Source organism: Paraburkholderia phytofirmans (assembly GCF_046028095.1).
Taxonomy (GTDB): domain Bacteria; phylum Pseudomonadota; class Gammaproteobacteria; order Burkholderiales; family Burkholderiaceae; genus Paraburkholderia; species Paraburkholderia phytofirmans_A.
Window position 1 is genome coordinate 172,454 of sequence record NZ_JAQQDJ010000009.1, and the last position, 57,125, is coordinate 229,578.

51 protein-coding genes and 6 pseudogenes (1 of these 57 cut by a window edge) are annotated in these 57,125 nt (G+C 59.2%); 19 read left to right on the forward strand and 38 right to left on the reverse strand.

Annotated features, from left to right (window positions below):
• Positions 1-333: 333 nt before the first annotated feature.
• Positions 334-951, forward strand: a pseudogene (locus PQR54_RS24555) (pyridoxal-phosphate dependent enzyme); the annotation flags it as partial.
• Here the strand turns inward: PQR54_RS24555 and PQR54_RS24560 are convergent.
• From PQR54_RS24560 to PQR54_RS24580, 5 genes and pseudogenes are all read right to left on the reverse strand, one after another.
• Positions 951-1,118 (reverse strand): annotated as a pseudogene (locus PQR54_RS24560) (IS5/IS1182 family transposase); the annotation flags it as partial. The pseudogenes PQR54_RS24555 and PQR54_RS24560 overlap by 1 nt on opposite strands.
• A 347-nt stretch (positions 1,119-1,465) precedes the next feature.
• The gene (locus PQR54_RS24565; RefSeq protein ID WP_408250211.1) at positions 1,466-2,500 is read right to left on the reverse strand and encodes a PDDEXK nuclease domain-containing protein; all 1,035 of its coding nucleotides are present in this window, start codon (positions 2,498-2,500) and stop codon (positions 1,466-1,468) included.
• 44 nt (positions 2,501-2,544) lie between these two features.
• Entirely contained in the window at positions 2,545-2,823 is a 279-nt protein-coding gene (locus PQR54_RS24570; RefSeq protein ID WP_408250213.1) for an HU family DNA-binding protein, read from the reverse strand.
• Between the two features lie 186 nt (positions 2,824-3,009).
• Complete coding sequence (locus PQR54_RS24575; RefSeq protein WP_408250215.1) at positions 3,010-3,213, reverse strand: hypothetical protein; 204 nt, start codon at positions 3,211-3,213, stop codon at positions 3,010-3,012.
• On the reverse strand, positions 3,210-4,244 hold the full coding sequence (locus PQR54_RS24580; protein WP_408250217.1) for a DNA-binding protein: 1,035 nt from the start codon (positions 4,242-4,244) through the stop codon (positions 3,210-3,212). The genes PQR54_RS24575 and PQR54_RS24580 overlap by 4 nt, the downstream gene beginning before the upstream one ends.
• 160 nt (positions 4,245-4,404) lie before the next feature.
• On the opposite strand from PQR54_RS24580, the gene PQR54_RS24585 reads away from it, so the two are divergent.
• Complete coding sequence (locus PQR54_RS24585) at positions 4,405-5,580, forward strand: tyrosine-type recombinase/integrase (RefSeq protein ID WP_408250219.1); 1,176 nt, start codon at positions 4,405-4,407, stop codon at positions 5,578-5,580.
• Positions 5,581-6,326: 746 nt separating this feature from the next.
• On the opposite strand, the gene PQR54_RS24590 is transcribed toward PQR54_RS24585, so the two are convergent.
• The 8 genes and pseudogenes from PQR54_RS24590 to PQR54_RS24625 all read right to left on the reverse strand — a co-directional run bounded on the left by PQR54_RS24590 (position 6,327) and on the right by PQR54_RS24625 (position 14,932).
• Positions 6,327-7,772: an IS1182 family transposase gene (locus PQR54_RS24590; RefSeq protein ID WP_408250221.1), complete on the reverse strand. Its 1,446-nt coding sequence runs from the start codon at positions 7,770-7,772 to the stop codon at positions 6,327-6,329.
• Between the two features lie 331 nt (positions 7,773-8,103).
• Positions 8,104-10,575 (reverse strand): tetratricopeptide repeat protein, encoded by a 2,472-nt coding sequence (locus PQR54_RS24595; protein WP_408250223.1) that lies wholly within the window; start codon positions 10,573-10,575, stop codon positions 8,104-8,106.
• Positions 10,576-11,268: 693 nt separating this feature from the next.
• Positions 11,269-12,009 (reverse strand): SDR family NAD(P)-dependent oxidoreductase, encoded by a 741-nt coding sequence (locus tag PQR54_RS24600; RefSeq protein WP_408250225.1) that lies wholly within the window; start codon positions 12,007-12,009, stop codon positions 11,269-11,271.
• Entirely contained in the window at positions 11,997-12,230 is a 234-nt protein-coding gene (locus PQR54_RS24605; RefSeq protein WP_408250227.1) for a hypothetical protein, read from the reverse strand. Before PQR54_RS24605 ends, PQR54_RS24600 begins: the two co-directional genes overlap by 13 nt.
• Positions 12,227-12,595 carry a RidA family protein gene (locus tag PQR54_RS24610; protein WP_408250534.1) on the reverse strand — a complete coding sequence of 123 codons (369 nt, stop codon included), beginning with the start codon at positions 12,593-12,595 and terminating at the stop codon, positions 12,227-12,229. Before PQR54_RS24610 ends, PQR54_RS24605 begins: the two co-directional genes overlap by 4 nt.
• Before the next feature lie 42 nt (positions 12,596-12,637).
• A pseudogene (locus PQR54_RS24615) lies at positions 12,638-13,024 on the reverse strand (RidA family protein); the annotation flags it as partial.
• A 139-nt stretch (positions 13,025-13,163) separates the two neighbouring features.
• Positions 13,164-13,910 (reverse strand): SDR family oxidoreductase, encoded by a 747-nt coding sequence (locus tag PQR54_RS24620; protein WP_408250229.1) that lies wholly within the window; start codon positions 13,908-13,910, stop codon positions 13,164-13,166.
• A gap of 14 nt (positions 13,911-13,924) precedes the next feature.
• Complete coding sequence (locus PQR54_RS24625; protein WP_408250231.1) at positions 13,925-14,932, reverse strand: SDR family NAD(P)-dependent oxidoreductase; 1,008 nt, start codon at positions 14,930-14,932, stop codon at positions 13,925-13,927.
• Between the two features lie 127 nt (positions 14,933-15,059).
• Here PQR54_RS24625 and PQR54_RS24630 point away from each other — a divergent pair, with 127 nt between their 5' ends.
• Both PQR54_RS24630 and PQR54_RS24635 read left to right on the forward strand, forming a co-directional pair.
• Entirely contained in the window at positions 15,060-15,674 is a 615-nt protein-coding gene (locus PQR54_RS24630) for a TetR/AcrR family transcriptional regulator (RefSeq protein ID WP_408250233.1), read from the forward strand.
• A 295-nt stretch (positions 15,675-15,969) separates the two neighbouring features.
• A complete protein-coding gene (locus PQR54_RS24635; protein ID WP_408250235.1) occupies positions 15,970-16,341 on the forward strand; it encodes a Rid family hydrolase in 372 nt (123 codons plus the stop codon).
• Positions 16,342-16,634: 293 nt separating this feature from the next.
• On the opposite strand, the gene PQR54_RS24640 is transcribed toward PQR54_RS24635, so the two are convergent.
• Positions 16,635-18,668 (reverse strand): FAD-dependent oxidoreductase, encoded by a 2,034-nt coding sequence (locus tag PQR54_RS24640; protein WP_408250237.1) that lies wholly within the window; start codon positions 18,666-18,668, stop codon positions 16,635-16,637.
• Between the two features lie 676 nt (positions 18,669-19,344).
• Here PQR54_RS24640 and PQR54_RS24645 point away from each other — a divergent pair.
• Positions 19,345-19,656, forward strand: a complete 312-nt coding sequence (locus PQR54_RS24645) for a BufA1 family periplasmic bufferin-type metallophore (RefSeq protein ID WP_028194768.1) — start codon at positions 19,345-19,347, stop codon at positions 19,654-19,656.
• 227 nt (positions 19,657-19,883) lie between these two features.
• A complete protein-coding gene (locus PQR54_RS24650) occupies positions 19,884-20,387 on the forward strand; it encodes a DoxX family protein (RefSeq protein ID WP_408250239.1) in 504 nt (167 codons plus the stop codon).
• A gap of 93 nt (positions 20,388-20,480) precedes the next feature.
• Here PQR54_RS24650 and PQR54_RS24655 read toward each other — a convergent pair whose 3' ends face one another.
• The 6 genes from PQR54_RS24655 to PQR54_RS24680 form a co-directional block, all read right to left on the reverse strand.
• Entirely contained in the window at positions 20,481-21,365 is an 885-nt protein-coding gene (locus PQR54_RS24655) for a patatin-like phospholipase family protein (protein ID WP_408250241.1), read from the reverse strand.
• Positions 21,366-21,564: 199 nt separating this feature from the next.
• Entirely contained in the window at positions 21,565-21,858 is a 294-nt protein-coding gene (locus PQR54_RS24660; protein WP_408250243.1) for a hypothetical protein, read from the reverse strand.
• A 201-nt stretch (positions 21,859-22,059) separates the two neighbouring features.
• Entirely contained in the window at positions 22,060-22,308 is a 249-nt protein-coding gene (locus PQR54_RS24665) for a DUF4148 domain-containing protein (RefSeq protein WP_408250245.1), read from the reverse strand.
• Positions 22,309-22,566: 258 nt separating this feature from the next.
• Positions 22,567-23,208, reverse strand: a complete 642-nt coding sequence (locus tag PQR54_RS24670; protein WP_408250247.1) for a DUF1109 domain-containing protein — start codon at positions 23,206-23,208, stop codon at positions 22,567-22,569.
• Entirely contained in the window at positions 23,205-23,777 is a 573-nt protein-coding gene (locus PQR54_RS24675) for a sigma-70 family RNA polymerase sigma factor (protein WP_408250249.1), read from the reverse strand. Before PQR54_RS24675 ends, PQR54_RS24670 begins: the two co-directional genes overlap by 4 nt.
• A 99-nt stretch (positions 23,778-23,876) precedes the next feature.
• Positions 23,877-24,557, reverse strand: coding sequence for a peroxiredoxin-like family protein (locus PQR54_RS24680; protein ID WP_408250251.1), 681 nt, complete (start codon positions 24,555-24,557; stop codon positions 23,877-23,879).
• A gap of 740 nt (positions 24,558-25,297) precedes the next feature.
• Here PQR54_RS24680 and PQR54_RS24685 point away from each other — a divergent pair.
• The 3 genes from PQR54_RS24685 to PQR54_RS24695 all read left to right on the forward strand — a co-directional run bounded on the left by PQR54_RS24685 (position 25,298) and on the right by PQR54_RS24695 (position 29,290).
• Complete coding sequence (locus PQR54_RS24685) at positions 25,298-25,990, forward strand: DUF1223 domain-containing protein (protein ID WP_408250253.1); 693 nt, start codon at positions 25,298-25,300, stop codon at positions 25,988-25,990.
• 32 nt (positions 25,991-26,022) lie between these two features.
• The gene (locus PQR54_RS24690; RefSeq protein ID WP_408250255.1) at positions 26,023-28,170 is read left to right on the forward strand and encodes a protein-disulfide reductase DsbD family protein; all 2,148 of its coding nucleotides are present in this window, start codon (positions 26,023-26,025) and stop codon (positions 28,168-28,170) included.
• 100 nt (positions 28,171-28,270) lie between these two features.
• A complete protein-coding gene (locus PQR54_RS24695) occupies positions 28,271-29,290 on the forward strand; it encodes an HD-GYP domain-containing protein (RefSeq protein ID WP_408250257.1) in 1,020 nt (339 codons plus the stop codon).
• Positions 29,291-29,375: 85 nt separating this feature from the next.
• Here PQR54_RS24695 and PQR54_RS24700 read toward each other — a convergent pair whose 3' ends face one another.
• The gene (locus tag PQR54_RS24700; protein WP_408250259.1) at positions 29,376-30,104 is read right to left on the reverse strand and encodes a cytochrome c biogenesis CcdA family protein; all 729 of its coding nucleotides are present in this window, start codon (positions 30,102-30,104) and stop codon (positions 29,376-29,378) included.
• On the reverse strand, positions 30,104-30,493 hold the full coding sequence (locus PQR54_RS24705) for a thioredoxin family protein (protein WP_408250261.1): 390 nt from the start codon (positions 30,491-30,493) through the stop codon (positions 30,104-30,106). The genes PQR54_RS24700 and PQR54_RS24705 overlap by 1 nt, the downstream gene beginning before the upstream one ends.
• Positions 30,494-30,780: 287 nt before the next feature.
• Here PQR54_RS24705 and PQR54_RS24710 point away from each other — a divergent pair, with 287 nt between their 5' ends.
• A complete protein-coding gene (locus tag PQR54_RS24710; RefSeq protein ID WP_408250263.1) occupies positions 30,781-31,554 on the forward strand; it encodes a YkgJ family cysteine cluster protein in 774 nt (257 codons plus the stop codon).
• A gap of 132 nt (positions 31,555-31,686) precedes the next feature.
• A pseudogene (locus PQR54_RS24715) lies at positions 31,687-32,079 on the forward strand (ATP-binding protein); the annotation flags it as partial.
• Positions 32,080-32,536: 457 nt separating this feature from the next.
• On the opposite strand, the gene PQR54_RS24720 reads toward PQR54_RS24715, so the two are convergent.
• Both PQR54_RS24720 and PQR54_RS24725 read right to left on the reverse strand, forming a co-directional pair.
• Positions 32,537-33,625, reverse strand: coding sequence for an alkene reductase (locus PQR54_RS24720; RefSeq protein ID WP_408250265.1), 1,089 nt, complete (start codon positions 33,623-33,625; stop codon positions 32,537-32,539).
• Between the two features lie 59 nt (positions 33,626-33,684).
• On the reverse strand, positions 33,685-34,242 hold the full coding sequence (locus tag PQR54_RS24725) for a carboxymuconolactone decarboxylase family protein (protein WP_408250267.1): 558 nt from the start codon (positions 34,240-34,242) through the stop codon (positions 33,685-33,687).
• A 112-nt stretch (positions 34,243-34,354) separates the two neighbouring features.
• Between PQR54_RS24725 and PQR54_RS24730 the strand changes: the two genes are divergently transcribed.
• Complete coding sequence (locus tag PQR54_RS24730) at positions 34,355-34,993, forward strand: TetR/AcrR family transcriptional regulator (RefSeq protein ID WP_408250269.1); 639 nt, start codon at positions 34,355-34,357, stop codon at positions 34,991-34,993.
• A gap of 37 nt (positions 34,994-35,030) precedes the next feature.
• Here the strand turns inward: PQR54_RS24730 and PQR54_RS24735 are convergent.
• A pseudogene (locus PQR54_RS24735) lies at positions 35,031-35,246 on the reverse strand (DUF3363 domain-containing protein); the annotation flags it as partial.
• Here PQR54_RS24735 and PQR54_RS24740 point away from each other — a divergent pair.
• Positions 35,246-35,756 (forward strand): annotated as a pseudogene (locus PQR54_RS24740) (methyl-accepting chemotaxis protein); the annotation flags it as partial. The pseudogenes PQR54_RS24735 and PQR54_RS24740 sit on opposite strands and share 1 nt — an antisense overlap.
• Before the next feature lie 241 nt (positions 35,757-35,997).
• On the opposite strand, the gene PQR54_RS24745 reads toward PQR54_RS24740, so the two are convergent.
• The 10 genes from PQR54_RS24745 to PQR54_RS24790 form a co-directional block, all read right to left on the reverse strand.
• Positions 35,998-37,164: a porin gene (locus PQR54_RS24745; protein WP_408250270.1), complete on the reverse strand. Its 1,167-nt coding sequence runs from the start codon at positions 37,162-37,164 to the stop codon at positions 35,998-36,000.
• Between the two features lie 290 nt (positions 37,165-37,454).
• On the reverse strand, positions 37,455-38,726 hold the full coding sequence (locus PQR54_RS24750; protein WP_408250271.1) for a methyl-accepting chemotaxis protein: 1,272 nt from the start codon (positions 38,724-38,726) through the stop codon (positions 37,455-37,457).
• Between the two features lie 299 nt (positions 38,727-39,025).
• Positions 39,026-39,874 (reverse strand): carbon-nitrogen hydrolase family protein, encoded by an 849-nt coding sequence (locus PQR54_RS24755; RefSeq protein WP_408250272.1) that lies wholly within the window; start codon positions 39,872-39,874, stop codon positions 39,026-39,028.
• A gap of 85 nt (positions 39,875-39,959) precedes the next feature.
• The gene (locus tag PQR54_RS24760) at positions 39,960-40,850 is read right to left on the reverse strand and encodes a polyprenyl synthetase family protein (RefSeq protein ID WP_408250274.1); all 891 of its coding nucleotides are present in this window, start codon (positions 40,848-40,850) and stop codon (positions 39,960-39,962) included.
• Positions 40,851-41,034: 184 nt separating this feature from the next.
• Entirely contained in the window at positions 41,035-41,658 is a 624-nt protein-coding gene (locus PQR54_RS24765; RefSeq protein ID WP_408250276.1) for a TetR/AcrR family transcriptional regulator, read from the reverse strand.
• Positions 41,659-41,824: 166 nt separating this feature from the next.
• Complete coding sequence (locus PQR54_RS24770) at positions 41,825-42,658, reverse strand: ABC transporter ATP-binding protein (RefSeq protein ID WP_408250536.1); 834 nt, start codon at positions 42,656-42,658, stop codon at positions 41,825-41,827.
• A 60-nt stretch (positions 42,659-42,718) separates the two neighbouring features.
• Entirely contained in the window at positions 42,719-43,660 is a 942-nt protein-coding gene (locus tag PQR54_RS24775; protein ID WP_408250278.1) for an ABC transporter permease, read from the reverse strand.
• A 36-nt stretch (positions 43,661-43,696) separates the two neighbouring features.
• A complete protein-coding gene (locus PQR54_RS24780; protein ID WP_408250280.1) occupies positions 43,697-44,677 on the reverse strand; it encodes an ABC transporter substrate-binding protein in 981 nt (326 codons plus the stop codon).
• 69 nt (positions 44,678-44,746) lie between these two features.
• Positions 44,747-45,964 carry a M24 family metallopeptidase gene (locus PQR54_RS24785; protein WP_408250282.1) on the reverse strand — a complete coding sequence of 406 codons (1,218 nt, stop codon included), beginning with the start codon at positions 45,962-45,964 and terminating at the stop codon, positions 44,747-44,749.
• A 386-nt stretch (positions 45,965-46,350) separates the two neighbouring features.
• A complete protein-coding gene (locus PQR54_RS24790; protein WP_408250284.1) occupies positions 46,351-47,664 on the reverse strand; it encodes an MFS transporter in 1,314 nt (437 codons plus the stop codon).
• A gap of 146 nt (positions 47,665-47,810) precedes the next feature.
• On the opposite strand from PQR54_RS24790, the gene PQR54_RS24795 reads away from it, so the two are divergent.
• A complete protein-coding gene (locus PQR54_RS24795) occupies positions 47,811-48,728 on the forward strand; it encodes a LysR family transcriptional regulator (RefSeq protein WP_408250286.1) in 918 nt (305 codons plus the stop codon).
• Here the strand turns inward: PQR54_RS24795 and PQR54_RS24800 are convergent.
• From PQR54_RS24800 to PQR54_RS24810, 3 genes are all read right to left on the reverse strand, one after another.
• Positions 48,725-50,476, reverse strand: a complete 1,752-nt coding sequence (locus tag PQR54_RS24800) for an IlvD/Edd family dehydratase (protein WP_408250288.1) — start codon at positions 50,474-50,476, stop codon at positions 48,725-48,727. The genes PQR54_RS24795 and PQR54_RS24800 overlap by 4 nt on opposite strands.
• Positions 50,477-51,099: 623 nt before the next feature.
• Complete coding sequence (locus PQR54_RS24805) at positions 51,100-52,287, reverse strand: lactonase family protein (protein ID WP_408250290.1); 1,188 nt, start codon at positions 52,285-52,287, stop codon at positions 51,100-51,102.
• A gap of 860 nt (positions 52,288-53,147) precedes the next feature.
• On the reverse strand, positions 53,148-53,741 hold the full coding sequence (locus PQR54_RS24810; protein ID WP_408250291.1) for a TetR/AcrR family transcriptional regulator: 594 nt from the start codon (positions 53,739-53,741) through the stop codon (positions 53,148-53,150).
• A 412-nt stretch (positions 53,742-54,153) separates the two neighbouring features.
• Between PQR54_RS24810 and PQR54_RS24815 the strand changes: the two genes are divergently transcribed.
• The 5 genes from PQR54_RS24815 to PQR54_RS24835 form a co-directional block, all read left to right on the forward strand.
• Positions 54,154-54,699 carry a sigma-70 family RNA polymerase sigma factor gene (locus PQR54_RS24815; RefSeq protein WP_408250293.1) on the forward strand — a complete coding sequence of 182 codons (546 nt, stop codon included), beginning with the start codon at positions 54,154-54,156 and terminating at the stop codon, positions 54,697-54,699.
• On the forward strand, positions 54,696-55,337 hold the full coding sequence (locus PQR54_RS24820; protein ID WP_408250295.1) for a DUF1109 domain-containing protein: 642 nt from the start codon (positions 54,696-54,698) through the stop codon (positions 55,335-55,337). The genes PQR54_RS24815 and PQR54_RS24820 overlap by 4 nt, the downstream gene beginning before the upstream one ends.
• 158 nt (positions 55,338-55,495) lie before the next feature.
• Positions 55,496-55,807 carry a BufA1 family periplasmic bufferin-type metallophore gene (locus PQR54_RS24825; RefSeq protein WP_408250297.1) on the forward strand — a complete coding sequence of 104 codons (312 nt, stop codon included), beginning with the start codon at positions 55,496-55,498 and terminating at the stop codon, positions 55,805-55,807.
• Between the two features lie 32 nt (positions 55,808-55,839).
• A complete protein-coding gene (bufB, locus tag PQR54_RS24830) occupies positions 55,840-56,763 on the forward strand; it encodes an MNIO family bufferin maturase (protein WP_408250299.1) in 924 nt (307 codons plus the stop codon).
• Positions 56,753-57,125: the 5' end (the start) of an HvfC/BufC N-terminal domain-containing protein gene (locus tag PQR54_RS24835; protein WP_408250300.1), read on the forward strand. Its footprint extends 407 nt past the window's final position; the window shows 373 of its 780 coding nt (coding positions 1-373); its start codon is at positions 56,753-56,755; its stop codon lies beyond the right edge, outside the window. The genes bufB and PQR54_RS24835 overlap by 11 nt, the downstream gene beginning before the upstream one ends.

Sequence of the window (57,125 nt, forward strand, 5' to 3'; positions counted from 1 at the left end):
AGCAGAAAATCCCGTCCTTTATAGCGTTTTCGTCCACCTCAAAAGATTGGCACCGCCTGAATATCCCAATAAATTGACCTTCGTCAATCTCCCTTGCCGCCGCCTGTGGCTCGCGGAACTGTCGCGTCGATCGGAGCCACATTAGCCGAATTAGAAAACATGACGAACGCGCTAGCAGAATTAACGAACATCCTCCTGCTCACCCGTTGCGGGAACGCAACGGGTGACACTACTGGCAATCTTCCCCCGTCGCCATGCCTGGCGGGCTCCGCGGCTCATCTCCTATTAGCAAATTCTGTGGACATCGCTAGCAGAATTAACGGACGACAACAGCTCATGCCGGAGGATGTCTCAGAGGAACGGTGTCGCAGCATGGCGGCGTATGGCGCCGAAATAATCCTGACGCCTGCCAAAGGCGGTATGGAGTGCGCGCGGGACATCGCAGCGCAGATGGAACAGGAAGGCCGCGGCATCGTTCTCGATCAGTTCTCCAATCCCGACAATCCGCTTGCGCATTACGAAGGCACCGGTCCGGAGATCTGGCGTGAAACTCAGGGACGCGTCACGCATTTCGTATCGGCCATGGGGACGACCGGAACCATCATGGGTGCAAGCCGGTTTCTGAAGGAGCAGAATTCCGCCGTTCAGATCGTCGGGGTGCAACCTGAAGAGGGCTCGCGGATTCCAGGCATACGCAAATGGACCGACGGATATCTGCCTGCATTCTTTGAACCCACGCGCATCGATCGGACCGAATCGGTGGGTCAGGCAACGGCTGAGGCCGCAGCGCAACGTCTTGCTGCGATCGAGGGGATTTTCTGCGGAATTTCGGCGGGTGGCGCATGCGCTGTGGCAATGCGCATCGCCCGGGAAGTCGAGAACGCTACGATCGTGTTCGTTATTTGTGATCGCGGCGATCGTTACCTGTCGACAGGCGCATTTCCAGCATGATGGACATCACGAGGGCTGATCCCCGTCTGCCGGATCCGACCGACCGTTTTACCCCAGCCGAAATGCTCCTCGATGCGCTTGCGAATGATCTGGCTGATCCGGTAGCTGGCATACCGGGACGTGCGACCATCGATCGCGCTCCCGCCGTGGCGCTCATCGTTGCGCGCACGCCGGCTACCCGTCAGCGCCCAGCGTCATCACGCAAGGTGCGATCCGGCGACGTCATCCGGCCACTGCAAGGGCAGGTGTCCGCAAATGAAGGGATAGATAGCTCTGACTTTCATACCCTCCCCCATTGACCGGAACTGCCATTCGAGTGGTTTGAGCACGGTGCCGCTTTGCCGTCCGATGAAGTAAAAGTGAGAGCGTTTTCGAAGTAAGAGTTGTAGCGGCGGTGGTCGCGCCCGTGTTCGTGCATTGCTTTGAGCGCGACCCGTCACTGCAAACCGTTCATCGTTCCGGGCTTATGTTCCAGCGGTGTACCGATCAGCGTTGAAAGCAGCACCCTAAAGCCTCATTTTTCCGGTTTGGCCCGCAACCGCAGCCGTGCTGCCTGGATGGACTGGTGAAGTTTGGCCTGCAAGGTCTCGCGGGAAGGTAGCACGGTCAGGTATTCAGCGACGTGGATGCCGCTCCTGTCCAGTTCGAGCAGTTCGATCTGCTCCTGTTTCTTGCCGGCGCAAAGGATAATGCCAAGTGGCGGCAGTTCGTCCGGTTCCTGCTCATGTTTCGCCAGCCAGCGTAGATACAGTTCCATCTGGCTTTTGTATTCAGCCTTGAATGAGCCAAGCTTCAGTTCGATTGCCACGAGCCGCTTGAGCTTGCGGTTGTAGAAAAGCAGATCGATGTAGAAGTCATCGTTATCAATCTGCAGCCGCTTCTGGCGGGCCACAAATGTGAAGCCAGCGCCAAGTTCAAGCAGAAATTGCTGCATCTCGCGCAGGATGGCGTCTTCGAGATCCTTTTCGAGGTAATGATCGTTCAGGCCGAGGAAGTCCAGCACATACGGGTCTTTCAACAGCACGTCCGGCTGCACGCGCCGCTCCTGACGCATTTGCGCCAGATCATGCCCGATCGCTTCTGCGGATTTCCGCGAAATCGCACTGCGCTCGAAGAGCATCGAATCCATGCGCTCCTGCAATTGCCGGGACGACCAGCGTTCGAGTCGACAGAGCTCAAGGTAGAACTCGCGCTTTAGCGGGTCGTCGACATACATGAGTGTCTTGATGTGTGTCCAGCTCAATTCTCTCCGCACTGCGGAGAGAATTGCCTCGTCCTGGAAAATCTCTGCGGCCCGCAGGCAGTGCCGCAACTGCTGCTCACTCCAGCCGCGGCCATACTCAGCGGTGAGTGCCCCCGCAAGCGATGCGATCACCTGCCGGCCGTACTCCGCACGTGCACCGCCCAGCACCTCTGCGCGGATGCGATGTCCAATCCGCCAGTACAGCAGCGACAGTTCGGCGTTGACGGCCGCCGCCGCGCGCTCACGCGCCGAATCAATCAGATCCCGGACTTCATTCAGTAGCGGTGTGGGCGTGAGTGCATTCATGCTGGCTGGAACTCCCACGTCAGGAAACAGCGCCAGTCATCCGGTCACACGCCATTGACCGCATCCTTGAACGCCTTGCCCGCCGTGAATTTGACCGTCTTGGCCGCAGCGATCTGCATTTCAGTTCCGGTGGCGGGATTACGGCCAACCCGGGCCACGCGCGCACCGGTGGCAAACGTACCGAACCCGATCAGTTGCACCGCTTCGCCGCTCGCGACCGCGCCCGTCACTGCGCCGATGATCGCGTCGATGGCGGACGCCACGGCCACCTTGCTGTTGCCGGTTGCAGTCGCGACGATATCAGCGAGTTCCTGTTTGTTCATGATTTTCCTTTCTGTCGAAGAGCACGCGTCAACCGCTCCATCCGGGCGGGTCAGCCTGATACCTTACAGGACGCCGCCCATCCCGGCAAACCAGTCGCCGTAAGGCCGCGCAGGATGTGGCCTCCAAAACTCTCCGCGGCGCAGAGACAATTACCCGACCCGTGCAGACGCCTCGCGTGTCGTGTTTCAGAACAGCTGCCCGGTCAGGATCAGCAGGTTCGTCCATTTCACGTGACTGCGAAAAATCCGGCCGTCGCCACCGACCGACTCGATGATGGCGCGCTGGCCGCTCGCCTCGGCGACGACTCGCACCGTCCGGTCGCCAAATTGCATCAACGTACCGATCGGCGGGCAGACCGCCGGCCTGCGCCTTCCAGGCGCCTTCTTCATGTCGCCGAACCCTTCGACGCACGTCGCTTGCGAGCGGGTGACCCGGCCTTCCGGACTGTGCCTTTTGACTGCGGCGAGCTCCGGCGCGCCCCGGTTTCCGGGCGTGATGCGGGCGCAGTGAGCGGCTGGCGCCGCAGGATCTCGAGTTCCTGCGCGTGCGCGCTGTTGGCCGCCCGGATTGCATCGAGGTGCCCCTGCAGCACGCCAGCCTGATGACGCGCGTCGCCCAGCTGCGCCTGCATGGTTTCAGACGCGCGGCGATGATCGGCGTCCTTCTGCTCCGCACGGCGCACGGCTTCGTCCAGCTCTTTCTGCAGTTTCGTTGCGGCGCTTCGCTCTCGATCGATCTCCAGCAGGGCACGATTTTCAGAGGCACGGAACCGTTCCTCCGCGCGTTCCGTCGCGTCCCGCTGCTTCCCGAGATCGCGTGAGAATCCTTCACGCACCTCCACGAACTCGCGATCACGCGCAGCCAGCGTCGCCCGGACCCGCTCAAGCTCTGCCTCCAGCGCCTGTCGCTGTGCGCGGCCTTCGGCCTGTGCCTTTTCCAGCTCCCGTACCTCCACCTGCGCGGCCAGCAACGCGCCGGTGCGCTGCTCGAGCGCGCCCTCAACGCGAGCCAGTTCGTCCCGGGCCGCAACGACAGCCCGTTGCGCCTTCCCCCGCTGCACCTCGACCTCGTCGCGCAGCGCGTCGAGCGCATCATGCGCCGCGGTGCTGGAGCGGGTCCACAGCGTCGCAACCAGTTCGCCTGCGGCCGCCTGCAGATCAGCCGGCAGGTCCGGATGCTCGATGCGCACCCGGCTCTTCTCGCGCAACTCCTTCCAGAACTCGACCAGCACGGCCGTGGGCGTGCCCATGCTGCCGCGCCGGACGAGCTGATACAGGCGGTTGGCGGTCGGCGTGATGCCATGACGGAAGAACAGCAGCGCGCAGACCTCGCGATACAGCTCGCGGGTTTTGGGGAATTCAGCCTTCAGGCGCTCGATCTCAGCCGCCAGCGCCGCGTCAGGAGACAGGACGTCACTCATGAGGATTTCCACCGGTAGATTTTGATCAATATTACTACGTAAACCGGTTATTTTACAACGCCACTCCGCTTCAATTTTGACATTAATCCTATAATGTTGAATTTTTGCGAGCAGTTGCGATCATAATTACGTCCATGCCAGCAACCGGGGCCTCCCGACCATGACCACCGCCCTGCCCGCCCCGCGCCCGCTCGATGCGCTGGAGCTGCCCTCTGGCCTTGATGGCCGTCACGGCACGAACCGCGCCAACGGACGCATGCAGGTCGCCGTTGACACCGATCTCGACGCGCTTCGCGCGTGGCTCGCCCGCTTCGCCGATACGAAAACCACGTTTGACAACTACCGCAAGGAAGCCGAGCGGCTGCTGCTGTGGTCGGTCCTCCAGGTGGGCAAACCGCTCTCCTCGCTCACGCACGAGGACCTGCTGGTCTACCAGCACTTCCTCGCCGATCCTCAGCCCGCCGCGCGGTGGACCGCTGACGGCGGGCGCAAACACCCCCGCAACGATCCGCGCTGGCGGCCGTTCTATGGTCCGCTTTCCGCGACCAGCCAGCGCCAGGCGATGGTGATCCTCAACGTCATGTTCGCGTGGCTCGTGCAGGCCGGTTATCTGGCAGGCAATCCGCTGTCGCTGTCGCGTCAGCGCGCCCGACGGGCCAGGCCGCGCATCGTCCGGTATCTGTCGCCCGAGCTGTGGCTCGAGGTCAAGACTTACATTCAGGGCATGCCCGTGCAGACCGCTCGCGAACGCGAACATCACGCGCGCGTGCGCTGGCTTTTTACCCTGCTCTATCTGGGCGGTCTGCGCATCACGGAGGTCGGCACGAACACGATGGGACAGTTTTTCCGGCGCGTTGACGAAAACGGCACGGATCGCTGGTGGCTCGAAGTGATGGGCAAAGGTGGCAAGGAGCGGCTGGTCCCCGCCACCGCGGAAATGATGACGGAACTGGGCACCTACCGGCGGGCACGCGGACTGGCAGCCCTGCCCTCGCCGGGAGAGGACACGCCGCTCGTGCTACCGGTTGGCCAGTCGCTCAAACCGCTCACGCGCGCCGCGTTGCACCGGATCGTGAAGGATGTTTTCAGCGGTGCCGCGCAAACCTTGCGTGCGTGTGGTGAAGACAATGCGCCGCGCGCGGATCGCCTCGAGCAGGCATCGGCGCACTGGCTGCGTCATAGCGCAGGATCTCACATGGCCGACCAGCAGGTCGACCTGCGCCTCGTGCGCGATAACCTGGGACACGCGTCACTGACGACGACCAGCCAGTATCTTCACGTCGACGACGATCGCCGACACCGCGAGACCGACGAGAAACACCGTATTGACTGGTGATGACGGGTAACCGATGGCAGCCATAACTCACCACCACCTACCGGCTGATCTGGACAGCGTTGGTGGTGAGCCTGATTGACTCACCCGGACGCAGGCGGACTTTTCTTCCGGCGACCGCAATGATGCGGCGGGCGTCCGTCCGCAAACGCCTTGAGCAAGCGGATCTGGTCAGCGTCTGGCGGCAACCAGAATGGCACCTCGGGCGCTTCCCGCGTCATCGCACAGGCGACCTCGCCGCGATGCCCGGTCAGGCGAAATGAAGTTTCGTGTTGGTCTGCGGCAGTGTAGATTGGAGCCTGCTGTAGAGACGGGGTTAGCGGTTGTGGAGGATGCAGGCGCGGCAGACGGTTAGTTGCGTACTTGTAGTCGGAACCCAGGCCCAGAGTGAGCATTTACGGGAGACAACTTTCACTATGCGATAGGGCGGTCAGCCGACCTGCCTGTCGGCAATGAAGACGGCGCTCACCCACTCAATCGGGTGAATTGAGGCGATTTAGAAGTGCGCTCGCGTTGGGCGATCGGCTTTACTCGACCCACTCCCGTCAGAAAACTTTATCCAAACCGGTCAGTCAGCCAAATTCAAGTTTTGGGAATTGGAGAGCCAATAAACGGCCGTTGGCGACCCAGAGTGTGTGGAAACTCCGTTTTTTCCGCTGAGCGGTTGATTGCCAGTCAGGTCGATCGAGTTTGATGCGGCGAGTTTGCACTAATCGAACATCGCGAGCACAACAAAGCCCCTCGGGGCCTTAGCTTCCAGCCATTTTCATGGCCTTCATCGTCCCCGCAACGCCAAGTATGTTCATGACCCGCTTCAGGTTGTAGGCCAACACGTGAAGGCTCATCTCCGTACTCACTCGCCCGAGCGTCCTGGTAAGGAAGTGTGCAGGACCCATCCAGTGCTTGAGCGTACCGAAGACGTGCTCGACAGTACTTCGGCGGATAGTCATTGCATCGGGCTTCCGGTCGAGTCGGCGCTGCATGGCTTCCAGTGTGTTCTCGTGCTCCCACCGTCGGATGCGACGATAGTCGCTCGGTGAACATCGTTCCTTGAGATGGCAACGGGGGCAGGCGCTGGGCCAGTAAACCCGCAGGTTCATGTCATGCTCGACGGTCGTGAATCGAAGGATGGCTCGCTCGCCAGCAGGGCATCGATACACGTCGCTTTTTGCCATATAGACAAAGTCGGCCTTGGTGAACAGACCTTTCTTCCGCGATGCGGAGGTGAGCGGCTTGGGAACGTACGCGCTGATGTCGTTCAGATCGCATGCCCGTATCTCCGGGCCGCTGAAGTAACCCCGATCAGCAACAACCTTCAGCTTCGGCTTGCCCATCGCGTCCTTTGCAGACACCGCCATTTTGCTGAGTTGTCCGTGATCGTTTCCAACGTTCGTTACTTCGTGCTCAACGATCAGGTGATGCTTCGTGTCTACGGCGGCCTGAACGTTGTAGCCCACTATGCCGGAGCCTCTTCCGCTTGTTGCCATGGATCGTGCGTCGGGATCCGTCATCGACAGCTGTTTGTCCGGTTGTTTTTCTAACTGCTTCCTGATCTGTGCGAGCTCGCGCATCTGCTGGCGCAAGCGGGCGATCTTCTCGTACAGGCGAACGGTCTTCACATCGAAACCTGTTGGACTGGTCCGGTCTGCAGTCTCAATCAGGTCAAGATATCGCTGCACGCTTTCCTCGATCTGCTGCTGACGCTTGTCGATCTTGCTAGCCGTGTGGTTCCTGTCGCGGCTGTTTGACGCCTTGAACTTGCTACCGTCGATGGCCACCATGTCACTGGATAGCAGCTTCAGCCCACGGCACAGTTCGACGAAACGCCGGCATACGTTGCGAATGGCTGCGCCGCTGTCACGGCGAAAGTCGGCGATAGTCTTGAAGTCCGGAGCGAGACGTCCTGTTAGCCACATCAGCTCGACGTTACGCTGACATTCGCGCTCGAGACGCCGGCTCGAAGGAATCCGGTTCAGGTAGCCGTAGATATAGATCTTGAGCATCACGCCTGGGTGATAGGACGGGCGGCCCGTCATCGCCGGCGTAATACCGTTGAAACCAAGATCGGCAAGGGCCAACTCGTCGACGAAGGCGTCTATGACTCTGACCGGGTTGTCCTGCCCGATGTAGTCATCGACGCATTCCGGGAGTAGTGCGACCTGCTTGCGGTCATCGCCTTCAACGAATCGCTTCATGAGTCATCCGGTCTCAGTGCGTTGATTCAGTTTAGGCGATCAATGCGTTTTCACACACTCTGGACCCTCACCGAACCGGCCATGAAGCGTCGTTCGCTCGTCCCTTCGCTCGGACACTCCGACGTCGGTTCCGCTCTGCAACCGGCCATCCGATAGTTGCAGACGAACGTTCCTTCATTGGCCGCAGCGGACGTTCGCAACTTGGATTCCGCGTATGTCATTCTCACCCTAGGCAGATGTGCACGACTCCGCCACGACCCAATCTATCGATATGGCGTTTCGAGAGGCTCGCGTACAGCTGCTCCGACTGCGCTTCAGTGCGATTACACCCTTAGTTAGTCGTCGGGGGCGTGCGACGACTTCTGCTGCTCACCCTCGGTCGGACATCGACGAAGATCTCGAAAACCGTGTTTTCTCCGGTCGCACCCGGCACGATCAGCGCGGATCCGAAGTCGTTTAGCCTGGCATCGTGAACTACCAAGTACCCGAGATGACACGCCCGATTTTCCATGTAGTGGACAATCTGGTCCTGGCCGGAAGCCGCATATGCGCTGGAATATCTGAAGCCGCACATCTTCAACTCGATCACGGCCGACAGCCCGCCGTCAAACTTCAAGAGTATGTCCAGCCGGCCCGCACCCGTTGCCAACTCCTCAAAGACAGAGATTCGATCTTGAAATCGAGCTTTGAGAAAGGTATGGAGCAGATCCTGCGCCCGTTTTTCTGGCCTTGCAGCCCACTCGTAGTCTGATTGGGCCGATTCGCGCGTCCAGAACACCATGCGCTTGTCCGCGGCCACGAACGTCGCGTAGTCCCTCAAAGCGCTTTCCAGTTCAGCACGTGCCACATGCATCGCTGCTGGAGCGATGGGCGTCGCTTTAATCGTACCGCCGGCGATAAGTGCCCGCTCGCGCATCGCCAAGATCGTTTTGCGCATGTCTTCGTTATCGTGCGCGAGACTCAAGGCCTTCGTCAGGGCTGACACTGCGGTATCGAAATCGCCGGATTCGACCAAGGATCGCCCGTAAGCGAAAAGCAACCCACCTCGCTCGCCGTGCTTTGCGATTTCGCTCTTAAGCACCTTTGCGGCCTCAACCCAACCATTCGATTTCCATAGCGAGTCGACCAACATGTCCCGAGACGCCACGTCCAGCGGGTTTTCGTCGAGAATTTGGCTGAGCCATGTGGCTGCACGCGCATGTTGCCCCTCGTCACGCAGAGTGGTTGCGATCGCCAGCTTTACCGGATGCATGATCCGGTCGGTCCGTTGACTCCGCTCCAATTCTCTCAGCAACGCCTCCAGCTTTCCCAATCTCTCGGCGGCTGTCAGTTTTGCATCATGCATCGCCGTCAAAACGCGGACGGCGGAGATCAACTCGACATTTCCAAAATCGCGTACCTCAGCGAGGAGCGATTCGGCAGCATCGGGGGCAAACTGTGTGGACAGGCCAGCGACTCGACGCGCCAAACTGAAGTACCTCGAAGATGTGGCTTGCGCCAACTCACTTGCCTCGCAATCAAAGCGTTCTGACTCGGCTTGTTCCCCCGTATTCTTGGCCGCCATCGACGCGAGATACAGTGAGGAAATCAGTTGATCTTCAGCCCCATGCACGTCCCGCCGGAGTGCAATCGCGCGCGCGGCCTCGTCGCGTGCGTTCGTCCAGTCCCGTAACTCAACTAGGCGATTGCCGCGCGCATGATGCACAGCAGCTCGAAGCTCATTGGAGATCAACCCATTTCTATCAATAAGGTCCATCATTGCGTCGAGCTGTTTCAACGCTGCTTCAGGGCTTTCGTACTCGAGTAGCTGCGATAGTTGCATCAAGCTGTTCGCGGCTTCCAGTTTGTCTCCATTCTGAAGGAAAGCATCGACCGACAAACGCGCAGCTTGCCTCGCTTCGGGGTCGTCATGAGGCAACGCCAAGCTCATATTTCTCCAGACCCAACCCCGTTCGCCGGCATCAAGCTCTTCCGGCTTTGCCGTCAAGCGGCGCCAAATGGCCAACGCAAACTCGACCTCACCTCGCGCTCTTGCGGCAATAGCCATGACGTTCTCAAGCGACGAGCGCTTCGGGCCACTTTGCCAATTCGGATGCTTCAGGAGAAATTGAATGTCGTGCTCGACCGAGTCGTACTTGCTCCGTCGAGTCGCGTTCGCCAACCGCGTTTCACAGATCAAAAGCTTCGGCTCGTCGTCCAGACGAGCCGTGTCGATCTGGTAAAGCGCGTCGATGAGGCCGTCCGTCGGCGGCCCAAAGAAAACCATGCCGTCGTTGCGTGCGGCTCTCACTGCCTCCGCCGCGGCCTGATGCTCTCCCGTCGAGATTAGCCGGCGAATCTCGTTGGCCAGTTGATCGGTTGCCTTCTGGAAGGCACCTTTGATCGCGCTGAAAATGTCGTTGTGAAGCTTAGCTGCGCCTTGATCATGCCCGTGAAGCTCCTTAAATGCACCCAGTGCGATTCCTCGCATCGGATCAAACTGGAAGGTCAACTCAGTGTCCCCCAGAGGGAGATCTTGCACGTGGTATCCGAGCTCTGTAAGACGTCCCTTCGCGCGACTCAGTGCAATAGATAGCGTCTCACTTACGGATTCCTCCTGGGACAGCTCGGGTGGCGCGTCCGGGCGCAGTTGGTCCGCAATGGCGCGCGACTCTTCATCTTCCCCGGACACGGAAAACTCAGCCTTTCCCGCCGACAAGGCAGTGACGGATATTTTTGCCACTAGTCGAGGCGGGTCTCCGCGGAACGCGCCCATTCGCGCGCGAGGCAATTTCGGCCCTTCGAGTTCGTGGTGATTGTTCATTTCGTTGGTTCATGGAATAAATTTCTCGGCGCAATTCGCTCGCGCTACGATCAAAACGAGAGTCGGCCCAGTGTCTCATGTACTTTCGGGTCCCCGCATCGCCAATATATTACTGAAACGGGCTAGGCGAATCGACGTGCTGCCGCTCGCGTCGGTAAGAAACCGGGTCGTTGAAGCAGCCGGGTAGGCCTTCACCGCCACGCTGGAGACGTTCACGCGATGACCAATACCCGGAAGCGGTGGCGAAAGATGCCTACCTTGGGATAATAGCGACGCTAACCTGCTATTTGCGGCTGATGATGTGCTAACGTCCGGAAGGCTGCCAAGCAGCCGCCTCTTTAATGCCAAAAGCTGAATGTCGGCAAAGGCCGACAACATGCGGGTCAATCTGACCCAGCGAATGGCCGTTGTACCTGCCAACGGACCTTGAAGCGTTGAGCAGGATGAGCCGACCGCGCTGGACTGGTGTTTCCCTCCACTCGCGGCGATAACGTTGAGCCGTGACGAGTGTTCATTGAATCGAATCCGTTCACGGTTTTTCAACGCAGCCTGGATACATGTCGGGTGACACAGAAAGTGAAAACTGTGTCAGGTAAGTGAAAAACTGCTGACACGGTTAGTGAAAAATCCGGGCGGCGGCCCTTATGCTTGTAGCGGGATGCAGAGGTCGGGTACGGCACAGTCCTTTTCAGTCTAGACAGCCGTCAGACCGCCATCGACCGGCAGGTCGATGGCGGCGACGTAGCTGCTCTGATCGGAGGCCAGAAATAAAGCCGCAGACGCGATCTCCTCGGGGCGCGCCAAGCGTGCCAGAGGCGCCATCGCAGCTATTTGGTTTCTCGCTTCGCCCGCGCCCTCTTTGGATGCGAACTGGTCGTCGAACATTGGCGTGTCGACTGCGCCGGGGCTCAACACATTGGTCCTGATCTTCCGTTCCTTGAGTTCGCTGGTCCACGTCCGCGCAAATGACCGGAGCGCTGCCTTGGTGGCGCTGTAGGTGCTGCGGCCCGGAAGGCCTTTGTTCTTCCCAGCGGACGCTACGAGGATGATGGAAGCACCATCATTCAGGTAAAGCAGCGCCTTTTGAACGGTGAAATACGTGCCGCGCGCGTTTGCGTTGAAGGTATTGTCAAAATGCTCGGGTGTCACCGTGGCAGTCATCATCCTTTCGACGAAGGCCGCGCCCGCAAAAATCGCATCGATCTTTCCCTTCTTGGCAACGGCCTCGTAGAAACGGTCGAGGTCATCGAGCTTTGAGATGTCGGTCTTTACGCCGGTGACGTTCTTGCCGATCTCCGCAACGGCTCTGTCAAACTCGGCCTGACGGCGGCCGGCGATAAATACATAGGCGCCCTCTTCGGCGAACCTCTTGGCGGTCGCGAGGCCGATGCCGCCCCCCGTGACGACGGCGATCTTGTTTTTCAATAAGGGCATTTGTTACCTCTACACTTGTGCGCATCGACTGCCGCCGGGTCCGGGATTTGGCGCAATTTCTCCTTCAGTCGCCCCACATCCTGTTCCAAGCGTTCGATGCGATCGAGCGTGTAGTCGAAGCTGGTGGAATCTATCGCTTGCAGGAAGGCCCAAGAAGCCGCGACGGCACGGCGAAATTTTCCCTGTTCTGGGACGGAATGGCTCGCTGTGGCTGCTGTCATGAGAGTCGAACCGCCATTTCGATCTCGACCAGGATTTCCGGCGTATAGAGCGCCTGGACGCCGATCGTCGTCATGCTGGGCTTCGCCTCACCGAGCAGATCCCGTAGCGCGGTCAGAACCTGCTGGAACGATTCGGTGGTCGCGTTTACGACATAGACGCGCATCATAACGATGTCCCGCGCGGACGCCTCCAACTCCTCGAGCGCGGCCGCGAGGCTGGCCGTCGCAAGCTTTGCCTGGCCAGCGACGTCCTTGGGCGCGCCCTCACTGCCAGGCGTTGCCGCAATCTGGCCGGACAGGAACGCGATTCGGCCCGGTTCCGCGATACTGATCTGCGAGAACCCGCCCGACGCCATATTCCACATCGTCGCGGGATTGCGGCGATCCACCGACGCCGATGGATTGGACGGAATGCGTGCGGTTACCTTGATCTCGAAATCGAAACCTGCGAGCCAGTTGACTCCAACTGCGGTCCAGTTGGGCAACGGGGTTTGCGGGAACTTCTCGTCTTTCACTGTTAAGACGGTGCCCATTTGATTTTCCGGATCCGTATGGAACGACGTGACATCGACGATGTCGTCAAGCGTGCATCCAGCCGCTGCGAGCGTGGCTTCCAGATTGGCGAAAGCCAGGCGAACCTGCGCCTCGAAATCGGGTTCGGGCGCACCATCTGTGCGACTGCCAACCTGCCCCGATACGAACAGGAGATCGTCCGATCGCACAGCTGCGGAATAACCATGAGCCTCATAAAGGTCATGCCGATTGGCAGGAAACACTGCTTCACGCTGGGCCATAAAATTGTCCTTTCATGCAGGGATGAACCTGCCCGACCCGCTTCAACCTCTTCTGACAAAATGGGATCGAGCGAGCCACGAGGTGGATATTGCGATTGGCGCACTCCAGGGATGGCCCTTTGCCGCCGACGCGTCGAATTCAAAGCTGCGACCAACCACCGTCGACCGGCAGTTCGGCCCCAGTCGTGAAGGTTGCCTCGAACGCGAGGAAGAGAACGGCCTTGGCGATTTCCTCCGAAGTTCCGAAGCGCTTCATGGGAATCATGCCGATCGTCTTCTCCCTAACCTGGGCGGCCACGTTTTTATCGGGAAACACTTTGTCGAGGATCGGCGTGTCGATGGGACCGGGCGATACGGCGTTGACACGAATCTCGCTAGGAACCAACTCAGCAGCGAGCGTCCGAGCGAATGACCGCAGCGCAGCCTTGGCGGCTCCGTATGTGACCTGGCCAGGCAATCCCTTGACATTGGCGACGGAGGTCGTGAGGACAACAGAGCCTCCCCGATTGATCAGCGGCGCGAGCTTCTGCACAGCAAAAAACGGTCCCTTGGCGTTGAGGTTGAACATCTCGTCGTAGATGGCCTCTGTCACGTTCGCGACGGGCGTTGGAATGCTGAACCCGGCGTTGACGAAAAGCAGGTCGATGGTGTCGAACTCGGCCTTTACCTGAGCGGCGAGCGCGTCGATGTCGGTCAACGATCGCGCATCGCTCGAAACCACGAGGGCCTCCTTACCAAGCTCTTTCTCCGCCGATTCCAGACCGGCCTGCGACAGCCCCGTCACCAGGACGCGCGCCCCCCCATCAAGGAGCACCTTCGCCGTCGCGAGCCCCATACCGCTCGTACCGCCGATGATCACTGCTCGTTTTTCTCCATACCGTTCCATAGTGCTTTCCTCCGTTAGGGTTGTCTTGCTAGTTTTGAACTGTTTTGTACGACGCTTGGCGCAAAGGATGCGCGGTTCGACAAGTTCACGCCGGAGACATTGACGACGGCCTGCCACGCGGCTTCCTGATTGGCGCCATCGAGGAGGTGTGGCTGGCGCTGCGCCTCAATTGGGCCTGTGAACTTCCCTTTGGCCGAGGCGAAGAATTGCCCGGAGACGTCGGTTCCGAACCCGGACGCCTGAAGGTACCGACGGGCCGCAGTCTCCGGCGTCTGATTCATGCCGGGAATGAGGCTCACGATTGGGATCATTAGATATTTCACCGCCCAGCCAGCGTTTCGCCCCACATTGGTGGCGGTCGCCGCACCGGGCGAGACAGCGAACACGGCCATGCCAGGGGGTAGCCGACGTGCCAGCGCCGCAACCCACCAGGCGATAATGAGCTTCGCGTCGGCATACGCGTTGTTGGGTACGTACTTTACGGTCGGTCCGTTGCGCAGCAGTGCTTCCATCGCAGCGGTCAGGTCGCCCTGATGATATCTGGCAGCGAGTGCGTCCACGTCGGTGTACTTGAACATGGGTACGCCCCCTCGGGCAGGTTCCGCGCTGGCAATAACGATCCGCGCGTTGGGACTCAGCAGGTTGGCGCGGAGCAACCCGACAGTTAATTGATGATGGCCGATGAGCGGGGCCTGAGAAGCCTCGACGCCTGCCGCAGTGATCACCCGCTTTTTACCTGGGACCAGCCCGGCATTCAGCAGTAGGAAATCAATCGGCTGACCTCGCTTGACGAGTTCAGCGAGGGCGGATTGAACGCTGGTCGGCTCGTCCAGCTCCAACTCCAGCGGCGTGAAGACCTGAGTCCTGTTCTGAGCAGCGAACTGAACGACCGTTTCTTGAACCCGGGCTAAGCTGCGCCCGGTGACGATGACTTGCCGGTAGCCGTTGGTGGCGAGCAAGCGGGCAGCCTCATAACCGACCCCTGAAGTGGTGCCGGTGACCAGCGCGATTGAATGTTCCATGGACGTCTCCGGGTTAAGCGGTGATGGTCGAGTCGTAAGGCCCTGCAAGGCCAAGATCGGCTTGATAATTTAGAACTATTCGGTTATAAATTGGTGCAGCGGGAGTTGTCAAGGAGTTTTAAACTAAATGATTCAAAATACCATCAGGCCCGTGGGCCGACCGCGCAGCTTCGACGAGACTGGGGCGCTGGAAAAGGCGATTCAGGTGTTCTGGTCGAAAGGCTACGACGGAGTGACGATTGACGATCTCGTCGCCGGGATGGGCGTGGGACGACCGAGTCTGTATGCCGTCTTTGGGGACAAGCGGACGTTATTCTCGCGCGCCCTTAAGGTATACGCAGAACGGAAAGGCGCATTAGCCGCGAAGGCGCTCCTCTCACCACAGGGTCTTCGCGACTCGATCACGGGTTTTCTCAGGTACGCCGTCGAAAGTGCGACCGAGAAAGGGTCTGCACGGGGCTGCCTCATGATATGCGTCGCGCCGCTTGTGAACGACGCTGAGGTTCAGCGGTTCCTGCAGAGCGCGGTCGAGGGCGGCGCGGCGCTTGTGGAACGCCGTTTCCGGGACGGTATCAGTGCGGGAGAAATTCCATCTGACTTTCCCGTCGCCGCGCGCGCAACCCAGGTCACTGACCTGGCGCGTGGGCTGACCATGCGTGCGCAGATGGGCACGCCGCGCAAGACACTCCTCAAAGATGCTGAGGAAGCGGCCGACCTGGTTCTCCTGCCCCGGCGCGCCTGACCGGTTATCGGAAACGGTTCACTGAGACATGACCATGGCCCGTGTCGTGGCAACTCAACCTCACGCCGAACCTGTTCCGCATCATGGCACCAAGCGCCCCAGGCGCTGAACGGGCGGGCCGCCCTGCAGGGCGCGCTCTCCAAAACACTCGACATGAAGACGCACGAAGGCATCGCACTGGCCGTGTCGCAGGTCAACGGCTGACAGTACTGCCTCAGCGCCCACAGCTACGTAGCCACCGAATCACTACCCATCCCATCACTCAAGGAGAAACACATGGCTCGCGAAATCATCCGTGTTGAACCATTGTCCAGCTGGCTCGAGCGTTGGAAGGCACCCACCTCCGTGCCACGCGTCACGGCGACACGCCTTACGTGTCGGGCTTGCCGCCATTGATCCGCAGACAGGCGAGGTACTGGATGCGCCAATCGACCAGCAAACCGGACGCGTGCTGGAGCAACTGAAGCTCGGCGTCGAGACTGGCGGATCGTCGCTTGACCAGGTGCTTAAGTGCAACGTCTGCTGCACATCCGTCGAGATGTTCCCGATCGTCAATGAAATCTATGCACAGTTCTTTGGCGCCCAGCCACCGGCACGGATTTTCGTGAACGTGCCCGCATGGCCCGGACGTTTCGATATCGAGATCGATTGCATTGCAGCGGTTTGAGCGTGTTGTGCTCGACCATGGTTCGCTCAAGCCAAGGCACAGATCGACGCGGCCCTGCGCGATGAGATTAGTGAGCGCAGTAGCAACATCATGCGGATTGGGCGCATCCGCAGATGCCGAACAGACCACCCAGATATTCTTCGAAACCGTCCGGCATGGCCGCAACATCGCCGTAGCTGTCGGCTCCGACCATACCGGCAGGCTTCTGACCGAGTTGCTTCGGAAGCGAAATGCAGACGTGCCACCCGTTCGTCCCTGGATTCCGTCACTACCTCGTCAACGGTGGACTCGTCCTATCGATCCATCGTCTTGTCTCGTGTGTCGCCTGTAATGAGCCGGGTGCTGCGCCGGTAGGTGAGATACGCCCAGAGCCAATCGAGAATAACGATGGCGCGGTTCCGTCCGCCGACCAGGAAGGCGATATGAATTGCGCCCCAAAACCACCACGCGGGCTCCCCCCATACGCGAAGTTTGCCGATCTCGGCAACAGCCGCCTGACGTCCGATTGTGGCAAGACTGCCAAAATGCCGGTAGCGAAACGGCGGCGGCGGGCGCCGCCCCTCAAGACTGGCCGCGATCACGCCGGCCACATACAGGCCCTGCTGTTTGGCCGCCGGCGCGAGACCAGGAACAACTGCGCCGCGCCATCCCAGACAGGATGCCGTATCGCCTATCGCATAGATCCTTTGCAGGTCCGGCACGGACAGGTCGGCGCCCACGGCAAGCCGTCCCGACGGATCAGCGGTCCGGTTCAGCCATTGAGCGGCAGGCGACGCTGCCACGCCCGCCGCCCATAGAACGGTACGTGCGGCGATGCGCTGCCCCCCAATGTCGACACCCTCGCTGTCCATGCCCAGCACCCGGGTGTCGAGCCGGACCTCGACCCCGAGCGCTTGCAGTGAGCGTTCTGCTGCGCCCGATAGCGTGGCGGCGAAAGTGGGCAGGATGCGCGGGCCCGACTGCAACAGGATCACGCGAGCGCGGGCCGGATCGATCTTGCGGTATTCCTCGGCCATCCCGTGCCGGGCCAGTTCGGCAATGGCACCCGCCAGTTCGATGCCGGTGGGACCGCCGCCGACGATCACGAAAGTCAGCCACGCGGCACGCTCGATCTCGCTCGCCGCGCTTTCGGCTTCCTCGAACGCTCGCAGCAGGCGACTGCGCACGTCGGTCGCATCTTCGATACTCTTCAGGCCCGGTGCAAACGGCGCCCAACTGTCCTTGCCAAAATAGCTGTGGCGAGCGCCCGTCGCCAGCACCAGATAGTCGAATTTCACGGATAGCGTACCCACGTGTACCTCGCGTGCGACCGCGTCCACCCCCGTCACCTGCCCTAGCCTGACCTGAACGTTGCGCTGACGCCGGAACAGGCTGCGGATCGGCGTGGCGATCTCCGCGGGCGATAGCGCGGCCGTCGCCACCTGGTAGAGCAGCGGCTGAAACAGATGATGGTTGCGCTGGTCGATCAGCGTGATCCGACAGCGCGCATTGCGCAACCCTTGCGCCGCTGCGACGCCGCCAAAGCCGCCCCCGACTACGATGACATGTGGCAAATCCTTCGGGGCGGAATCGTCTTCCTGCGACCTGGTGCCCGTCCACCGGTCAAGCAGCCAATCGACGGAAAATACGCCACCGCCTGCGACCACAAGCACCAAAAGAAGAAGCAGGACTGCGAGCCGGTCGTCGGCCGACATAGCGATACCGGCCACCGGTGCCATCACCGCGATGACCAGTGCGGCAAAGCGCGTCGCGCAGCCAAGCGTCAGCGCCAACGCGAGCGCCGCCGCACACCATGCCGGGTGAACAAGAGAGGTCGCCGCGGCGCCCAACATCGATTTCTGCAACCACGAACCCGTTGGCAATACCAAGATAACGAGTGAAGCGGCAAGCCCGGCACGAATGACAAACTGAAGAAGCGGACCCAGATAGCGTTCGAACCAGACATAGAGCCCACGCGTGAGCCTTACCGGGCGAAATGGAATCCATGACACACCGCGCCCCAGAAGATTGTCCAGCGATATCGCCCCCGCCCCACTTACGATGAGCCAGGAAAGGAGCGCAAGTTTGGCTGCTTGTGCGCCAACCGCCAGCGCACCATGACTGTCGACGATTGTTTCGACGAGCAGCACCAGTGCAACAGGACGAGTCAGCAGCCCCATGGTAAGCAGCAACGGCACCACACTGTGCAGCGCTGCATCGAGCCCGGACGGGACATGCAGGCCGCCGGAGAACAGCCCATCGTGGGGGCCTTCTGCCATCGTCATGATCTGATGCACGAAGACGACCTGTCCAAACCAGATCCGAGCACACAACAGCACCCAGGGCATACATAGCACGCGTAGCGCGAGGCCAAAACCGCAGGCACGTCTAAGGGTCTTTCGTAACATAGGGATAGAACGCCAAAATATCCATGAACGGCCCGGCGTTCCATCGCGGACAGAGAACAACCACCGGACGGATGCGCGGGGTAAGCTGAAGGCCCAGGACGGCAAGTCGGTAGCGCCAGCCCGTCTCTGGTTCGCCGCCAGAAGTCAATGGCTCTCCCAGACCATACGGTCGACATCCGACTGATAGTTCGTCTCCGGCTGCCGGACGGTTACGTCGATCAACGAATTTTGCTTCGCCACTCGGATGCCAGCCCGCGAGAAACAGCGAATGTGCGTAATCTGCATTTTCGTTTAGCGATACAAAATAATTATGCTGAACGCGAGCCGCCAACTCTGTCCCGAACCCAGGCGGTACGCATGCGGCTCGCTCGTCTCCGACGACCGGTACCACTTCATCTTGTCGCCCTCGACAAAAAACAGCGGTGTGCTGTAACCATCTGGCAACCGACACGAACTATTGCAAGCGGTTTGGCCGCGGCGGTTCTGGCAGATGTCAACGCTGCACAAGTCGAAAGCAAAAAAATAGCGATTTCCCTGTAACCAGACATCGACAGCCCGCGAACTAGATCACGTATCCATCACGGATACCTTCCATCCCAACCACTGGAGAAATTCAATGTCCACAAAGATCACGGTCAGCTCCACCCTCCTCGCCGGCGTTGTCGCGAGCCTGCTTGCATCAGTCGCCCATGCAGCACCACTTACGCCCGCCGAAGGAGCCGCTGCTGTCGCCGCTCACAAGGAGAAGTGCTACGGCGTTGCGCTGAAGGGGCAAAACGACTGCGCCGCCGGTCCCGGTACCACGTGTCAGGGCACATCCGCGATGGATTTCCAGGGTAACTCGTGGAAGTTCGTTCAGGGCGGCACCTGCACGAGTATCGAAGTGCCGGGTGGCGGCCACGGCTCGCTCACCCCGTTGAAGTCCTGATTCGGCGAACGACACGAGGAAGGGGCGGCCATGGGTAATTCCACGGTGACAACGGCCGTTGGCCAGACAGACCGCCCTCTCCACGCGATGCCTGCCGCACACGGGATTGGCTGCACCCGTTTCAGGCATCAGCACCTGCCTGCGATCCTCGCCGACGGACTGGCCAACCTGGCACGGACGATCCCAGCCGGCGCATTTGTTGCCGCCCAACTTGGAGATTCATAGAGATGTCGAACCTACAGAACGTAAAACTGCCGATTCCGGACGTAGTCGTATCCGCGATTGGCACGGCGAGGCGACTGATCCAGCAGCTCGCACAACCGTGGCTCGTTCAACTCGTCCTGCGGTTTGCTCTGGCTGTGCCGTTCTGGAAGTCGGGCATTCTCAAATGGCACGGCTTTCTTCAACTGAACGATACGGCGATCGACCTGTTCACGGACGAGTTCAAGTTGCACCTCCCAGGCGGTCCGTATCCGTTTCCCGCCCCAGCTGTTTTTGCGTTTCTGTCGGGCCTCGGCGAGGTGACATTTCCGGTGCTGCTCGTGCTTGGCCTCGGAACCCGGTTCGCCGCGGCCGGTCTGATATTGATGACGTGCATCGTCGAGCTGACCGTACCGGACGGCTGGCCCATCCATCTGACCTGGTTGGCAATGGCACTGGGAATTGCAGCCTGGGGGCCTGGCCTGATATCGATTGACTATCTGCTTGGCGACAGGTCGCCCAGGTCGTGACCGGGTGCTGTCATAGCGATGCGCAACTGCGTAAGAGAGCGACTGAATCGCGGCAACGATGCCACTGTCGTTTAGCGCTTCTGCTCGCTCCAGTCATGCATGCGTGTGTTCGCGTAGTTCACCCGGGATAAGTCCGCGCTCAAGACCGCCTTCGTGCAACCATGCACGCGTCTTCGCGGCCGCACGCTCAATCAGGCGGTCGCACTGCGTGTAGTCGTAAGGCGATACATCGAGCGGACACAGTGGCGGCACAACAAAGATCTCTGCGTGGGATGAGTAGGATTCCAGATCGCGCACGAGCTGACGAGCAATGAGAAGTGTGAGCGCATGCATGGCCTGCGCGATTGGGTTACCGGGCGGCTTGCGGATTGCGCAGGCAAACCCGGCCGGAAGCACAATGACGCGTGTCGCACCCAGTGAGATGGCCACGGAGATCGGCGTATTGTTGGCCACGCCGCCATCGACCAGATCCATGCCGTCAATGCGCACCGACGGGAACACACCGGGAATCGCAGCGCTCGCGAGGACGGCATCCACCAGCGGGCCAGACGACAGGATAATTTCTTTGCCGCTTTGCATGTCCGTCGCGACGATGTGAAGTGGTATGGCCGCATGCTCCACCCGGGAATACGACAAATTCTTTTCCAGCAGCATGCGCAGCGCCGTAGCTTCGACAAGGTGGGAGCGCCGACTCAGAACCATCTCGAGCAACCCGAACATGGTGAGCGGCATGATGTCCCGCCGCCTGATCCGACACCACAGCGATTCGAGCCTTGCTACGCAATCGCCGTCGGGCCGGCCAGCAAAATACGCCGCATTGATTGCACCGGCGGAGGCGCCAATCACGCACCCCGGATGCACACCATGCTCAAGCAACTCGCGCAGCATGCCGACTTCGATCGCGCCGAGGCTGCCGCCGCCTGCGAACACAAAAGCGGTCAGGCCGGGGGGAGTGGACGAATTCGGATAAGTGGACATGTCTGCCTCTGCTGCCGTGCAATACCGGACCCGTTCTCCATGACTCATCGAGCGAACCCGCACCAGATGACGGGTGGCTCGATCGGGACTGCGTCGTCCTGATCGAGCCTGCTGCCTGACATCCGCTTACCGGGAATCGCTCCTTGACGGATGCGGAAAGGTTACCCGAGACAGCATCGGTAACGATGTTCGGACAGTATCAGTGCCCTTTGAACAAATCGAGCAGCTGGTTTTGCAATTGCATCATTTCGCGCTCGTGCTTCATCTCCATTTGAGACACTGCTTCCTGATGGTCCATCTCCATCTGCATCATTTTCTGTTGGATGTTGATGGCCTGGGTCCGTTGTTCGGGCGTCAGTTTTTCCATCATCATTTGATAGTCCTGCGGCATCAGGTACGTGACGCTGCGGCCGATTCCCTCAGCGTGCGCAGATCCCGCGACTATGGAAAGCGGGATCATTGCCCACAAGATTATTTTTCTAAACGTTTTCATTGGATCTCCAGTTTCATTTTTTTACAATACACTTAGGATAGCTATATACCGCACATGATCTATTCTGGTCGGACCTGACTTGTTCGTACTACGCCGCGCCTGGCGTCCGGAGGTTTCGTGCCCATATTACTACCGTGAACGCTGAACCAAGACGATCACTTTGCCTTGCTATTCCCTGCCCTTCGTTTAGTGCTGGGTGATTTAGTGTCGGGTGAAATTCGGTGTGCCTCCAGACCCGTAGGGATTGGGATTGCCGAAACGCGGGATGGTGCCGTTCATGCGAGCGTGAGCCAGTTCCTCACGCACCTGCTCGCGAGTCTTCGGGCCTTGATTCGATCCTGCCGCCATTGAGTTTCCGTCAGCGCCCTGCACAGGCTGCGCACTCGCCAGCGCCGACATGCCGAGAGTTGCCACGGCCATGATCATCGCCAACTTGTTCACTTTCATCATTACTCTCCCAAAGGGGTAGTGATCGACCTGCCCGAATGCCAACAAATTTTGGCGCTCCAGGTCGCACGGAGTTCCCGGCGTCGATCGCTCAAGCACAGGCTTGTGCCTGCGCTTCATAAGGTATTTCGCCTGTTTGCCCGGATTGGTTACAGAACAGAGAAAAAATAAGGTGGGGTTTCAGTTAGGCGGCGTCGGGCCTTCAGCACGCACCTCGGCGCAGCACTGGCTGAACACAGTTTGACCTTCCAGCGGTCCAACTCACCACTTTAGCAACCGGGGCCCCAGCGCCACACCAGCAAGCGTGGGGATCAACATGCCGAGGAGATACCAGACGGCCCAGAATGGCACACCCATCTCGGGGCAGTGGAAACAGTAAGCAACCGCGGCAGTCGCTCCCGCCAGCAGGCCGCCTGCGGCACCGGCCAGCCTGAGACGCGTGGGTGCCAGACCTCGCATCGCCCAGAACACCGTGATGAACGCTGGCACTGAAAGCAACGCGATGTTACGCGGGCATACCCGCCACGTATTGCCCATGACCAGGGGCACGCGCGCATCGGGTGGTGTCAACCACAGCAGAACGAGCGTCGCAATCCAGACGGCGAGCACGGGCGCAGCAAGCGCAGCCCACGCTCGGCCTACCGCCATTCCTGGCCGGGACAGTCTCGCCGTCGCCAGCAACGCAGCGAGCGTGAGGCACACAGGCAGAGCCAGCTTGATCCAGAACAGCGGCGTCTTCATCGCCGCGTCGATATCGGGGCGAACGCCATAAACGATTGCCATGAGCACCGTGGAACCGACACCGCCGCATAACATCGCCCAGCTGAATCGCTTTGCCGACACGTTATGATCGATAGCGGGCACCCCCGCAGCCAGCAGCGAAACAAGATCCTCTGTCTTCATGATGCGCCCTGAAACTTTAGTGCCAATGCTTTCAAACCGCGGTGCACGCCGACCTTGACGGCCGACTCCGACAGGCCGGTGAGCTTCGCGGTTTCAGTCACCGACAACCCTTCCAGCTTGACGTGCAGAATCGGCAGACGCTGGCGATCGGGCAACTGTTCGAGCAGCTTGCTTAGATCACGCCGGGCCTCCGCCGGTTCGACATCGCAGGTGGCGAATATCTCGAGTTCGTCGTCCAGCGGCATGTGCAAGGCTTCCCGGCGCGATCGTGCGCGAAAAAAGTCCGCCAGTTTGTAGCGGGCGATCGCATGCACCCAGGCCGTCAACGGCTGGTCCGGACGGTAGGTATGGCGCCCATTATGCACTGCCATCAAAATCTCCTGAACCAGGTCCTCGATATCGTCTTGCAGATAAAAAAGACGCTTTCTCAGGAATCCGCGCAGATGTCCGGTCAGGTCGCTGAGAAATGCATGATAAGCCGCCGCATCCCCATCCAGGCCGCGTATGAACAAAGCCTTCAGTCGCTCTTCGACGGGACGCGCCGGTCCATTTTCAGTAGTTCGGTTCATTGCGGGCTCTGGTTACAGGTCGGGCGAAATAAGCCTCGTTAGAACATGTACGCGGTTCGCCGACAGATGTTCTTCTTCTGGATGTGTGGTGAAAACGTCTCACGTCCGGCCACCAGCTGCGAGTCTGTCGAGAACCGGAAGCAGTTCGGCGGGGTCTGGACGTCTTGTGCAGTCCGGGCTCACCTCGGCGTAGGCGATGATGCCGTTCCTATCGATTACGAATCTCGCCGGCATCGGCAGCGTCCACGAGGGGTCGTCGTTGAACGACGACAGGTCGACCCCGAACATGGTCAAGTACAACTCGACGAGGTAGTCCGGCAAGGCGACGCGCAGCCCGTAGTCGGCCGAAAGCTCACCGCGTGGGTCTCCGAGTATTGGGAAACTGAGACGGTTCTCACGGATCGTCAGGCGACTATTGACCCCGTTTTGCGGCGAAATCGCCATCAGGATCGCGCCACGTGCAACGATGTGGGGAAGTGCCGCTTGCAGCGCTTGGAGATCCAGATTGCAATATGGGCTCCATATGCCGCGATAGAACGTCAGCACCAACGGACCGTCGGCAATCAGCTTGCCGGCACTGACCGGCCGGTGGTCCGGGTCTTTCAGGATAAAACGCGGTGCCAGGTCGCCGACGCGTTTCGCTCGCTCTGCCAAGCCAGATTCGATGAGCTCGTCGGTCGCCCGCTGGAGCGTATCGACGACCGAGCGATGCGTGTTGAAAGGAGGTCGCCCGGACTCGAATATCGCCTTGAAGGCGTCGAGACGTTTCTGCAATGACATGACACGGTTCTCCGATTCGACGTGCGCCCACCGCTCGACCTAGTTGGGTAAGTCGATCGGCAAAACGGACACTTACCCTCCCTCCTAGAGTCGCGACTCGGTGCGAAAGATGACACGAGATGCATCTGAATTTTTCCGCCTGCCCACTGTTTCCGATAACGCCAGACGATTTGGGATAGGGCTAGATTTGCAGTGCCATTCGGATCATTGGCGTCAGGCTGACGTGCACGCGTTGGCGAGGACAGGACGGGACTGCATCAGTCGGAAGTCCTGGTCGTGTCTTCAAATGCGTGGCATGCCGCCAAGGCCCGCCATTTTGGCTATGCACTCTGCTGGGTCAATCGAGCCGGCGGCGCATTCGAGGAACCAGGCCAGCGCCCCATCATGTGGCGTTGCGGCTGCATATTGCTACTACGGCTCGGACAGAGGTCCCGGCCCACAGAGAGGATCGACGCTCGCGAGGTTGAGCACGTGCCAGCCGCGACAGATCCACACCTCCGCAATTGCCACACTTGAGCAACCTGGCGGAACGTTTGTTTCAGGAATGTGTAACCCGATCGAGGCCCGCGGCGAACTAGCATAGGGACAGCGTCAGCAAGCGCTGCGAGGCAGGGTGATGCATCCTGCTCATGCTTTCACTTCAACAACACAGCTGGAGATGTGGGCGAAGCGATTCGGGCTGTCATATCACCTGCTCCACCGCGACCCATGCATCAATGATTCTCATTAGGAGTCGACTCATGCTATCCCGTCTGCTTGGTTTCATTTCACTGCTTGTGGCCCTCCCCGTCATGGCGGCAACGCCCGGACCCGTGGTTGTCGAACTTTTCACTTCCGAAGGCTGTTCTTCCTGTCCGCCGGCCGACGCCTACCTGTCGGAGTTAAGCCAACAGCGAAGCGACATTCTCCCTTTGGCTTTTCACGTCACCTACTGGAACAGCCTCGGATGGAAGGACCCCTTTTCCCTCGATGTCGCCACTCAACGCCAGGCTGAATACGGGCAACGCTTCGGCGACGGCTCCTACACGCCAGAGATGGTCGTCGACGGAACAACTGCCTTCGTGGGTTCGGACCGCTCATCCGCCGAGGCCGCGATTCAGAAAGCGAAGGCCGCGGATTCAACGTCCGCGCCGTTGTCCGCGGTGCGCAAGGGCAACGCCATTACTGTCTCGGTCGGTGCCGGCCCCGGAAGCGCGCGGGTGATTCTGGTGGGTTACGACGCGCAGCACACGACCGCCGTCGGGCGCGGCGAAAACGGCGGGCGAACGCTGAAGGAGTCCAACATCGTTCGCTCGTTCGAGCCGATTGGTCAATGGACCGGCAAACCGGCTATGTTCAACCCCCAGGTCCCTGCGGGTGAGAAGACGGCAGTTTTGCTCCAGGCACCGGACGGACACATTGTCGGCGCTGCCCGCGTGACAGATGAGCCTTAGCGTGCACGCCCTCCATCCCGGGGGGACACCATGTGAAAGCCCGATGTTCTTACAATCTTTTCGATGAGGAGCAAGCGATGCCCCGATTCACTCGCGTTGGCGCCTTTTTTGCCCTCGTCGCAACGCTTCTTCTTGCTTCATCGTTCGAGGCTCGTGCGGCGTCCTCGAACTGGGCCGGCGATCAGCGCGCCACTGTGCGCATCATCACGGCAACCGACGGCGTGGCCGGGAACACGCTGCAGATAGGCGTCGAGTTTCGCTATCCGAACGGCTGGCATGGTTACTGGCGCACCCCTGGCGATGCCGGCATCGCGCCGATTTTTAACTGGTCCCGGTCCCGGAATGTCGCATCGGCATCCGTGTCCTGGCCGGCGCCGTCCCGACTCGTTATCTCGGGTCTGCAAAACAGTGTCTATACGGGCGATTTCATTCTGCCGGTGAGCCTTAAGCTGGACCAGCCGCACGAGGCTACCCGCCTTGCGCTGACGCTCGACTATGCGAGTTGCGCGAATGTCTGCGTGCCCGAACATGCCGAGGTGGCGCTCAACTTGCCGCCGGGCATGGAAGGACCATCAAGCGAAGCCGCAGCGATCGCCGCAGCGGCGCAAAGGGTGCCGCAAACGCCCGCGCAGGCTGGAATCGGCGTGATGGATAGCACGCTGGAGCAAACCTCCGCCGGCCGGCGCCTGAAGGTCGATCTGCGTAGCGAGGGCACCCCGTTTCGGTCGCCCGACCTGTTCGTCGAAGGAGCCGAGGCCGGTCTGCCCCAAGCGCCGCGGGTACACCTTTCAAACCACGGCCACCAGGCTGCACTGGAAGTCGACCTGCCGCCCGCCGCTGCAGCGAAAGAGCCGCTGCGCCTGACCGTAGTGGACGGACCCAGAGCGGCCGAATTCATGACCGCGTCAGTCGTCTCCACGGCAGACAAAGATCACGGCATCGTCGTCATTCTGAGCTTGGCGCTGCTTGGCGGCCTGATTCTTAACTTCATGCCATGCGTGTTGCCCGTTCTTTCAATCAAGGTTTTCTCGGTAGCAAAAGCCGCAGGCACCGAACGCAAAACGGCAAGGCGGGTGGCGCTCGCGACGGCCTTGGGAATCGTCACTTCGTTCGGATTGCTTGCCGCCGTGTTGTCCGTCCTCAAACTCGCGGGGGCGTCGCTCGGATGGGGCATACAGTTCCAGCAACCGTGGTTCCTCGCAGGCATGGCCGTCGTCACAACGTTGTTTGCGGCAAGCTTCTTTGACTGGCTCCCGATCAATCTTCCGCCAATCCTTTCGGGAGGTGCGAGCGGTGCAACCAATCGGGGGCCGCTTGTCGAGGCATTCGTCGGCGGCATGCTTTCTACCCTTCTTGCCACGCCGTGCTCGGCTCCGCTCGTCGGCACTGTGGTCGGCTTTGCGTTGGCACGCAGTTCGTTCGAGATCACGGCGGTGCTTCTCGCACTTGGGGTAGGAATGGCGCTCCCATTCCTGACGTTGGCGCTCGCGCCGTCGCTTGCGACGCGACTTCCGCGCCCCGGCCAGTGGATGATCCAGTTGCGCAGGATCATGGGTCTATTGCTGCTGACAACGTCGATCTGGTTGATCGCGTCGTTGTGGAATATTGCGGGTATGGCCGTCGCGTCACTCGTCAGTATCGTGCTGATTGCCATGCTCGCGGTGCGGGCCGCCGTGACCCGATGGGGAAGCCTGGGGAGCAACCGATGGTCACGCGCAGCGACTGCGCTCCTTGCGTGCTGCGCCATCGCAATTTCCTCGCTTACCTCGCTCGGCGCAGGAGGCCGAAGCGCTCCACCGACCGAATGGCAAGCGTTCGATCCGAATGCAATCAGCACGCTGGTCGCCAGCGGCAAGACTGTGCTCGTCGACGTGACGGCGAGCTGGTGTCTCACCTGCAAGGTCAATGAGCTATCCGTTCTGGACACGGCTGCCGTGCGCACCCGGCTCAAACAGGACGATATCGTGCGCATGCGAGCCGACTGGAGCCGGTATAACCCCGGAGTGCTTGCCTACATTCAGGGTTTCGGTCGTTTCGGCATTCCGCTCGACGTCGTATATGGGCCTCGCATGCCACAAGGGCAATTGCTGCCTGAGATCTTGCAAACTTCGACGCTCTTCCATGCGCTCGACAACGCCACGCCCGCCAAAACGGCGAAGAGCAATTCATCCGCCGGATGACATGACACAATTTCTTCAGATGAGCGCAAGTCAGTACTCGGTTGGGAACCGCATTGCCGTCGCAAACAAATACCCTCTTTCGTGTAACCGGAAGCACTTTGTGGACGAATTCAAGGGGCGAGGTCGTACCGGCACAACACGTCGACCGCACAAAACAAAATGGACAGTCCGCCGTTTGCAGCGGCTTCCCGTTTGCCAGAAATCTCCTGAGAAATGCTTCCATTGCGACCATGACTCCAAAAAAGATGCTCAGCCTCGCTTCACGTCTCTTCGGCCAGCAGAATCCGCACACAGTGTGGATCGACCGCTTCTCGATAGTCTGCTCGCCCTCGCGTGGGTAGTAGAGGCCCGCGACCCCTACACTGGCGGCCATTTGTGGCGAGTCTCCCGCTACGCCAGTCTGCTGGCACGACAGATTGGTCTTTCGGATCGCGAGGTGGCGCACGTCTCGGTGGGTGGCTTCCTGCATGACCTAGGCAAAATTGCTGTTCCGGATTCCGTCTTGCTCAAAACGGAGCGTTTGACTGACGCGGAGTATGCCGTCATCAAAACGCACCCTGAAGTCGGCAAACGACTGCTTGCGAAGCACCCTTTCGGCGAACGCATCGCGGACGCCGTTTACGCCCATCACGAGCGACCCGACGGCAAAGGTTATCCGTTAGGCCTCGTTGGCAATGAGATCACCCCCATGGCTGCAATCATCGGCATCTGCGACGCCTTTGACGCCATGACCAGCACACGCCCGTACCGTAAGGCAATGCCGATTGACGATGCCTTTGCTGCTGTACGGGACAATCTCGGCACGCAGTTCAATCGCGAATATGGGGAAATCTTTCTGCAACTGTGTGGTAGCGTGAACCTGTACCACATCGCAGGCCATAGCGATGAAAGAATACCCCTCCAGTATTGCCAGACATGCGGTCCAACTGTTGTCGTCAGAGCGGATACTCCCAAGGAAAGCGAAGTATATTGTCCAGCATGTACATCAGGCTACCGATTCAAAGGTCTGTTCTCCGCCATGCTGCCGACGGGAAACAAGGCGAGTGCCGCCGACCTCGCCCCCTCACCAGACCTGGCACTCATTGCGCGCGTTACGGGTCAGCTACACACGCTGTCATGACACCGCATGCCTCGCTAGCCATGCGAATGCAGCGCTGCTGACTCGCCGCAGCCATACCCTGCGCTGCGGTGCCGCCGCCCCTTTCTCATAGGGACGTTGTCAGAGTAGTGAGCCAGGCTGGACTGACGGACAGGAGAAGGGTTTCCAACTGACGGTCGACGCCGGTGATCACGATCATCCCCATGACAACGAAAAGGGCACCGAGCGTCCAGCGGGCCGTCTTGCCCCACGCGGCAAGCGTGCCTCGCACCTTCATGAGCGAAACTCTCGAGATCGTTCCGAGCAAAACGAGCGGCAGTGCCGCGCCCAAACCGAACAGCGCCATCACGATAGCGATTTGGCCGCGGTCCTGACCTTGTGCCGCCAGCGACGTTGCCGCACCTAGCGTTGGCCCCACACAGGGGGTCCAGACGAACCCCAGCAACAGGCCGATCATCGTCTGCCCGAGCAATCCGTTGCCATTCACATCGTCGAGCGCCTGCTGGCCCTTCGCACCGACGACCGAACTAAGCCGGGAAAAAAACCCTTGAAGGGTGCCCGATAACATGACAAGACCAAAAAACACCATCAGGCCAGCAGCCCAGCGTCGAAGAATCTCAGGGTCCAGTCCAGCGGACGCTCCGAGGGTGGCGAGAAATATGCCGACGCCCGCAAACGAAATGGCCAGGCCGGCTGCCAGCGCGATGATGCCGAATCGATGTTTAGCCAACGCTGACGTCGCGAGTATCGGGAGCAGCGGCAGAACACACGGGGACAACACCGATGCCGACCCGGCGACGAGACCTAATCCATACGTTGCAGCGGTGAATTGCATCACAGCGCCTGTTCAAACACGGCCCGGATGGTGGCCTCCTGAGTCTGTCCCGTGGAACGCGCCACTTCGTGGCCGTCCTTGAAGACAACGAAGGTCGACTGCTGGGTTACCTTGAGTTCTCTTTTCAGTTTCGTTTCCGCATCATAGTCTGCGATGAAAATCGTCACCTGCTTCAACTTGGGGTCGGCAGACAGACGGTCGACGATCGGCTTTTGAACCCGACATGTTGGACACCAAGTCGCGTGCAGATAGACCACAGCCGGCCGGCCCGATGACACCGTCTGGTCGAAGCTTGCCTGAGTAAATGGCACTTCACCCGCGAACGTGGCGGCTGACGCCGCGAGCAACGCTGGGCCTACGATGTGTTTGACGAATCGTATCCGGTTCATGATTAGACCCTTTTGGCGGTTAGGAAAGAGAGGGAAATGTCGATGCTCCAATCCTAGTTCGGATATTCGGCAATATCGGTTACAGCGCCGCTCAAATCTGCTGCGCGCCTGTTAGCCGTTCCCGATGGGTGGCGTATGCGTCCGGTGAAGCGGCGGCCCATTTCGCATTCTCCATGTAACCGAAGCGGGCTTCAGAACGAACTAGGGAATTAGCGATTGCGGCCGCAGTTGGGCCGCCTTTCATAGCCCTTTGTGTTTCTGTGTTGCGTTCTGAACCCGAGATAGACATGACCGTGGATTTAAGCTTCGCATGCACGATGTGCGGCGATTGTTGTCACAATCTTCGTCTGCCCCTGAGCGTCAACGAAGCCATACGCTGGTTGGAACGTGGCGGTGATGTCCAGGTCTTTTGTGAAGCGATGCCGTGGCCCGTCGAACCATCAACGGACGATGGCCAGGTGCAACACAGGCGAATGCGGTCGTTTGCCGCCGACAGCGGTGAGCTTCCGATCCGTGTGATGGTGACAGTCGCTGCCGCCTTCGAGGGCGCCTGCCCGCACCTGCAACCCGATATGCGATGTGGCGCATACGAGGCAAGGCCCAACGTCTGCAGAATTTATCCGGCCGAAGTCAATCCTTTCATCGAACTCATGCCAGCGCACAAGGCTTGCCCGCCTGAGGCGTGGGCCGCCGACAGGCCTTCGTTCATCAAAGGCGGTCGAATCGTGGATTCCATCACGGCGGATCTGATCCAGAACTCCCGTGAGGCAACCGTTCGTGATGTTCCTGTGAAGGAGCGTCTATGTGGAAATGCTGGCTTTCGTACTGCATCTCTGGCCAATGAGGGGTTTGTGACGTACACGCTACCTCCTCATGCAATGCTTGACGAGTTACGCAGAGCGCTGGATCCTGCCGCGCCTGCTACGCAAGCGGTGCCATGGCGCATCCTGTCGAATCGACGCACTACCGTAGACACCCTCAATTCGGTGGGCGCTCATACGGAAATGCACACGGCTCTATTGCCGACCGAGGGCTACATCCCGCTCTTTGAAGCGAACTAGCGTCCGTCCCATTGGATTCCGAAGGGCAGCAAATTAGCCCTTATATGCGATGCCATCCGTCACAAACTTAGCCGACTTCGCAGCTACTTCGAACCACCTGTAGGCCGGAATCGGGTAGGATCAGCGCCATACATACAGGTCTCGTGCCGCGAATTGGCTCTCGAATCTGCTCTGAACCGACTGGATCGCATCGATCCTGCTCATCCTGGATGAGTCTGCGTACGTTAGCAAGGATCAGGCGGAGACGTTGGTGCTGTTCGAACTGGTCAGCGCCAGGTTCGACCGACGTTCGCTTCTGCTCACAGAAAATCGACCCTTCGGGGAATGGAACAAGGTCTTCCCCGACCTCACCATGACGATCGCCGCCGTCGAACGGTTGGTCCAGCACTCATTCCTTCGAGCTCAATGTCGAAAGCTACCCACGGCGCACCGCACCGCAACGCAAGCAGCAAGGACCAGGACGTCCCGCGCACTTCACCAAGCCAAAATCTCGGCGTGCCGTCGCTTCACGAGAACGAACGATGACGGAACCCCGAAGTCACGGTCGACGCTATCGGAGACACGGAGAACATCTTCGCCATTCGAAACGTCGGCAGCATACAACCAGATACCTTGGCCACCTCCAGAATTGATCATGGAGATTAGTATCACTTCGTCGCGGGCATCGGCGCCGACCTGCATGTTCCCGGTTACGAAGCGTTGTATCTGAGCCCATCCCAGCCTTTTCAACCCCAAAGACGACCGCTGCCTCGCGCGCTGCCATGCGTTCTCCTCGTCTCGGCGACATCGGCTGATCCATCTGTGGATGTCGAAAGTGATCGCGTTTAAGCCGTCCATCACTGCGGCGGCTGTGAGTGTTCAGATCGCGATTGTGACCTTTGTAAATCCCAACGCTTCATGCGCTGTAGAGGTGACCGCGGGACCAGCATGCAAATCGGTCGGCACCGTCGCAGTCATGGGTGGCCCGCCTCCATATTGAGGATCACGGGGCGCTCGCTCCGCTCACGACCCACTCTGGGTAGTCGATATAGCCACGTTCGTCGCCACGGTGAAAACTCCCGGTATCGGGCTCGTTCAACGGTCCACGATGACTTAAGCGCGTAGGCAGATCGGGGTTCGCCAGGAAGAGCCGGCCATATGCCACGGCATCGGCAGATCCGTCCGAAACCGCGCGCTCGCCCCGCTCAGCATCGTATCCTCCGTTGGCGACATAGGTCCGCTTCCATGTTGAACGCAAGCGTCGGAAGAAGTCCGCCTTGAGATCGACCGGGATGGTGTCTTCCACGACGTGCAGATATCCGGGCCGATGCTCGTTGAGTACATCCACAACGCACGCGAACGTTTCCTCTGGATTTGCATCACCCATGTCGTTGAAGGTGCCGAGGGGAGAAATACGCACCCCAACGCGACCCGGATCCCAGACGTTCGAGACGGCCTCGACGACCTCACCGAGAAAGCGTACCCGGTTCGCAGCACTGCCGCCGTAGTGGTCAGTCCGGACGTTCGAATTCGACCGGAGGAATTGGTCAATCAGGTAGCCGTTGGCCGCATGGATCTCCACGCCGTCGAAGCCGGCAGCTTTGGCATTGGACGCGGCGCGACCATAGTCCTCGATCGTGGCCCGTATCTCCGTCAGGCTAAGTGCTCGGGGCTCCGAGACATCGACAAATCCTGTCTCAACGACCGTCTGCGCGCGAGCCGTAATCGCGGAAGGCGCCACCGGCGAAGCGTTTCCCGGCAACAGGCTGCAGTGAGAGATTCGGCCCACATGCCAAAGCTGAAGAAAGATTCGCCCGCCTGATTGGTGCACCGCATCGACGACCGACTTCCAGCCAGCGATTTGCTCTTTCGAATGAATGCCAGGGGTGTTGATATAGCCCTTTCCCATAGGCGAGATTTGCGTGGCCTCCGAGACAATGAGCCAGGCCGATGCACGCTGGCTGTAGTACCTGGATGCCCACTGGCCAGGCACCCCGTCTGGCGTAGCGCGATTTCGGGTCAATGGCGCCATGAAGACACGATTGCCGAGCTTCATGTCGCCCATAACTATGGGGTCATAAAGGTCTGTCATCCAGGGGTCCTTTAAGTTGTCGTAACTGTGTTGATCCGCGTGCAACGCGGAAAGGTGAATCACGCTTCCGCTTTGAATGCGGAATCAATCTCTACCGGGGAAAGATGGTGGGTGTAGTTGCTCATGGTCTTGAGGGCGACCCCGATGAGCACTTCGCCGATCTGATCGTTACGGTATCCGGCGTTCAGGAACGACTGGATGGTTGCCGTGGCAACGTGACCGCGGGCAAGCACAAGTTCGCGCGTGAGATTGACCAAAGCGTTGAGCTTCGCGTCGGCCAGAGGCTGCTGCGCTCGCACGGCAGCGACGACGGCAGCGGGAACCTTGAGCATGCCCTTGGCGACAGTGCTGTGGGCAGCAGTGCAGTAGGTGCACTCGTTGACGACACTCGCGGTCAGCAACACCAGCTGTCGTTCCGCGGGACTCAATGTACCTTTGCTATAGATCGCATCGAGGGCCAGGTATCCCTCAAGCAGCACCGGGAAATTCGAGAAGACGGCGAACAGATTTGGGACAAATCCAAAAACCTTCTTTACCTTTTCTAGAAACGGGAGAGACCCGGTGGGAATCTGGTCGTCGTGAAGCGCGGGAAAAACTTGGGTGGCAGAACTGCTCATGACATTGCTCTCGAAGAAGTGAGGTGCGGGGTTAAACTTAAATGGACCAACAGGTCCACTTTGTCACCATAAAACTGGACTGTCCAGTCCAATCGTGCTAAAAAGCTGCTTCATGAACAAGTCACCAGCCAGCGCGCAAAAGACGTACACATCCCGGGGTGCCGCGACCCGGCAGCGAATCGTGGATGCGACGACAAGCCTCACCTTCGCAAAGGGCGTAGAGACTACGAGCCTCGACGATGTGTGTGCTACAGCTGGCGTGAGCAAATCCCAGCTCTATCACTATTTCGCAGATAAGGACGCGCTTGTTCGCGAAGTCATTTCCGCGCAGGCGGCCCGCGTGCTGGCGGCGCAAGGGACCGCACTTACGCAACTCGACTCCTTCGCGGCATTGCGTCGCTGGTGCGATTGCATCCTGGCGCTGAATCGAGAAGCGGGCATCAATGGCGGGTGCCCGATCGGATCTCTGGCAAATGAACTGGCCAACCAATCCGAGCAAGCTCGTGCACTGCTCGTCGCCGGCTTCGATACATGGGAGGACCGACTGGCCGAAGGCTTTGCGACTATGCAAGCGAATGGCGAACTGGAGAGCACAGCCGTTCCCATGGATCTAGCGATCGGCGTGTTGTGCGCCGTTCAAGGAGGTCTGCTTCTCGCCAAGACTTCGCGCAGTCAAGGACCGCTCAAGATTGCTCTCAATATGGCGTTCGATCATGTGGCCAACTACAAGGCTGTGAGACGACGCCGTTAGCCGAGGGCGAAGGCGATATCACTGGCCTCATCCGTCACTAAGTGAACTCACTGTTTGCGTGGGCCAATTGTCCGCAGACTTGAAGACGAGTCGGTCCAGCCGGTTGATCGCGCTGCCGTCCGACTTCCCAGGGAATGCTGCCGCCGCGCACTGTCGCGGCGAGTTGCTGACCCAACCGCTATTCGACCACTGGCTTTGACGGTACCAGCGAGAGACCCGCACCATCATCGAGCATCGCATAGCCCCCACTGGCGTGGCTTTGCCGTCGTGGCCGCAGAGGTCCGGACCCTTGCGCAACGAAGTGCTAGCGCCGCGAAAGAGGTTAAGGGACTCATCACGCACTCGGTCGACCGCGTAAAGGCCGGTTCTGATCCGGTGAACGAAGCAAGCATGACCATGGGTGAGGCGGTCCAAACGGTCAAGCGCGTCGCCGACCTGATGGAGGAGATTACGCTGGCCTCGCAAGAACAGAGTACCGGTATCGAGCAGGTCAACATAGCCGTCTCCCAGATGGACCGGGTAACGCAGCAACAACTCCGCGTTGGTTGTGGAGGCCTCGGCCGCGGCGCGATCAATGTCGGCGCAATCCGGCACGCTGCGCGACGTCGTGTTGATCTTCCGGCTGGCAGTTGATTCTTCGAAGACCGCCCCCGCAGCGCCTCAACCTGAAATTTTTGCTCTACAACCATTCAAATCAGGCCATGAACGGAAGGCAGCGGAAACGTTTTCCATTCGCGACGCGGCGAAACTGTGCACGGAATGACCTTCGTTTTAGCTCACGTTTGCCATTCAGGCCTGACCCGCGCGACAGCACGCCTGCCGTCGCGACGTTTGGCCGGCGAAATGCCCTTCACTTCCCACGCCTAAGCTTGCGGACCAGGCTTAACTGCCTGAGCCCCAACGTCTTCGCGACGTCACGCGCATTGCTGACATCTCCGACACGGCCATTTTCCGGACCGACATCCTGCAAACGGCCGTGCGCCCTGCCCTTCCGGTCAACGCTCTTAGAACGCGTGGCGCAACCCGACCGTCACGGCCACCTGCGAGCCCGTTGAGGACGGCGAAAGCGTGTTGATCATCGCATCGCCAAGCACCGAGCCCGCAGGCGCGCCATGCGCGTGCTGATACACGCCTTCAAGGTATACGTCAGTGCGCTTGCTTAGAGAGTAATCGGTCTGCAGCATGACCGTATGCCAGATTGGTGACGCGCTCGCGCCGCCGTCGGCATACGCGCCGTCCGTGAACGTGTAAGCACCCGAAATGGTCAGGGCCGGCGTCAGCGCGTACTTGGCGTTCACCTCATAGTTGTCGAGGCGCAGCCCCCCGCCAAGCGGCACATAGTTACCGAGACCAAACGAAAATACGCTCGCCATGTTGTCGATTTGCGTATGGCTCCAGACGAGGCCGACTGTGGCCGCCCCAAACGTGTAGTTCCCGCCGACGCCCCAGATACGCTGGCGCTGCGCAACGAAGTCCGCGCTGCCGTCGCCTTGCGCAATCGCGCCGTTCTGGTTGGTGCCGACCACGCCGCCCCCCGGGTTATTGAACTGCAGATACCCCGCCGCCAGATTCAAAGGCCCTTGGGCAAACGCTGCGCTAAGGCCGTATGCGCGGTTGTTCGAGAAACCGCCGGCCTTGTTGCTTAACGAATACATGCCCTCAACGGTGACGCCGTAGAACACCGGGCTCGCGTACTTGACGGTATTGTTGACGACGACGGAGTTCGCAGCGAGGTTATCGTTCTCGAACGGATGCGCGGCGAGACTTCCGCCCCACGTGTTGCTCTCAGCCGTGATCGGTCCGAGCAGGTCGTTGAGCACGTCGAATTGGCGACCAAGCGTCACAGTCCCGTATTGGTCGCTTTGCAGCCCAACCCAAGCCTGTGAGCCGAATGCGTCACCCGGAAAGCCTTGTCCGCCGTTATTCAGGTTGAAACTTTGTTCAAGTTTGAAAACGGCATGCAAACCACCACCGAGGTCCTCTGAACCCTTAAGCCCAAAAATAGTGTTCTGCGTCGAGCTACTGCCTTCCTGCCAGTTGGAATGCCCCCCCTGATTGTTGGTATAGACAAGCCCAGTATCTATCAGGCCGTACAGCGTCACGGAATTTTGCGCGTGTGCTGACACAGCAAATACACCGGTTACGGCAATTGTCAGAAAGGATTTTTTCATGCTTCTCCACTCCAGTATTTAGCAAAGTCTGCTGAGTAAAATTAATGACTTTTATTTAGTTATACTTATTTATTGAAAAATTAAACTAAATATCTTTCTCAGTAGTAGAGAATTTGATCGGCATCGCGTTATTTTGCAGCTACGCTTCCACCTCGCCGGGTCGGCAGATACAGTTCTTGGTGAAGCGCAACCGCAACTCGAAACCTGCGTACGAAATTCGATCAGTCCGTGGGCCGCTCGACCAGCCCCCGTTTGACGCCGCTTTCTCTATCTGTTCCGGCGCCAAACGCTCACGCGGAGCTTGGCACCTCGAAAATCTCTCGTCCAAGCTGAGAGTGATCTGCGCGCCCAGATCTGCCGGACGCGACCGACGTTCGAAAACCCGAGACAAGATTCAGAAGGATCTGAGCCTGATTATCGCGTGACCTGGCGTTCACTTCCTCAATCGTGTCCACCAGCGCGTCGACAGCAAGCCCGCTCGCTGTTGACGAGCGCGGGGCGTTTTGTTGCACCGTCGCGGCAATGACCTCCATACCGCTTGTGGGCTGCCCGATCTTGAATGCCTGATTTTCTGCCCGCGTAGCGAGATCACGGCTTTCCTGCGAAATCTCCACCGATGCTTCGCTCGTCGTTGTCGAACCTGTAGCGATTCTCTTCGCCATTGAACACAGCCCATCCCGCATATCTGAAAGTGTGCTCAATAGGCTGTTGGAAGCGCCCGCGTCGACATCGACGCATTCGGATAGGTCGCCTTGAGCAATGCGCGCCGCAATGCTTCGTGCGTAGGCTGGCTCTTCATCAAGGCTTCTGGCGAGGGGTCGTATTGCCCATTCATTGCCAGCAACAGTGACTACTACAAGTGCAAGCGTAAGGACAGGTAGCTCACGAAGCGACGAATGGCAGATAGACGTCACCTGAGCGATCGCTGCGTCGGCATTTTGCTCGTGTCTCAAGGTAAGCCGGTTTACCGCCTGAGCGAGATCGTCGGTTTCGGCGCGCATCAACGTTTCTAGCTGCGCAACTTGCCACGACATTTGCGAACGATAGAGAGGCTGATCATCAATCAACTTTTCAAATGGCTGCCGTTGCTGACTCCAGCTCCCAACGGGATTGACAAGTTCGCTCTGCTGGGCGCCATTCGTCACGTTAGCTTCAACGGGCGATCGTTTCATTTTCGCGACCGCGGTAGCCGCACCGTAAATGTTCCTGCTGATCTCTTCTGTGGCATCATCCCGCTCCCTCGCTGTTGCCGCACTGAGGAGCGTTGCCCGAGTTCTACTGGCTCGAAGAACGGATGCTCGAATGGTTCCGACCGTACGATTACTGGCGAATCCCTCCGTATAGGTCAGCGCGGCTGTGTTGCCCACCCGCCAAATCTGCGCAATGGATATCAACCCAATAGAAACTGAAGCCATCAAAATCAGGGAGAAAGCCATGCGGAGTGAAGCTTTGACGGTCATCCTAGACAGTGATATTGACTCTGCCGCAGGTGACCGGCGCCCGGCCCAGACGTCCTCGGGCACGATAGGCTCGATGTCAACAGTGAATGTCGTGGCGTCCACGGTGGGTCTCCTGACTTTACCTTGATCTATTGTCTGTTGATGAGCGCTGACCGAGCCAATTTCGAATTAAAGTAAATCGCGGACGGCGTTCCCTTGGAACGTATTTAGCCGCGTCAGGAACAGAGACAGGCTTGACTGCCCACTCTTCACCAAAGCTGGCCGACCAGCCATTCGCTGCCAATTCGGCCGCAATCAGTTCCGGTGTAACGAACGGATACAGGCAGGTCATCTGGCTTTCACTTTGCTCTCCCGACCGCGTACAGCTCGACGTCACTCAGTACGCCTGTCGTGACACAGACTCACGTCAGCGCGTGTCGTTTTGGCTCCATGGTCAGCTCGTAGCGTTCGCTGTTCCCAACAGGCTGCGCCGTCCTTCTCAAATCGGAGCCGATCTGAAGGTCATTCAGATAGCTGTAGCCGTGGCGGCTCCTTTCCAGCAGTGTCAAGTCGAGCTCGGCTGTCAGACACTGTTCTTGATTTCCGAGCTCAGCGACCACTTCGCCAAACGGGTCTACCACAACGCTTTCCCCGGGAAACTCAAGTGTCCGCCCTTGTCCCGTCCGATTTGCAAGTATGGCGAAGCACTGGTTCTCCATCGCACGTGCAACGATCGCGCGACGATGGACCGGCCCATAAGGATTCATATTCCCATCCAGAACCACGATGGCGTCTGCATTAATCTGGGCGAGGGCTCGCGCGGTCTCCGGAAACTCAATGTCATAACAGATCAGAAGACCCACCCTGACGCCGCCGAGCAAGCAGGTGCCATAACGATCGCCAGCACTAAAGACGGGGCGATCCTGATGCGGCCACAGGTGGGTCTTCCGATATTGCAACGCCACCTCCCCAAATCTATCCAGGATGAGTGCGGCGTTGTAGAGACAGCCATCGCCGGCTTCGGCGTAGCCAAACGCGACCGCGACACCCTTGCGACGAGTGGCCTCGCGTATCGACTCAATGGTCCGGCTTTCAAGTGTCATCGCGACCCGCGGCGCCTCTTCCAACGAAGGAAAGCCGCAAAGTGTGGTCTCCGGAAAAACCACAAGGTCTGAATCGTTATCGGCGTTTTCAATCGCGTACAACATCTTGCGGAGATTTGTCTCGATTTCGGCCTCGGCAATGCTCATCTGGACTACTTCAACCTTCATTACAGCCTCCCTGGATTGTCGGCTCTCGCCGCACGGGTTCAGCAACGTTCTCACCTCTGTCCGCGGACAGATCCGTTCCAACGCGTCAACTCCCGCGATTAACGAGAAGTTCCGTTAGCTGTTCAAGTCGCCACGCCTGCTCGCCGAACGGGGATAGGGCGGAGACAGCTTTCTGTCGCGTCATCTCCGCCACATCCTTCGCCCCATCAAGCCCTAGTAGAGAAACATAGGTGGCCTTGTTCTGCTCCACATCTTTGCCCGGTGTCTTGCCCAGGACGGTGCTGTCCGAAGTGACGTCGAGAATGTCGTCAACAATCTGAAAAGCAAGACCCATATAGAGCGCGTATTTTTCGAGGGCAAGCAGCTTTTCGCTTCCCTCCGAAGCGTTACAAAGGCCACCTGTGAGCACGGCAGCGCGGATCAACGCACCGGTCTTCATGCTGTGCAGCTTTTCTAACTCGTCCAGCGCAAGTCTGCGATGACAATTCTGCAGATCCAGTACCTGCCCTCCCACCATTCCCTTTGCACCGATAGCCTTCGACAACACACGCGTTTGCGCCACCACCTTCTGGGGCGCCAAAGATGAGGAGGCAAGCGCATCGAACGCCAGCGATTGCAATGCGTCCCCCACCAGCAATGCGGTGGACTCGTCGAATTTGACATGCACGGTAGGCTTACCGCGCCTCAAGACATCGTTATCCATCATCGGCATATCGTCGTGCACTAACGAGTAGGCGTGCACCAATTCCACCGCGCAAGCCGCAGCGTCTGCATCGGCACGAGAAGCGCCGACAGCTTCGGCCGCGGCATAGCAAAGCATTGGCCGAAGTCTCTTTCCGCCACCGAGGACTGAGTAACGCATGGCGTCATAAAAACCAATCGGGTCGTCGTCGGGAATGGACAGCAGAGTGTCAAGAAGACATTCCATCCTGTCCACAATGTCTTTTGCCCACATACGAACGGAGAGATGATTCATAACTCGCCCGTTCGCAGATTTGCCACCGGCCCTTGGCGGACGTTCTTAAATAATTGCATTGATTGCATAATTTAATTAATCGATCAGTTTATATATTGACGCATTGGAAGTCGTAGAGATGAGCGCTGCCAGAACGCTACGACTTCAAAACTTACTGTTCAGATCGGTACAGTCCAGCGGAACGTCATGTGCAACCGAGTCTGCCCCAGATGGTCTCCCGGAGTTCCTTGATGGCTGCCGCAGCATCTATTTCCGGCTGTATGGCAGAGCGCACGACAATTCCATCAAGATGGGTCGAGATGAACAGTGCGACACGCTCGGCGTTGACAGCGCCGAACTGCTTGCGTCGGATGCCTTCCTTGATTGCCGAGATCAGGAATTTGCGCTCTTCATCATAGAACTGCCGGATTGCTTCGTCCGCTCCGTCGATGCGCATGTCCGACTTGGTGTAGTCGTACATGATTTTCATCAGGCTATTCACCACGTCGAGGTTATCCACGACCACATCGAACCAACGGGTGAGCAGTTCTTTCGGCTCGTCACAATCAGCAACAGAGGCACGATACTGTTGCAAGGAGAACGCCACGAGATGCTCAACCGCAGCGCCAAAAAGTGCTTCCTTGCTGGAATAGTAGTAGTAGATGACGCCTGTATTCACTCCAATCTGGTTAGCGATGTCCTTGATCGTCACAGGTGCATAGCCGCGCGCGGCGAACTGCTCCACTGCGGAGAGCAGAAGTTCGTGAGAACGGTCGCGCTTTGGCTCACGTCGGTCGTCCTGTTTTCGGGCGCGGGGTATCGTACTCATCTCTTCTGACTCGTTGATCTATCGATTGGCTGGTGAAGTGGTCTCGACGCCACAAACCGCGTCGATTCTACGCTGATTCGATCCACGACACTGCGTCACACCGACTTTTCCGCATGGTTGCTGTGCCGCTCGCGCCATGTCGCCAAGTATGTACCGCGCACGGACATCAAGGATGAATGTCACCCATCTCAACATCTTCGTTCGCATATAACAACCTCTCGAGGCGTGCCTTGGTGTCCTTGAATTCGGCGGAGGAAAAGTCCACCACCGTGCGGGGACGTGCCAGAGGCACATGGATCAATTCTGCGACTTCGCCAGGATGTGGCTTCAGGACCAGGATGCGGTCGGCGAGAAGCAACGCCTCGTCGAGATCGTGCGTGATAAAGACAACCGTAACGTCGATACGCTTCCAGACATCGAGCAGATGGGCCTGCATCTTGGCGCGCGTGTGGGCGTCGAGAGCGCCGAACGGCTCATCCATCAGAAGCACGCGCGGGTTGTTGGCCAGTGCTCGCGCAATCGCCACGCGCTGCTTCATCCCGCCGGAGAGTTGAAACGGATAGCAATCAGCGAATTTCTCCAGGCCGATCAACTTGATCCATTCATTCGCCTGTTTTTCAGCTTCGCGCTTACTCATGCCGTTCGTACGCGGGCCAAACATCACGTTGCGCTTGACGCTAAGCCAGGGGAAAAGCGTATAGCCCTGAAATACCATGCCTCGATCCTGACCGGGTCCCTTGACTTCTTTGCCGTCCACAAGCAGTTCACCGGAGGTCTTGCTTTCGAGGCCGGCCAGGATTCGAACGAGCGTTGATTTGCCACAACCGGAAGCGCCGACGACACATAGAAACTCACGTCGATACGCATCGAAACAGATGTCCTTGAGCGCTTGCATTTCCTTGCCTTTGCCGCGAGCCGGAAAAATCTTGTTTAGATTCCGCACGGACATCATGATCTCGCGCGCGTTCGGGCCGCCCTGCTCATGGTCCATCGGGACCATTCCAGCCGCCTCGACGGAAGCGGGAAATTCATTCATGTTCATCTTCATTTCCTTTATCACTCAGGCTTCAGTCAACGTGCGATTCCACGGGAACAGGCGTTTTCCGACTTGTGCAAGCACCATATCCATGGTCAACCCGAGAATCCCGATCATGAGAATCGCCGCGTACACCTTCGGGAAATGCTGATAACGTGCCTGCTGTGAAATGAATGAGGTAATGCCGCTCGTCGCGCCCATCAGTTCCGCCACGATTAGATACGTCCATGCCCATCCCAGGAGAATTCGTTGATCCCGGTACACGTCGGCGACGATCCCGGGAAGCACGACATGTGTCAGTGCCCGGAAATTGCGAGCGCCGAGTGTCAGACCTGCTTCAACCAACGCGCCATCCAGGCGACGGGTAGTTGCCGCGATAACCAGGATTTGCTGGAACACTGTACCCAGCACAATGATCGCGATTTTCGGTCCGTCGTAGATTCCAAGGATCGCTACGGCAAGAGTGCCGAAAGCGGGAGCAGGCAGGTATCTGAAGAACTCCGTGAAAGGTTCGGACAGCCGTGCGACCGATACGTAGGTGCCGCAAAGAATGCCAAGCGGCACGCCGATGATCGAAGAAATCAGAAATCCCCAGAACATGATTTTGACACTGTGCCAAAGGCTCTGGTGCAGCCACTGACCGTCCTGAGCTTCGGGCGGAGTCGTGAAGGCGGTATAGAACGCCTTCGCGACCTCATCAGGAGCAGGAAAATAGACAGGATTCACGGGAACGCCGGTTGGCGGTGGTTTGTGAACAGCCTGGGCATTCGCTAGCTCAGAATTGAAGACATCCTTGTCGACCCGAAGCCTAGGTGCAAAGTAATCCACTGAGCCGGGATTTTCCACCAACATCTGCGGATGCCAGACTGTGGGGACGTAACTGACGAGGCACCAAAGCAGGATGGGGACAATAAACGATGCCCAACCAAGCAGTAGGCGTAACCGAGGCGACAGATCTTTCTTCATCTTACTTACCCGTTTAAGTCTCGTGAATGCGGTGTGTTACTTGCCATTGACAAGAGAGGGATCGATGTAAGCCGTAATATCCTGACTCGTTTTGTACACGCCGTACTTCACACTGAAGTCGTTCACCAGCTTTGTCGATCCGTAGAGCGATTGGTAGCCTGACCCATTCACAAAATACTGCCTGCTTTGCGCGGTGCCGAGGATCTTCAGCCCGCTTAGCAGCGGTTCAAATTGCGGCGGTGTCAGTCCAACCCGCGCTGACATGATTTTCATTGCGTCGGCATGCGTTGCCGGATCGTTGACGTAGTGGACGACGCGGTCCCACACCTTGAGAACTTTTTTCCAGTCGTCGCGCCGGCTTGACAGGCTGTGCGGGTCAACCGCCAATCCGTCGTATATCAGTCCAGGTTGGTCTGCGGACGTATAGATGGCGCGGGATCCAGGGTTACGCTCGAGTGTCTGACCGGCGTTTGGCTGAAAGGCGCCGACGGCGTCAACCTGTCCGGAGGCAAGAATCTCCGCAGCATCTGAAGTCTTCGTGTTCACCAGCGTGACGTCGCTATCGCTCAGCCCAGCCTTGTGCATTCCGTCGAGGAGAAGCAGCTGTTCCAGAAGACCGAATTCGACACCGACTTTCTTGCCTTTGAGATCTGCAATCTTCTTGATACCGGGCTTGCCGATAATCATGTCGTTGCCGTTCGAGTAGTCACTCAGCATGATCATCGTACTCTTGCGACCGCCGCTGCCGAGCGCCAAAGCGTCACTCATCGCCACCATGTCACCGTCGAGCTTCCCGGCCTGGAACGCGTCGAGGGAGCCCGCGTAGTCGAACCATACGAAGCTGACGTCGACGCCCTCCTGCTTGAACCAGCCTTTGTCGATTGCAATCTGCCAGCCTGCCCAGCTCGGCCAATCGCAGTAGCCGATTTTGAGTGGCTCGGCAGCCACGCCGGCTGTGGATGCTGCCGTTGCATAAGCGGCAGCGGCCAGAAATGCGATGCGCAAAAACTTCTTCATGACTCTCCTCCTCGAACGCCTGTGGGGTGTGGGGCCACCGTCCGCCGGAGCAGACGATGACCGCGGTGATTAAAACCAAAAGACCGGTGTCGTCGTGATCAATTCGATGCCCGTGCTCGTCACAATGAAGTTTTGCTCCCAGCCCACGCTTCCGACATTCTTGCGGGTCATGAACGATTCGCCACTGGCGACCATGCCCTCCTCGAAGATGTCATCCTCCGTGACACAGTCCTTGTTAATAATCGGGTGCTCCCACATCATCCCGTTGCCATGGCCATAGTAGGGCCACTGGTCGCTGGCGAGATCCTTCTGGTCAACGACACGCTCCTTCACCTTTTCAACGGCGGCAATGACGTCGAGGACCTTGACGCCTGGCCTCACGGTGTTTAGCACTGCTTCAGTAATTGCGTAGGAATCGACAAGCAGCGACCGTTGCTCGGGCGTCGGCTTGCCTCCGCAGACCAGTGAGCGCCCCGGATCGATCCAGTAACCCTGGTGGATCGGGCCGTAGATCCACGTCCGAATCATTTCGCCCGCCGTGGGAGCCGTCATCGGGTAGCCGTACATTGGATCGCGCTCAAAATACGCGCTATCCGGATCCGAACCAAAGTTGACAGGAATGCGCAGCCAGCCACCACCGCGCCGCGTCAACTCGTAAGCCCCTTCAGCGGCCGCCTCAGCACCTGTCTTGCCGGCATACAGGCTGTCACAGACCCGATAGAGTGCGCTCGATACCATCTGTCCGGCTTCGCGAAACAGGTCGAGTTCCCGCGGACTCTTGATGCGACGGCAGGCGCGGATGAGATTGTCGTCATAAACGTAATCGACGCCCGGCGTAGCCGCCTCCAATTCCTTCGCGTACTTGACCGGAAGGCAATCCGACCCGACAAAGGCCACACGGCCTCGCACGCCTCGGCGAACGAGTGCTTTTGCAACGCTCGCGACCGGATCATCACTGAAAAAATATTCGCCGCACTGCACGAAACGGCGGCGCACGCTTGCCACATCGCCGTGTAGTTCAGGTTCTTTGCCAGGCTCAAGAATGACGCAACAGAAACCTCGGGCATTCCAGATCGGCGCGTCAGGCTCTTGTCCCGAGTGCTCAGACCAGAAATTTGTCAGCCAGAGTGTTTCCATGGAGCGTTCATAGTGTCCTGCCGTCTTGCCCCAGACGATGGCGAGTTCATATCCGCGCGCCTTCATCTCCGCGTCGACTTTTTTCCAGCGTGCCTGGAACTCCTCGAGCGGGAAATAGCCGTCCGGGTAGTTCATTCGTTCGATAGTCATTTCTCTAAAGCTCCACCTGATGGTTGCGTTGCGCGGAGAAGTTCGATCGATGCGGAGTGCATCGCGACTTCATGACTCGAACGTTACCACGCTTAATTTGATCGATCAATTAAATTGTTTGGTCAATTAACATACGATCCGACGCCAGGTCCATCTGACAAGGATTTCAGCAAGCTATAGACGGGAAAACCCCTAGAAATAGACGGGCTAACCCCGCCCACGACGTGTGCCGCCACGCTGTTCGATTGGTTGACGGACAACGGCTCAGCGCACATCGCCCATCGTGCGCGCAACTTCGCGCGCGGGTTGGGCTTCGAGTCGCTGACCACCCTTGCACTCGCCACAGAGCAACGGCGTGACCAAAATCAATGCCGGCTGAGCCGGCGTCAGTGGTTCACCACTCGCGCTGGAATGAAGGCCCAGATCAGAAAGGCGGACAGGGTCAGCGAACCGGCTACCAGGTACAGGCCAGATGACAGCGTGCCGGTTTGGCCTTTGAGCCAGCCAATCACGGTCGGACTAACGAAACCCGCCAGGTTAGCGGTCGAATTGATCAGCGCGATACCGGCGGCCGCGCCTGCCCCGCCGAGAAACGACGTAGGCAAAGCCCAAAACATAGGGAGCGCGCTGACAATGCCTACCGCGACCATCGTCAAACCCAGCATCGACAGCGTTGCACTGCCGGCCGTATTCGCGCACAACACGAAGCCGCCGGCAGCGAACAAGCTTGGCACGATTACGTGCCAACGTCGTTCGCGCCGTTTGTCCGCGCTGCGTCCAATCAGCAGCATCGCAATCAGTGAGGCCGTATACGGGATCGTCGTCATCAAACCGATCAGCGCCGGAGTTTTGATGCCCGTACCCTTGATAATGGTCGGTTGCCAGAAGCTCAGTGCATACGAACCCATGATGATGCCGAACAGGATCAATGCGAGCAGCCAGACACGACCGGAGCCGAACACCTTGCTAACCGAGCCATGTGTCCGGGTTTTGCTGTCGATGTCGAGGTCGAACTGAACCTGTGAACGTTCCTCGACGCTGAGCCATGTGGCGTGCGTCACCTTGTCGTCGAGTCGGCGGTAGACCATCACGCCAAGCAGAACTCCCGGCAAAGCTTCGAGAATGAACAACCACTGCCAGCCATGCATACCGGCTATGCCGGCCATCGCTGTCATGATGTAGCCCGACAGTGGGCCACCCACGATGCCCGACACGGGATTGCCCGCGGTCAGCAACGCTACCATCCGGCCGCGCCTGTGCGACGGGAACCAGTAGGTCAGATAGAGCAGCATGCCCGGATAGAAGCCGGCCTCCGCAATGCCGAGGAGAAACCGCACGATGTAGAAATGCAGCGGCGTACCAACCCATGCGGTGCACATTGAAAGAATCGCCCAGGTGACCATGATTCGCGCGATCCAGCGCCGCGCGCCGAGCTTGTGCAGCAACAGGTTACTGGGCACCTCGAAGAAAAAATAGCCAATAAAAAACATGCCTGCGCCGAGACCATATACCGCTTCGCTGAATTGCAGATCATTCAGCATTTGCAGCTTGGCGAAGCCGACATTGACGCGATCCAGATAGGCCACCACGTAGCAGGCAAACAGCAGCGGCAGAAAGCGCCAGGCGATGCGCCTGTAGACGGCGTCGGCGGACTCGGCAATGCCGGCGCCGGCCGCAACGTTATGGGGATGGATATTCAAGGCGTGTCTCCGTTTTTTCAATGGCGATTTAAGCGGTATCGATGCTCGCAGTGTCACTTTTTCAGAGCACTGAAAAAAGCACCTTCCGGTGCGTTTAGAACAAAATATTTTTTGTTTAAAGAGCCTTCATCGGTTAAGCTAAAACCATGAATACCGACTATCTGGAAAGCTTTGTGGCCGCAGTTGATTGCGGCTCTCTGGCGGAAGCGGCGCGCCGCCTCGACGTGACGGCGGCCACGCTCGCGGCCCGCGTGCATGCGCTGGAAGTGGACCTCGATATGCAGCTTCTCCAGCGTGCCGGTCGAGTAGTCAAGGCGACAGAAGCCGGCCTCAAGATCCTCGAGCCGGCACGCGCGCTGTTGCGCGACGAGCGTAACTTGCGTGTTATAGCGAGCGACGGTGCACGGGTCGGCGAGCTGCGGCTCGGCGCCTTCGTTTCTGCCCTCACCAACGTCCTGCCGCCGGTGCTCAAAAACCTCTATGCACGCTATCCAGAGGTGGCCTTGTTCATCACCCCGGGCGCATCCATCGAGCTATGTCGCAAGGTTGGCAGCGGCGAACTCGATGCGGCCGTGGTGGTCGAGCCACAGTTCGCCATTCGCAAGACCTGCGAATGGCATCCCTTCCTGGAAGAACCGCTGGTAGTCGTGGCTCCCGCCGAAATGGCCGGCCGCGATGCGCATGAAGTGCTGCGCAACGAGCCGTTCATTCGCTATGAGCGCTCTGTGCTGGGCGGTCAGTTGGCCGATCGCTATTTGCGCGACCATCAGATCCATCCCCATCAACGGCTTGAGATCGATGGCCTGCTGGCGATCGCCGCGCTGGTCGACCAGGGCATCGGAGTATCACTACTGCCGGACTGGGTGTCGCTCTGGTCGAGTGGCCTGTCGCTGGCGCGGTTGCCGTTGCCGGGCCCCGTGCCGGTACGGCGCAGCGGCCTGATCTGGGCCAGCAAGGGGCCGCACGCGGCCCTCGCTCGCGATTTTTTTGAGGAGGCGCAGGCGATTTTCGGCACCGTGCAGACCAGGACACGCGGTGCGGCGCGGGGCCGCCAAAGCCGCTAACCCTTAGGCGTCGTGTCGTGAATCTTCGCGGCTCGCAGAAAATCGAAATCGACGCCCTTGTCGGCCTGCAACACCGTATCGAGGAACAGTTTGCGATACCCGCGCTCGGCTGTCGGCGCAGCGACAGGCGCAGCGGCCGCACGGCGTGCCAGTTCGGAGTCCGACACGAGTAGCGTGATTTCGCGGGACGCTACGCTGAGCCTGATACGATCGCCGTTTTGAACATAGGCCAACGGGCCACCCACGGCCGCCTCAGGCGTCACGTGCAACACGATGGTGCCGAACGCAGTGCCGCTCATGCGCCCGTCGGAAATCCGCACAATGTCCTTGGCGCCGGCACGCGCCAGCTTTTTCGGAATCGGAATATAACCGGCCTCAGGCATTCCCGGCGCGCCTTTCGGACCGATGTTCTTCAGCACCAGAATATCGTCGGCCGTGACGTCGAGGTCGTCCGAGTCGATGCGTTCGGCCAGGTCCTGTCCGTTTTCGAACACTACGGCGCGCCCCTCGTGCTCCATGAGTCGGGCGTCGGCGGCGGATTGCTTGATGATCGCACCGCCTGGCGCGAGGTTGCCCTGCAAGACAGCAATGCCGCCTTGCGGATAGATCGGGTCGGCGATAGTGCGCACCACGTTCTGTTTAAAACCGGGACCGGCCAATTCGAGCTCCTCACCCAAGGTACGCCCGGTGACGGTCATCGCGTCGAGCTTGAGCAGCGGCTTGAGTTCACGCAGCAATGTCGCCATGCCGCCGGCGTGGTGGAAGTCTTCCATGTAATGCTGGCCGGACGGTTTCAGGTCCAGCAACACCGGCGTCTCGCGACCCATGCAATCGAGCGCCTTCAGATCAACGTCCAGTCCCATGCGTCCCGCAATCGCGGTCAGGTGCACGATGCCATTGGTCGAGCCACCGATCGCCAGTAATACGCGGATGGCGTTCTCGAACGCATCGGCGGTCAGGATCTTGTCGATGGTCAGGCCGCTCTGTGCCATCCGCACGGCCTGAGCGCCGGTCTCCTCGGCGATACGGATACGATCGGCCGTCACAGCCGGCGGCGATGCGCCGCCCGGCACGGTCATCCCCAGTGCTTCGGCTACGCACGCCATGGTGCTGGCCGTGCCCATTACCGAGCAGGTGCCGACGCTGGCCACCAGCTGGTTGTTCACCGCGGCGATTTCCGTGCTATCGATCTCGTCGGCGCGGAATTTGCCCCAATACCGGCGGCAATCGGTGCACGCACCGACGCGCTCGCCGCGATGCGAGCCGGTCAGCATGGAGCCGGTGATGAGCTGGATGGCGGGAATATTCGCCGATGCGGCGCCCATCAACTGCGCCGGCACCGTCTTGTCGCAGCCACCGATCAGTACAACCGCGTCCATCGGCTGAGCACGGATCATCTCCTCGGTATCCATCGACATCAGGTTGCGCAGGTACATGCTGGTCGGCTGCGAAAAACTCTCGTGGATGGAAATGGTGGGGAAATCCATCGGTAAGCCGCCAGCCAGCATCACGCCGCGCTTGACTGCCTCGATCAATTGCGGCGCGTTGCCGTGGCACGGGTTGTAGGCGCTGCCCGTGTTGCAGATGCCGACTACCGGTCGATCCAGTGCTTCGTCGCTGTAGCCCGCCCCCTTGATGAAAGCTTTGCGCAAAAACAGGGAGAAGCCGCTGTCACCGTAATTGGTGAGACCTCTACGGATCCCGGTGGGCGATGCGGCGAGCGAATCGTCTGGCTTGGTCTTGGACATGGAGAATCCCGGCATGAGATGAATGAAAAGGGGCATGGCAAGTGCGGGAAGCGGTGCTGCGCACGTGCTACGCATGACAGCGTTCCATTCATTATGGAAAATTCGGGACAATAAAAAAACCCGTTTTTGATATCTTCAAACAACAAAAACTTTTCTATCCCGCAGGGTCACCGCAACGTTTCGCAACTTGCTCGCCGTGCCTCTACACTCTGGCCGTTGGTCCGGCTTGTTCGATTGCGGTGAAGACGCGCCGCACATCTTCCAGAAAGCCCTGTCCGGCCCAGGTTAGTCGAGTGCTGAGGGTGGTGCGCTCGAACAATGTACAGCCAACCTCTCCTTCATATTAGTGGGATGAAGAATGTGTGGTCTTCACCTGAACGAAAACCTAACGCTGTGCATCGCCGCACATGCGGCGGTTATCTCCACCTTAATACCTGGCTGAGATGCACAAGGTCAGCGGCAGCATACGTCCCGGCTAACGAGCTTGCGCCGCCTCGGGCGGAAGAGTAGAAGAGCACCCGGTACGGCATCTCGTGGCCGACCGACACTGCGCTACCGAAGCAGCGCAATGTCGGCGCCAATATTAGTATGGCAGCGTCACTGCATCGAGCTCTCACGAACGCTCAGGTACCTGTGAGTCCTTGCAGGCTGATTTTCGATTGCGTGTTGGCAGGCTGTTCGCCGATCTTCGTCAACGCGCCGCTTGTGCCGATCGAGTACGCGACGATTTTGTCGTCGCCAGCGTAGTCCTGATAGAAATATTTTCCGTCAGGGCTCGCCCACGCGTCATTAGCGAAGCTCTTGGTGGTGCTCGACACGGGCGGTTCAGATGCGATGCTGGGGTTGGTTAGCGTAGGCTTGCCGGATGCGTCGAGCGAGAACAGCGAGACGGCGCCGCTGCCGTTGCCAACGTAGGCAAACTTGTTGTCCGGCGTGATCGTCAGCCAGCAGGGCGCAGCCTGGCCGGTGACCGCGATCGGACCGCTTGTGGTCGTGAACGCGCCGCTGCTGGAAAACGCGTATGAACTGACAGTCGTGCCGGCGGCTTCCGTGACGACGTATGTGCCTGTCAGCGAACCGCTGCCGAAGCGACCACCGAACGGCCCCACGCCGGCAGATGGGCTGCTGACGGCCTGGCCGAGTGAACCGTCGCTGTTGATCGGGAATGCGAGCAGCGTATTGGCCGGTTGCACGGGCGTAACGGTCTTCAGGAATCCGTTGACCACAACGAACTTGCCGTCGGGACTTACCGTGACCTGGGTCGGCAACGCATCCTGTTGCACGACCGTGTACTGTCCGATCAACGCCAGCTTGCCGTCCGTGCTGACGCGATATGCGCCGAGTTCCTGCGCGCCTTGCTGATGCGTGACATAAAGCACGCCATTCAGAAACGCGAGCGACGTCGGTCGGATGCCGCCCGTTGCGGACACCGCCAGCAACCTGATGCCCCCGGCAGGGTTGATCTCGAAGGTGCTCACAGTGTTGTCGCCCGCGTTCGCGACGAACAGACGGGTCTTGTCGGGCGAGACGATCAGACTGTTGTTGCTCGTCAGCGCATCGGGCGCGACGATATTGCCCATGAAGTAGTTGACCCCATTGGTGCCTTTGCCGCCGGTCGAGATGCTGCCTTTGGCGCTGAGCGAACCGTCCGCGTTGCGTACGAACGCAAGCACCGCATTTGATGCATCGTTGGTCTGCGCGAACAATTGAGAGACCGGCACGGAGGTGATGTTATCTCCGCCGCCGCATGCGGCGAGTTGCGTCAAAAGGGCTGCTGCTGACAGCGTCGTGATTACGAGTCTTGTTTTCATTCGAATGTGAACCTCGTGGATAGTTTAAGCAATCGGGATGCGCCCGTTCCGACTCGGTGTCCGACCGAGGGGCCGGGGTGCGGCGTGTGCCTCGCTGCACACGCTGGCCGGGTAATTCGGTGCAGGGGAGCATCCGGTTACAACGATCGCAAATTCTTTTTCATCGCGACTTTTTAACGGTCCGGGCGAGGGAATCACCAGACGGGTCTGCATGCGACGGCCATGCTAATTTTTTTGGACTCAGGGCTCTCAGGCCGCGATGACTGCCCACCTTGGTCGCTGATTTCGATAACCTGGCTGGATGCGCCGTCCATACCACTGACACGGGTTCCAGCTTCATATCTACGATCTGGTACGGCTGCCGCTGGGGGATCTTGTCGAGCGGCGTATAGAGGAGGTTGCGTCGGATCGCGAATACACTGGCACTCGATTGCGCCTGGCAGCAGAAAACGTCGTCAAGCGGATCGTGCAGCGCTTCGTGGCGCGAAGCCGCGCATTTAAAATCGGTCGTGCGCAGCCGGCAATGGCGTTGCGGAACTCATCCAAAGTAGCAAGCGCATGGGTGGGTGCAGTGCCTTAGCGTCGGGATTGGCCTGACGGCTTGCAGTCGCTCTTCGCCTGCTGTGTGTAGCAAAAATGGAGGTAGACCGGGCTTCACGGGAAGGCGGCACGAGACGCAGGCGCGAGCGACGAATAATTGGTAGAAGCCACCCTCGTAGTGGCTGCGTTTCGCGCCAGCGGAGCCATTGCTTATGCAAATCATCTTTTCGGCGGATGACCTGTCTCCGCGCCCGAAGACACTGGTACCTGATCAGAGCACTGGTACCTGATCAGAGTGTGTCTTTTCGCCTACCCGAAGGTCAATTGATCTTGGGCTCAAGAAGCGCCAGCACCGGTCGTACAACTCCTTCCAGCAGCGCACGGTCTGGTCTTACCCGGGCCAGCACCCGTATGCCAAGGTGTGCTCCCAGCAGCAACCGGGCAAGATCATCCGCAGGTTGTGCAGTCGAAATCTCGCCAGCCTGCTGACCAGCACGCACGCAGCGCAGGAAAAACGCTTCGACCTCCGTTAGGACATTCGCAATCATGGCCTTAAAATCGGCGTCGTGTGGTGCAACCTCGAGAGCCGAATTTACCAGCAGGCATCCCTTACGGTCCCTGTCGCGGACCGACCGCTCGACAATTTCCCGGAAGAATGCCTTGATGGCTTCCAACGGCGGCAGGCTTCGCTCAAATCTCGATACCCGGTCACCGAAGCTTTTTTCAATGTAATGTGCCAGTGCCCGCTCAAACAACGACCGTTTGTCCCCGAAGGCGTTGAACAGGCTTGCCCCCGTAATTCCCATCCCCTGCGCGAGATCCCGGACGGAAGTAGCTGTATAGCCATAGACCCAGAACTGGTGGGCGGCGGCATCGAGGACTGCATTTTCATCAAATTCCCGTGGTCGGGCCATGTTAACTCCTCACATCGCGCAACGTTTTACCGGTCGGCATTGCAACGTCACACACATTGCGATATTCTAAATCAACTGATCTAAAATGACCTGGGGCGATAGCACTTGCTGGGGTCTCACGAAAGCCATCACGCAAGCATCGGGCGGTCTGAACGCAACGTACGGTAACCTCATGATCGACCTTTATTTTCACCCTACACCCAACCCTGCAAAGGGTTCTCGAGTCAGGCGATCCACTCGGGGCTTGAAGAAAACGCCTTCGAGGTTATCCGGGGCGGTGAGGCGCGCGCGCAGATGATCGACTTGAACTGCAACGATCCTGCCGCGCTCGACCGACGCTTTGCCGGCATGAAAGCCGTGCTTGAGGAAGCCGTTCGCGACCACTCTGCTCTTTGACCCGGGAGTCAGAACCGTGTATCCCGCAGAGCAGCGTCTAAAAGCATTGTTTGTCGCGGGCCTCGCGGGCAACGCATCCGAATATCGCTCGTTCCTGTCCGAACTGACGCGCCACCTGCGGGGCTATCTTCGCAAGCGGATTCCACAACTCCACGACGACGTCGAGGATCTCGTTCAGGAAATCCTGCTTGCCGTGCATAACGCACGTCATACATACCGCCCGGATGAACCTCTCACCGCGTGGGTCCACGCGATCGCGCGTTACAAGCTGATGGATTTCTTCAGGACGCGTGCGCGCCGCGAGTCGCTGCACGAACCGCTTGATGAGCACGACGACATTTTCGCCGAATCCGACGACGAGCCCGCAGATGCCCGTCGTGACGTCGGGAAACTACTAGGTCATCTGCCGGACAAACAAAGACTCTCGATCCTGCACGTCAAGTTGCAGGGACTTTCGGTTGCCGAAGCCGCGCAGTTGACAGGGCTATCGGAGTCGGCCGTCAAGGTCAGTATCCATAGGGGACTCAAGGCTCTGGCCGCACACGTCCGGAGAATTGCATGAGAACAGATGATCTTGTCGGGTTGCTCTCGACCGGCATAACACCTGTAAGAAAGGGCACCGCAGTCCGTCGGTTCGGCATCTCACTGCCTATCGCCGCTATTGGCGCAACAGCGTTGACGGCTACTGCGTTTGGCGTTCGCCCCGATCTGGGTGCCGTCGTCAACACCCCGATCTTCTGGGAGAAGCTCGCGTTACCACTATGCCTCGCAATCGGTGCTCTGATTTCGACCGTTCGGCTGGCGCGCCCCGGCGCCAGGATTGGAGCCGGATGGCCCATCATGACGACACCGGTGCTAGTCGTTTGGATCGCTGCAATTATGATTGTCGTCACCGCGGCGCCAGAAGACCGGCTGCCTGCGATACTCGGGCACTCGTGGCGGTCATGTCCGTTCAATATTCTTCTGCTCGCCGTTCCAGGCTTGATCGCCACATTCTGGGCCGTCAAAGGTTTGGCGCCCACGAGTCTCCGGCTTGCCGGTGCGGCCTCCGGGTTGCTCGCAAGTTCGATCGCCACAGTCGCGTACTGCCTTCATTGCCCTGAGATGAGTCCGGCGTTCTGGAGCATCTGGTATATGGCTGGCATGTTGCTCCCAGCCGCGCTCGGGGCGGTGCTTGGTCCAAAATTCCTTCGCTGGTGAGCAACGCTCTGACAATGTGCAGCGCAGTCCCCCGGTCAAATGGCCGATGTCGACCACCGCAGGCAAAAAAAGAAAACTCCCCTGTAACCAGACGTCTGTGACCCACGAATTAGATGACGTATCCATCACGGATACCTTCTAACTTCTGGAGAACTTCGATGTCCACAAAAGCCACTGTTAGCTCCACCCTGCTCGTCGGCGTTGTTGCGAGCCTGCTTGCATCAGTCGCCCACGCAGCACCGCTCTCAAAAGCGGAAGAAGGCGCAGCCATCGCGGCTCACAAGGAAAAGTGCTATGGCGTCGCCCTGAAGGGGCAGAACGATTGCGCCGCCGGTCCCGGCACGACGTGCCAGGGGACGTCGGCAATGGACTTCCAGGGCAACTCGTGGAAATTCGTTCAAGGCGGCACCTGCACGAGTATCGAAGTGCCGGGCGGTGGCCATGGCTCGCTCACGCCGCTAAAGTCCTGAGCCGGCCAACGGCTTGATGAACGGGAGCGGCCATGAACGATACATCAAGGACAACGGCGGTTTGCGAGCCAGGCTGTTCGAGTGGCGTGACACGTCGCGCTCAAGGGCTTGTCGGAACCAGTTTCAAGCATGAACATCTGACCGCGATTCGCGCGGACGGCCTGAAGGATGGCTTCTTCGAAGTTCACGCCGAGAACTATATGGGCGCCGGTGGTCCACCCCACCGGGCACTTGCTTCGATCCGCGAGGCCTATCCGCTCTCCGTTCACGGCGTATGCATGTCGATCGGCGGACCTGGAGCACTGGACCTCACGCATCTCGCGCGCTTTCGCGACCTGGTGACGCGCTACCAACCCATGCTGGTGTCTGAGCACCTCGCGTGGTCGTCACACGGCGGCACATTCTTCAACGATCTCCTGCCGTTGCCTTACACGAAAGCAACCCTCGAGCACGTGTGCGAACACCTCGGCCAGGTCCAGGACGCGATCAAACGTCCTCTCCTTCTTGAGAACCCGTCGACCTATGTCGCGTTCGCGTCCTCGACATTGAGCGAAACCGAATTCATCCGCGCAGTCGTTCAACACACCGGCTGCGGCCTGTTGCTGGACCTCAATAATGTGTTCGTTTCCGCGACCAATCACGGCTTTTCCGCCGACGCGTATCTTGACGGATTACCGCTTGAACAGGTGGGCGAAATACACCTGGCCGGACATAGCGAGCAGCGCGACGACGAAAACGAACTGCTGCTCATCGATAGTCACGACTGCGCCATTTCCGATCCTGTCTGGCGTCTCTATCGGAATCTCGTTGCGCGAATCGGTCCACGGCCCACCCTGATCGAATGGGACAGCAACCTCCCCGCATGGCCGGTGCTGCGGGCTCAGGCACTATCCGCGCGGCACATCATGGCCGAAAAAGACGTATCACTCGCTGAGGAGGCCAGCCATGCGGCCTGAACATGCTTCGGGCGGCCACGCCACTGCGTTTGCGCCTGGTTTGATGGACCCGTCGATCAACGCGCCTGAAGACGTCATCGCCGCGCCGGACAAGCGTGTGGTCAAGCGCTACAACGTTTATCGCAACAACGTCACGGTCAGCCTCATCGATGCGCTGGCAGCGGTCTATCCTGCTATCCAGCGCATCACCGGCACCGACTTCTTCAGGGCGATGGCCCGCTTCCATCTCCGCGCGACGCCTCCCACTTCGCCGCTGCTGTTCGAGTACGGACGGGACTTTCCTGCGTTCATCGAATCTTACGAATATGCGCGCGAGATGCCCTGGCTTGCGGATACCGCGCGCATCGAGCGCGCGTGGCTGG

Bases quoted from the DNA above. Each gene is read 5' to 3' on its own strand.
- bufB (WP_408250299.1), top strand. From the start codon at position 55,840: ATGAACGATACATCAAGGACAACGGCGGTTTGCGAGCCAGGCTGTTCG.
- PQR54_RS24660 (WP_408250243.1), bottom strand. From the start codon at position 21,858: ATGAAAACGTTTAGAAAAATAATCTTGTGGGCAATGATCCCGCTTTCC.
- PQR54_RS24775 (WP_408250278.1), bottom strand. From the start codon at position 43,660: ATGAAGAAAGATCTGTCGCCTCGGTTACGCCTACTGCTTGGTTGGGCA.
- PQR54_RS24650 (WP_408250239.1), top strand. From the start codon at position 19,884: ATGTCGAACCTACAGAACGTAAAACTGCCGATTCCGGACGTAGTCGTA.
- PQR54_RS24720 (WP_408250265.1), bottom strand. From the start codon at position 33,625: ATGACAGACCTTTATGACCCCATAGTTATGGGCGACATGAAGCTCGGC.
- PQR54_RS24655 (WP_408250241.1), bottom strand. From the start codon at position 21,365: ATGTCCACTTATCCGAATTCGTCCACTCCCCCCGGCCTGACCGCTTTT.
- PQR54_RS24805 (WP_408250290.1), bottom strand. From the start codon at position 52,287: ATGAAAACAAGACTCGTAATCACGACGCTGTCAGCAGCAGCCCTTTTG.
- PQR54_RS24820 (WP_408250295.1), top strand. From the start codon at position 54,696: ATGAGAACAGATGATCTTGTCGGGTTGCTCTCGACCGGCATAACACCT.
- PQR54_RS24595 (WP_408250223.1), bottom strand. From the start codon at position 10,575: ATGAACAATCACCACGAACTCGAAGGGCCGAAATTGCCTCGCGCGCGA.
- PQR54_RS24590 (WP_408250221.1), bottom strand. From the start codon at position 7,772: ATGAAGCGATTCGTTGAAGGCGATGACCGCAAGCAGGTCGCACTACTC.
- PQR54_RS24755 (WP_408250272.1), bottom strand. From the start codon at position 39,874: ATGAAGGTTGAAGTAGTCCAGATGAGCATTGCCGAGGCCGAAATCGAG.
- PQR54_RS24610 (WP_408250534.1), bottom strand. From the start codon at position 12,595: ATGTGGAATATGGCGTCGGGCGGGTTCTCGCAGATCAGTATCGCGGAA.
- PQR54_RS24565 (WP_408250211.1), bottom strand. From the start codon at position 2,500: ATGAATGCACTCACGCCCACACCGCTACTGAATGAAGTCCGGGATCTG.
- PQR54_RS24800 (WP_408250288.1), bottom strand. From the start codon at position 50,476: ATGTCCAAGACCAAGCCAGACGATTCGCTCGCCGCATCGCCCACCGGG.
- PQR54_RS24675 (WP_408250249.1), bottom strand. From the start codon at position 23,777: ATGAACCGAACTACTGAAAATGGACCGGCGCGTCCCGTCGAAGAGCGA.
- PQR54_RS24670 (WP_408250247.1), bottom strand. From the start codon at position 23,208: ATGAAGACAGAGGATCTTGTTTCGCTGCTGGCTGCGGGGGTGCCCGCT.
- PQR54_RS24765 (WP_408250276.1), bottom strand. From the start codon at position 41,658: ATGAGTACGATACCCCGCGCCCGAAAACAGGACGACCGACGTGAGCCA.
- PQR54_RS24580 (WP_408250217.1), bottom strand. From the start codon at position 4,244: ATGAGTGACGTCCTGTCTCCTGACGCGGCGCTGGCGGCTGAGATCGAG.
- PQR54_RS24760 (WP_408250274.1), bottom strand. From the start codon at position 40,850: ATGAATCATCTCTCCGTTCGTATGTGGGCAAAAGACATTGTGGACAGG.
- PQR54_RS24680 (WP_408250251.1), bottom strand. From the start codon at position 24,557: ATGTCATTGCAGAAACGTCTCGACGCCTTCAAGGCGATATTCGAGTCC.
- PQR54_RS24705 (WP_408250261.1), bottom strand. From the start codon at position 30,493: ATGAACCGGATACGATTCGTCAAACACATCGTAGGCCCAGCGTTGCTC.
- PQR54_RS24645 (WP_028194768.1), top strand. From the start codon at position 19,345: ATGTCCACAAAGATCACGGTCAGCTCCACCCTCCTCGCCGGCGTTGTC.
- PQR54_RS24575 (WP_408250215.1), bottom strand. From the start codon at position 3,213: ATGAAGAAGGCGCCTGGAAGGCGCAGGCCGGCGGTCTGCCCGCCGATC.
- PQR54_RS24700 (WP_408250259.1), bottom strand. From the start codon at position 30,104: ATGCAATTCACCGCTGCAACGTATGGATTAGGTCTCGTCGCCGGGTCG.
- PQR54_RS24795 (WP_408250286.1), top strand. From the start codon at position 47,811: ATGAATACCGACTATCTGGAAAGCTTTGTGGCCGCAGTTGATTGCGGC.
- PQR54_RS24665 (WP_408250245.1), bottom strand. From the start codon at position 22,308: ATGATGAAAGTGAACAAGTTGGCGATGATCATGGCCGTGGCAACTCTC.
- PQR54_RS24600 (WP_408250225.1), bottom strand. From the start codon at position 12,009: ATGCCCTTATTGAAAAACAAGATCGCCGTCGTCACGGGGGGCGGCATC.
- PQR54_RS24825 (WP_408250297.1), top strand. From the start codon at position 55,496: ATGTCCACAAAAGCCACTGTTAGCTCCACCCTGCTCGTCGGCGTTGTT.
- PQR54_RS24810 (WP_408250291.1), bottom strand. From the start codon at position 53,741: ATGGCCCGACCACGGGAATTTGATGAAAATGCAGTCCTCGATGCCGCC.
- PQR54_RS24785 (WP_408250282.1), bottom strand. From the start codon at position 45,964: ATGACTATCGAACGAATGAACTACCCGGACGGCTATTTCCCGCTCGAG.
- PQR54_RS24640 (WP_408250237.1), bottom strand. From the start codon at position 18,668: ATGCCCTGGGTGCTGTTGTGTGCTCGGATCTGGTTTGGACAGGTCGTC.
- PQR54_RS24605 (WP_408250227.1), bottom strand. From the start codon at position 12,230: ATGACAGCAGCCACAGCGAGCCATTCCGTCCCAGAACAGGGAAAATTT.
- PQR54_RS24685 (WP_408250253.1), top strand. From the start codon at position 25,298: ATGCTATCCCGTCTGCTTGGTTTCATTTCACTGCTTGTGGCCCTCCCC.
- PQR54_RS24725 (WP_408250267.1), bottom strand. From the start codon at position 34,242: ATGAGCAGTTCTGCCACCCAAGTTTTTCCCGCGCTTCACGACGACCAG.
- PQR54_RS24770 (WP_408250536.1), bottom strand. From the start codon at position 42,658: ATGGTCCCGATGGACCATGAGCAGGGCGGCCCGAACGCGCGCGAGATC.
- PQR54_RS24745 (WP_408250270.1), bottom strand. From the start codon at position 37,164: ATGAAAAAATCCTTTCTGACAATTGCCGTAACCGGTGTATTTGCTGTG.
- PQR54_RS24620 (WP_408250229.1), bottom strand. From the start codon at position 13,910: ATGGAACGGTATGGAGAAAAACGAGCAGTGATCATCGGCGGTACGAGC.
- PQR54_RS24780 (WP_408250280.1), bottom strand. From the start codon at position 44,677: ATGAAGAAGTTTTTGCGCATCGCATTTCTGGCCGCTGCCGCTTATGCA.
- PQR54_RS24625 (WP_408250231.1), bottom strand. From the start codon at position 14,932: ATGGAACATTCAATCGCGCTGGTCACCGGCACCACTTCAGGGGTCGGT.
- PQR54_RS24630 (WP_408250233.1), top strand. From the start codon at position 15,060: ATGATTCAAAATACCATCAGGCCCGTGGGCCGACCGCGCAGCTTCGAC.
- PQR54_RS24570 (WP_408250213.1), bottom strand. From the start codon at position 2,823: ATGAACAAACAGGAACTCGCTGATATCGTCGCGACTGCAACCGGCAAC.
- PQR54_RS24585 (WP_408250219.1), top strand. From the start codon at position 4,405: ATGACCACCGCCCTGCCCGCCCCGCGCCCGCTCGATGCGCTGGAGCTG.
- PQR54_RS24710 (WP_408250263.1), top strand. From the start codon at position 30,781: ATGACCGTGGATTTAAGCTTCGCATGCACGATGTGCGGCGATTGTTGT.
- PQR54_RS24730 (WP_408250269.1), top strand. From the start codon at position 34,355: ATGAACAAGTCACCAGCCAGCGCGCAAAAGACGTACACATCCCGGGGT.